This is a genomic window from Telluribacter humicola (assembly GCF_017355935.1).
In the GTDB taxonomy this organism is placed as follows: domain Bacteria; phylum Bacteroidota; class Bacteroidia; order Cytophagales; family Spirosomataceae; genus Telluribacter; species Telluribacter humicola.
The window spans coordinates 1-57,671 of sequence record NZ_JAFIQT010000011.1; the positions used below are offsets into that span (position 1 = coordinate 1).

Annotated in this window: 47 protein-coding genes (1 of these 47 running past the window's edge); 18 read left to right on the forward strand and 29 right to left on the reverse strand. The window is 51.3% G+C overall.

The genetic code is table 11. The annotated features are described in order from the left end of the window. Window positions 1-350 precede the first annotated feature (350 nt). From JUB14_RS25980 to JUB14_RS25990, 3 genes are all read left to right on the forward strand, one after another. On the forward strand, window positions 351-3,722 hold the full coding sequence (locus tag JUB14_RS25980; protein WP_207509795.1) for a S41 family peptidase: 3,372 nt from the start codon (window positions 351-353) through the stop codon (window positions 3,720-3,722). A 146-nt stretch (window positions 3,723-3,868) separates the two neighbouring features. After that, complete coding sequence (locus tag JUB14_RS25985) at window positions 3,869-4,696, forward strand: helix-turn-helix domain-containing protein (protein ID WP_207509796.1); 828 nt, start codon at window positions 3,869-3,871, stop codon at window positions 4,694-4,696. A gap of 72 nt (window positions 4,697-4,768) precedes the next feature. Beyond that, a complete protein-coding gene (locus JUB14_RS25990) occupies window positions 4,769-5,275 on the forward strand; it encodes an SgcJ/EcaC family oxidoreductase (RefSeq protein WP_207509797.1) in 507 nt (168 codons plus the stop codon). A 97-nt stretch (window positions 5,276-5,372) separates the two neighbouring features. Here the strand turns inward: JUB14_RS25990 and JUB14_RS25995 are convergent, their stop codons facing one another. Beyond that, window positions 5,373-6,227, reverse strand: a complete 855-nt coding sequence (locus JUB14_RS25995) for an NmrA/HSCARG family protein (protein WP_207509798.1) — start codon at window positions 6,225-6,227, stop codon at window positions 5,373-5,375. Window positions 6,228-6,371: 144 nt separating this feature from the next. On the opposite strand from JUB14_RS25995, the gene JUB14_RS26000 reads away from it, so the two are divergent. Continuing rightward, window positions 6,372-7,355 carry an AraC family transcriptional regulator gene (locus JUB14_RS26000; RefSeq protein ID WP_207509799.1) on the forward strand — a complete coding sequence of 328 codons (984 nt, stop codon included), beginning with the start codon at window positions 6,372-6,374 and terminating at the stop codon, window positions 7,353-7,355. 461 nt (window positions 7,356-7,816) lie between these two features. Next, window positions 7,817-8,530 carry an EF-hand domain-containing protein gene (locus JUB14_RS26005; protein ID WP_207509800.1) on the forward strand — a complete coding sequence of 238 codons (714 nt, stop codon included), beginning with the start codon at window positions 7,817-7,819 and terminating at the stop codon, window positions 8,528-8,530. Between the two features lie 159 nt (window positions 8,531-8,689). Here JUB14_RS26005 and JUB14_RS26010 read toward each other — a convergent pair whose 3' ends face one another. Together JUB14_RS26010 and JUB14_RS26015 are read right to left on the reverse strand one after the other, a co-directional pair. Continuing rightward, on the reverse strand, window positions 8,690-9,121 hold the full coding sequence (locus tag JUB14_RS26010) for a response regulator (RefSeq protein WP_207509801.1): 432 nt from the start codon (window positions 9,119-9,121) through the stop codon (window positions 8,690-8,692). Between the two features lie 281 nt (window positions 9,122-9,402). Beyond that, window positions 9,403-10,956: a glycoside hydrolase family 32 protein gene (locus JUB14_RS26015; RefSeq protein ID WP_207509802.1), complete on the reverse strand. Its 1,554-nt coding sequence runs from the start codon at window positions 10,954-10,956 to the stop codon at window positions 9,403-9,405. A 192-nt stretch (window positions 10,957-11,148) separates the two neighbouring features. On the opposite strand from JUB14_RS26015, the gene JUB14_RS26020 reads away from it, so the two are divergent. Together JUB14_RS26020 and JUB14_RS26025 are read left to right on the forward strand one after the other, a co-directional pair. Next, on the forward strand, window positions 11,149-11,724 hold the full coding sequence (locus JUB14_RS26020; RefSeq protein WP_207509803.1) for a DUF4468 domain-containing protein: 576 nt from the start codon (window positions 11,149-11,151) through the stop codon (window positions 11,722-11,724). An 87-nt stretch (window positions 11,725-11,811) separates the two neighbouring features. Then, window positions 11,812-13,371, forward strand: a complete 1,560-nt coding sequence (locus JUB14_RS26025) for a calcineurin-like phosphoesterase C-terminal domain-containing protein (RefSeq protein ID WP_207509804.1) — start codon at window positions 11,812-11,814, stop codon at window positions 13,369-13,371. 61 nt (window positions 13,372-13,432) lie between these two features. On the opposite strand, the gene JUB14_RS26030 is transcribed toward JUB14_RS26025, so the two are convergent. From JUB14_RS26030 to JUB14_RS26065, 8 genes are all read right to left on the reverse strand, one after another. Beyond that, entirely contained in the window at window positions 13,433-13,891 is a 459-nt protein-coding gene (locus JUB14_RS26030) for a hypothetical protein (protein WP_207509805.1), read from the reverse strand. Window positions 13,892-14,096: 205 nt separating this feature from the next. Beyond that, entirely contained in the window at window positions 14,097-15,902 is a 1,806-nt protein-coding gene (locus JUB14_RS26035; protein ID WP_207509806.1) for a RagB/SusD family nutrient uptake outer membrane protein, read from the reverse strand. A 24-nt stretch (window positions 15,903-15,926) separates the two neighbouring features. Further along, window positions 15,927-19,559 carry a TonB-dependent receptor gene (locus JUB14_RS26040; protein ID WP_207509807.1) on the reverse strand — a complete coding sequence of 1,211 codons (3,633 nt, stop codon included), beginning with the start codon at window positions 19,557-19,559 and terminating at the stop codon, window positions 15,927-15,929. Window positions 19,560-19,745: 186 nt separating this feature from the next. Then, complete coding sequence (locus JUB14_RS26045) at window positions 19,746-20,855, reverse strand: FecR family protein (RefSeq protein ID WP_207509808.1); 1,110 nt, start codon at window positions 20,853-20,855, stop codon at window positions 19,746-19,748. A gap of 98 nt (window positions 20,856-20,953) precedes the next feature. Next, on the reverse strand, window positions 20,954-21,568 hold the full coding sequence (locus JUB14_RS26050) for an RNA polymerase sigma factor (protein ID WP_207509809.1): 615 nt from the start codon (window positions 21,566-21,568) through the stop codon (window positions 20,954-20,956). Window positions 21,569-21,851: 283 nt separating this feature from the next. Further along, window positions 21,852-22,823, reverse strand: coding sequence for a lytic transglycosylase domain-containing protein (locus JUB14_RS26055; RefSeq protein ID WP_229368321.1), 972 nt, complete (start codon window positions 22,821-22,823; stop codon window positions 21,852-21,854). A gap of 444 nt (window positions 22,824-23,267) precedes the next feature. Continuing rightward, a complete protein-coding gene (locus JUB14_RS26060; protein WP_207509810.1) occupies window positions 23,268-23,651 on the reverse strand; it encodes a DUF3037 domain-containing protein in 384 nt (127 codons plus the stop codon). Continuing rightward, window positions 23,629-24,414 carry a HipA family kinase gene (locus JUB14_RS26065; RefSeq protein ID WP_310586202.1) on the reverse strand — a complete coding sequence of 262 codons (786 nt, stop codon included), beginning with the start codon at window positions 24,412-24,414 and terminating at the stop codon, window positions 23,629-23,631. Before JUB14_RS26065 ends, JUB14_RS26060 begins: the two co-directional genes overlap by 23 nt. A gap of 332 nt (window positions 24,415-24,746) precedes the next feature. On the opposite strand from JUB14_RS26065, the gene JUB14_RS26070 reads away from it, so the two are divergent. After that, entirely contained in the window at window positions 24,747-25,727 is a 981-nt protein-coding gene (locus tag JUB14_RS26070) for a L,D-transpeptidase (RefSeq protein WP_207509812.1), read from the forward strand. A gap of 69 nt (window positions 25,728-25,796) precedes the next feature. On the opposite strand, the gene JUB14_RS26075 is transcribed toward JUB14_RS26070, so the two are convergent. From JUB14_RS26075 to JUB14_RS26085, 3 genes are all read right to left on the reverse strand, one after another. Continuing rightward, entirely contained in the window at window positions 25,797-28,010 is a 2,214-nt protein-coding gene (locus JUB14_RS26075; RefSeq protein ID WP_207509813.1) for a xanthine dehydrogenase family protein molybdopterin-binding subunit, read from the reverse strand. A gap of 24 nt (window positions 28,011-28,034) precedes the next feature. After that, window positions 28,035-28,502 (reverse strand): (2Fe-2S)-binding protein, encoded by a 468-nt coding sequence (locus tag JUB14_RS26080; protein WP_207509814.1) that lies wholly within the window; start codon window positions 28,500-28,502, stop codon window positions 28,035-28,037. Window positions 28,503-28,972: 470 nt separating this feature from the next. Continuing rightward, window positions 28,973-29,491 carry a fasciclin domain-containing protein gene (locus tag JUB14_RS26085; RefSeq protein WP_207509815.1) on the reverse strand — a complete coding sequence of 173 codons (519 nt, stop codon included), beginning with the start codon at window positions 29,489-29,491 and terminating at the stop codon, window positions 28,973-28,975. Window positions 29,492-30,083: 592 nt separating this feature from the next. On the opposite strand from JUB14_RS26085, the gene JUB14_RS26090 reads away from it, so the two are divergent. Beyond that, window positions 30,084-30,848, forward strand: coding sequence for a M48 family metallopeptidase (locus JUB14_RS26090; protein WP_207509816.1), 765 nt, complete (start codon window positions 30,084-30,086; stop codon window positions 30,846-30,848). Between the two features lie 133 nt (window positions 30,849-30,981). Here JUB14_RS26090 and JUB14_RS26095 read toward each other — a convergent pair whose 3' ends face one another. The 9 genes from JUB14_RS26095 to atpA form a co-directional block, all read right to left on the reverse strand. Beyond that, window positions 30,982-31,665, reverse strand: coding sequence for an outer membrane beta-barrel protein (locus JUB14_RS26095; protein WP_207509817.1), 684 nt, complete (start codon window positions 31,663-31,665; stop codon window positions 30,982-30,984). A gap of 92 nt (window positions 31,666-31,757) precedes the next feature. Further along, window positions 31,758-32,630 carry a UTP--glucose-1-phosphate uridylyltransferase GalU gene (gene galU / locus JUB14_RS26100; RefSeq protein ID WP_207509818.1) on the reverse strand — a complete coding sequence of 291 codons (873 nt, stop codon included), beginning with the start codon at window positions 32,628-32,630 and terminating at the stop codon, window positions 31,758-31,760. Window positions 32,631-32,823: 193 nt separating this feature from the next. Beyond that, window positions 32,824-33,819 (reverse strand): mevalonate kinase family protein, encoded by a 996-nt coding sequence (locus tag JUB14_RS26105; RefSeq protein WP_207509819.1) that lies wholly within the window; start codon window positions 33,817-33,819, stop codon window positions 32,824-32,826. A 304-nt stretch (window positions 33,820-34,123) separates the two neighbouring features. Continuing rightward, window positions 34,124-35,122 (reverse strand): c-type cytochrome, encoded by a 999-nt coding sequence (locus JUB14_RS26110; protein WP_207509820.1) that lies wholly within the window; start codon window positions 35,120-35,122, stop codon window positions 34,124-34,126. 152 nt (window positions 35,123-35,274) lie between these two features. After that, entirely contained in the window at window positions 35,275-35,814 is a 540-nt protein-coding gene (locus JUB14_RS26115) for a YceI family protein (RefSeq protein WP_207509821.1), read from the reverse strand. 142 nt (window positions 35,815-35,956) lie between these two features. Beyond that, window positions 35,957-36,133, reverse strand: a complete 177-nt coding sequence (locus JUB14_RS26120) for a hypothetical protein (protein ID WP_207509822.1) — start codon at window positions 36,131-36,133, stop codon at window positions 35,957-35,959. Window positions 36,134-36,334: 201 nt separating this feature from the next. Then, window positions 36,335-37,069 (reverse strand): outer membrane lipoprotein-sorting protein, encoded by a 735-nt coding sequence (locus JUB14_RS26125; RefSeq protein ID WP_207509823.1) that lies wholly within the window; start codon window positions 37,067-37,069, stop codon window positions 36,335-36,337. A gap of 235 nt (window positions 37,070-37,304) precedes the next feature. After that, window positions 37,305-38,192: an ATP synthase F1 subunit gamma gene (gene atpG / locus JUB14_RS26130; RefSeq protein ID WP_207509824.1), complete on the reverse strand. Its 888-nt coding sequence runs from the start codon at window positions 38,190-38,192 to the stop codon at window positions 37,305-37,307. A gap of 103 nt (window positions 38,193-38,295) precedes the next feature. After that, window positions 38,296-39,876, reverse strand: coding sequence for a F0F1 ATP synthase subunit alpha (gene atpA, locus JUB14_RS26135; protein WP_207509825.1), 1,581 nt, complete (start codon window positions 39,874-39,876; stop codon window positions 38,296-38,298). A gap of 290 nt (window positions 39,877-40,166) precedes the next feature. Here atpA and bamJ point away from each other — a divergent pair, with 290 nt between their 5' ends. The 3 genes from bamJ to JUB14_RS26150 all read left to right on the forward strand — a co-directional run bounded on the left by bamJ (window position 40,167) and on the right by JUB14_RS26150 (window position 43,860). Further along, the gene (gene bamJ / locus JUB14_RS26140) at window positions 40,167-40,925 is read left to right on the forward strand and encodes a BamJ family beta-barrel-assembly machinery protein (protein ID WP_207509826.1); all 759 of its coding nucleotides are present in this window, start codon (window positions 40,167-40,169) and stop codon (window positions 40,923-40,925) included. Between the two features lie 8 nt (window positions 40,926-40,933). Then, window positions 40,934-43,042, forward strand: coding sequence for a carboxy terminal-processing peptidase (locus JUB14_RS26145; protein WP_207509827.1), 2,109 nt, complete (start codon window positions 40,934-40,936; stop codon window positions 43,040-43,042). 83 nt (window positions 43,043-43,125) lie between these two features. Further along, window positions 43,126-43,860, forward strand: a complete 735-nt coding sequence (locus JUB14_RS26150; RefSeq protein WP_207509828.1) for a CPBP family glutamic-type intramembrane protease — start codon at window positions 43,126-43,128, stop codon at window positions 43,858-43,860. Between the two features lie 13 nt (window positions 43,861-43,873). Here the strand turns inward: JUB14_RS26150 and JUB14_RS26155 are convergent, their stop codons facing one another. Beyond that, a complete protein-coding gene (locus JUB14_RS26155) occupies window positions 43,874-45,241 on the reverse strand; it encodes an MATE family efflux transporter (RefSeq protein ID WP_207509829.1) in 1,368 nt (455 codons plus the stop codon). A gap of 138 nt (window positions 45,242-45,379) precedes the next feature. Here JUB14_RS26155 and JUB14_RS26160 point away from each other — a divergent pair, with 138 nt between their 5' ends. After that, the gene (locus JUB14_RS26160; protein WP_207509830.1) at window positions 45,380-46,096 is read left to right on the forward strand and encodes a DUF4290 domain-containing protein; all 717 of its coding nucleotides are present in this window, start codon (window positions 45,380-45,382) and stop codon (window positions 46,094-46,096) included. A 206-nt stretch (window positions 46,097-46,302) separates the two neighbouring features. Continuing rightward, window positions 46,303-47,610, forward strand: a complete 1,308-nt coding sequence (gene murA / locus JUB14_RS26165; RefSeq protein ID WP_207509831.1) for a UDP-N-acetylglucosamine 1-carboxyvinyltransferase — start codon at window positions 46,303-46,305, stop codon at window positions 47,608-47,610. A 51-nt stretch (window positions 47,611-47,661) separates the two neighbouring features. Here murA and JUB14_RS26170 read toward each other — a convergent pair whose 3' ends face one another. Further along, complete coding sequence (locus JUB14_RS26170; RefSeq protein WP_207509832.1) at window positions 47,662-49,290, reverse strand: capsule assembly Wzi family protein; 1,629 nt, start codon at window positions 49,288-49,290, stop codon at window positions 47,662-47,664. Window positions 49,291-49,378: 88 nt separating this feature from the next. Continuing rightward, entirely contained in the window at window positions 49,379-50,122 is a 744-nt protein-coding gene (locus JUB14_RS26175; RefSeq protein ID WP_207509833.1) for a class I SAM-dependent methyltransferase, read from the reverse strand. A gap of 96 nt (window positions 50,123-50,218) precedes the next feature. On the opposite strand from JUB14_RS26175, the gene JUB14_RS26180 reads away from it, so the two are divergent. Next, entirely contained in the window at window positions 50,219-50,953 is a 735-nt protein-coding gene (locus JUB14_RS26180; protein WP_207509834.1) for a DUF3267 domain-containing protein, read from the forward strand. A 4-nt stretch (window positions 50,954-50,957) separates the two neighbouring features. Here the strand turns inward: JUB14_RS26180 and JUB14_RS26185 are convergent, their stop codons facing one another. Both JUB14_RS26185 and JUB14_RS26190 read right to left on the reverse strand, forming a co-directional pair. Beyond that, on the reverse strand, window positions 50,958-51,818 hold the full coding sequence (locus JUB14_RS26185; protein WP_207509835.1) for a 3-keto-disaccharide hydrolase: 861 nt from the start codon (window positions 51,816-51,818) through the stop codon (window positions 50,958-50,960). Window positions 51,819-51,965: 147 nt separating this feature from the next. After that, entirely contained in the window at window positions 51,966-53,237 is a 1,272-nt protein-coding gene (locus JUB14_RS26190) for an McrC family protein (RefSeq protein ID WP_207509836.1), read from the reverse strand. A 176-nt stretch (window positions 53,238-53,413) separates the two neighbouring features. On the opposite strand from JUB14_RS26190, the gene JUB14_RS26195 reads away from it, so the two are divergent. The 3 genes from JUB14_RS26195 (at window position 53,414) to JUB14_RS26205 (ending at window position 57,461) form a co-directional block, all read left to right on the forward strand. Further along, window positions 53,414-54,397: a Kelch repeat-containing protein gene (locus JUB14_RS26195; RefSeq protein ID WP_207509837.1), complete on the forward strand. Its 984-nt coding sequence runs from the start codon at window positions 53,414-53,416 to the stop codon at window positions 54,395-54,397. Window positions 54,398-54,482: 85 nt separating this feature from the next. Then, window positions 54,483-56,114, forward strand: coding sequence for a M1 family metallopeptidase (locus JUB14_RS26200; protein WP_207509838.1), 1,632 nt, complete (start codon window positions 54,483-54,485; stop codon window positions 56,112-56,114). A 204-nt stretch (window positions 56,115-56,318) separates the two neighbouring features. Next, window positions 56,319-57,461: a S8 family serine peptidase gene (locus JUB14_RS26205; RefSeq protein ID WP_207509839.1), complete on the forward strand. Its 1,143-nt coding sequence runs from the start codon at window positions 56,319-56,321 to the stop codon at window positions 57,459-57,461. A gap of 12 nt (window positions 57,462-57,473) precedes the next feature. Here JUB14_RS26205 and JUB14_RS26210 read toward each other — a convergent pair whose 3' ends face one another. Beyond that, a protein-coding gene (locus tag JUB14_RS26210; RefSeq protein WP_207509840.1) for a vWA domain-containing protein crosses the window boundary here: on the reverse strand, window positions 57,474-57,671 show its end. It continues 924 nt past the right edge of the window; only the last 198 of its 1,122 coding nucleotides appear in the window; its start codon lies beyond the right edge, outside the window; its stop codon occupies window positions 57,474-57,476.

Consider the following 57,671-nt stretch of genomic DNA (forward strand, 5'->3'; position numbering starts at 1 on the left):
GAGGGAAAAAGATAATAATGCAATTTCTGAATAGAAGGACTACTTCTTAATTTGATGCCAAATCTGTCCAACAGTTGGGGAGCACCATAGTGATATCTTAAGCACTATCCTTGATAAAGATGAGGATTTAGCATTTGACGCTGTTGATCAGCTCCAAGAGTCTTTTTCACCTTAATTTGTTTCCTTACTTTTCTTCAAGTACTGTTTGTGTTTTTTTATTAAGCTTATACTTAACTCCAAACATAGTATCTCCCAAAGTAACTTCTACAATCCCTATTGCTTCCCCTCCACCTTTGTCGTACTATTGCGCTGAGAGTAAGGATGTAGCGCATTTTTAGCCATCAATAACCATGAACCACATGTACTTTACCGCCCGCTGGTGCCGTAGGTCCGGCCGCGCCCGTCTGGCATCCCTGAGGCTGCTACGGGCGTTTTCTGTTTTTGCCCTGTGCAGCCTGCTTAGTCAGGCCCAGGCCTTGGCGCAAGGAACGCGGCTGCTCCAGCAGCCTACCCTAAGTGGTACCCACATTGCCTTCGTGTACGGCGGCGACCTGTGGGTAACCGACCTCAACGGCCAGGGCCTGCGCCGGCTCACGAGTACCCCCGCCGTGGAGCGCGATCCGCATTTCTCGCCCGATGGTAAGCTGGTGGCCTTTACCTCCAACCGCTCGGGCAGCAACGCCGTCTATACCGTACCCGTGGAGGGAGGCGACGCCACCCGCCTGACCTGGCACCCCAGCGGCTCCTCCGTTCGCGGCTGGACGCCCGACGGCAAACAGGTACTTTATGCCTCATCGCGCGATGCCGCCCCTACCGCCTACGAGCGCCTGTGGACGGTACCGACTATGGGTGGGCCCTCGACGATACTGACGCAGCAGTGGGGCTTTGATGCGTCCTACGCCTCCGACGGACAGCGGCTGGTCCTCGACCGCATGGACCGCTGGGACTCGGAGTGGCGCGGGTACCGGGGCGGCCAGAATACCCCCCTGATCATCCTGAACCTCAAAGACCGCTCGGAGGAGTTGCTCCCCAACGCCTCGACGGTAGACATACAGCCGCTGTGGCTGGGCGAGACCATCTACTTCCTGTCGGACCGCGACGGTACGACCAACATCTGGTCATATGCCCCGGCCACCAAAGCCATCAAGCAGGTGACCTCCCTGAAAGGCAGCGATATCAAGTCGTTGGCCGGAACGGGTAACCAGTTGGCCTACGAGCGGGACGGCTACCTGTACCTGCTCAACCCGGCGACGGGTACCAGTCGCCAGCTCCCTATCACTATTCAGGGAGATTTTCCCTGGGCGGCTACGAAGTGGGAGGATGTGACGAAGTCGGCCCGTTCGGCCTCGCTGTCACCCGCGGGTAAGCGGGCCATTATGGAGGCAAGGGGAGAGATATTTACGGTACCCGTCGAGAACGGCGATGCCCGCAATATTACCCAAAGCTCCGGCACCGCCGACCGCGCCCCCATCTGGTCGCCCAGCGGCAACGAGATCGCCTGGTTTTCGGATCAGGGCCGCAAGGGCTATAGCCTGATGATCACTGCGCAGGATGGTATGTCCAAGCCCCTCTCCATCGCTATCGGTGAGTCCAAGATGGCCTGGGAGCCGCGCTGGTCGCCCGATGGCAAGTACATTGCCTTTGTGGATGATGATGTACGGGTACGGGTGGTAGATCTGAAAGCCGGTACGGTACGCACGGTGGATGTGGGCGGTACCAACCTCGAGCGCGGAGACATGGGACTGACCTGGTCGCCCGACTCGCAGTGGCTGGCGTACAGCAAGAGCGGCAGGAACAATTTCAGAGGTATCCACCTGTGGTCGCAGAAAAGCGGCAAATCCCAGCCCATCACCAACCCCATGGCCGATGCTTTTGCCCCGACCTGGGATCTGGACAAGAAGCACCTCTACTTCCTGGCGAGTACCGAAGTGGCGCTGGGCTCGGGCTGGGCCAACACCAGCTCCATGACCGCCCGCCCCGAGTACGCCGCTTACGTGGTAAACCTGAGTAAGGAAGACCCGTCACCCTTTAAGCCCAAGAGTGACGAGGAAGACATAAAAGAGGAGAAAAAGCCCGAAGTAGCCATGCAGAAGCCGGAGGATAAACCCAAAGGCAAGGGGGGCAAAAGCAAAGGCCCCAAAGAGACCGCCGCCAAGGATAGTACCACCCAGAAGCTGGACGTGGTACAGGTTGACTTTGACGGCATCGAGCGCCGGACCATGGCGTTGCCCCTGCCTAAGCGTAACTACCCGCTGCTGATCAATGGCCCCGCCGGAACGGTGTTCATCGGGGAGCAGAAGCCCAATACTCCCGGCCTGACCCTGCAGAAGTTCAAGTTGGACGACCGCGAGGCCAAGGAGTACGCAAGCGGAGCCAGCCAGGTGTCGGTAACGGCCGATGGTACCAAAATGCTCGCCAAAGTAGGCAACAGCTGGAAGATGATGGATACCAACAAGCCCAGCGGCTCGGATGGGAAGGAAGTAAAGGTAAACCTGCAGATGAAGCTGGACCGCAGCGAAGAGTGGCAGCAGATGTTTGAGGAGGCCTGGCGCTACGAGCGGGACTACTTCTACGACCCCAACATGCACGGCCGTAACTGGCAGGAAGTATACGAGCGCTACGCGCCGCTGGTACCTTACATCAAGCACCGCGCCGACCTGACGACTATACTAGACCAGGTCAATGGTGAGCTGTCGGTAGGGCATAGCTTTGTGTTTGGCGGCGACTACCCCGAGGTGGATAAGCCTTCGGTAGGACTGCTGGGCGCGGATCTGGTAGCGGACAACAAGCGCTGGAAGATCAAACGTATTTACACCACCGAAAGCTGGAACCCCGAACTATCCAGTCCGCTGGACCGTCCCGGTATCAACGTGCAGGAGGGCTACTACCTGGTAGGCATCAACGGCCGGGAAATGACCGACGCCGACGATCCGTACCGCATGCTGGATGGTACCGTAGACCGCCAGACGGTGCTGCATATCAACAAGACGCCCCAGTTTGAAGGAGCGTGGAAAGAAATCGTGAAGCCCATTGGGAACGACAACGCGCTGCGTCAGCGGGCCTGGGTGGAGGATAACCGCCGGATGGTGGACAAGCTCTCCAATGGCAAGCTGGCCTATATATGGGTACCTAATACGGGCGGCAATGGCTTTGTGTCCTTTAACCGCTACTACTTTGCGCAGCAGGACAAGGAAGGAGCCGTGATCGACGAGCGCTACAACGGAGGTGGTCTCCTTGACGACTATATGGTAGATCTGATGACGCGCAGCCTGCGGGCATCACTCACCAATGAAGTACCCAACGGTGCTCCCATTCGTCTGCCGGCCGGTATCATCGGGCCCAAGGTACTGCTCATCAACGAGCTGGCCGGTTCGGGCGGGGACTTCTTCCCGTGGGTATTCCGGCAGCAGAAGGTAGGCCCACTGATCGGTGCCCGTACCTGGGGAGGCCTGGTGAAGTCGTCGGTACACTACCCGCTGGTGGATGGGGGAGCCCTCACCGCCCCGGACAATGCCGTATTTGACCCGATCAATAAAAAATGGGTGGCCGAAAACGAAGGCGTAGCCCCCGACATAGAGGTACGTCAGGATACCAAATCACTGGACAGTGGCCGCGATCCGCAGCTGGAACGGGCGGTGCAGGAAGCCCTGCGCCTGCTGGAACAGAAGGGTACCCTCAATGTCACGGTACCCGCCTACTCAACCCCGGCGTTACCTAAGTAACTTTAAAAAGTCCAGGTCTTTTGCCCTTATCGGTGGTCCTATCGACAAGGGCAAAAGGCCTGGATCTGTCGCCATAGCAGTGGTCGGACAGGTACGTAAGGGCTTGCCGGATTAGTAACAGTGGAAGAGGAAAATGGATTGTTGCTATGTTTGTTCAATTCTATCGGCCCTGCCAGGCGCTTCAGCCTATCGTCAGCAACTACATGCTGATGCACGTCCATCTGGACAGGCATCAGCCTCCCGTCGTAAAACCCTACCCGACCAATCCGGAGCAGTGTCTGTTTTTCTACGCGCGTGACGCTGTGGAGGTATTTAACTACGCCCTCGAAAAAGAGGAGTTCAGTCCCCCTAGTATTATTGTAGGCCCGCAGGTAGCGCGGGTCGATATCAAGATGAGCCACGAGCACCTGACCATCAAGGTGGGATTTCAGCCCGGCGGGTTGTTCCGGCTGTTGGGTATGCCCATGTGGCAGTTACTAGATCAGTCAGTGGATAGCCACCAACTGCTGGGTCAGGAGATCAGTGAAATCAATGAGCAGCTCCGGGCCCTGAATACCTACCCGGATATGATCCGGCTGATCGAAAAGTTCTTGCTGAAAAAGATAGCCCTCCGCCAATCCGAAGTCCATGCGATTGATAAAGTGGCTCAGCTCATGCTCCATTCGCGGCAGTACTCACTGGACTGGCTGGCCGACCAGTCGTGCCTCAGCCCGAGGCAGTTTGAGCGGAAGTTTCTGGAAAGGGTAGGGATGAGTCCGAAGCTGTTTATGCGGGTGGTCCGGTTTGCGCAGGCGTACCGGATGAAGGACCGGCAGCCCCAGCTGGACTGGCAGGATATTGTATACCAGTGTGGGTACTACGATCAGATGCACCTGATCCGGGACTTCAAGCTATTCGCTCACGTTACGCCCACCGGCCTTATGAAAGAAGAAGAACGCTCCCCCGTCAAGATCTTCCCGGGCAACCCTTTCTGATGTCGGAATTTTACTATTATTCCGGAGCGGCAGGCTCTAATTTCGCTCTATCACCAAAATAGATAGAGTACTATGAAAAAGGTAATCTGTTTTCTCCTGATAGCATTGGCAGCAGGCTCAGCCCATGCTCAGACCAGTAAACCATCCGCCGCCGACGAAAAGGCTATAGTACAGGTACTGGATGGTACCGTACAAGCCTGGAATGAGCACAACACGGAAAAGTACTTCAGCTACTTTACGCCGGAGGCGCAGTGGGTGAATGTAGTAGGCATGTGGTGGCATAATGTGAAAGAACACCGCCACTCGCTGAATATATTCATGGACATGATGTTCAACAAGACTACCCACAAGATCCTGAATTCGGAAGTAAAGATGCTGCGGCCTGATCTGGCCCTGGTCCGGCATAACTGGCAACTGGACGGCTGGAAAATGCCGGATGGTACCGACATGAGTGACTACTCCACGGGAGTTATGACCATGATTATGGAAAAGAAAGGTGGTAAATGGATGGTTATCGACGGACAGAATACGACCATTGATAAAAAGGCCATTGACCCCGCCAAAACAATGAACAAGTAGGTCTTTCCGGCAAAGCAAGGAATCAATCTAATAAATACCAAAGAACCCCTGAGGCTTTCGTGCCGGCAGGGGTTCTTTGGTATTTTATTCATAGGTACTAGACCAGCTCTTTGTGAGTTTCTACGTAGTTACGGAAGCTGGTAAGCTGCGGGTAGATCTGCCGGGTTTCGTCCAGCCCGAACTGCCAGGGACGGGTCCTGTTCCACTGCATCTGCCGGTAAAACTCCCGGCCTAAGAGCCAGAGCATCCAGGGTTGTACCTTGAAGCGGGACTTATTTTTGCCGGTCACCTCCTTCACAATGGTCTTCATTTCTTCGCCGGACAGGATATCACTGGATACATGGATGGCTTTATTAAGGTAGGGGTCGGGCCGGGCGATGACCTCCGCGGCCACGGCGCCTAGGTCGTCCATAGCTATGAGGTGATGCCCCGGTACGTGGTCGTCCAGGACGCCACGCAGCATGGAGATGAAGCCATCGTACTTGGGATTAAACACACTGTCCATAAAGAACACCGTACGCAGGAAGGTATAGGTCAGGCCGCTGGCCCGTACCTTTTCTTCGATGAGCCACTTGGACTCGATATGCGGTATACCCTGGGCACTATCCGCTCCGGCAATGGAGCTTTGGACGAAGTGGCGGATACCGGCCTGGCGGGCGGCATTGATCATATGCAGGGCCTGGCGTTGTTCACCTTCCAGGCCTACGCCTTTTTCCCAGTAGTTTTGCATCGAAAACACCGCGTCGCAACCCCGCAGGGCCTGCACCAGGCTGTCGGGCTGTTCCAGATCCCCCTGAACGATAATGGCTCCCATTTGCGCCAGGGCCTGAGCCTTGGGATTAGCAGGGTTACGGGTGAGGGCGCGGACGGTGAAGCCCCGCTTCAGCAGGTGGCGCGCTACGGCATTTCCTTGTGAGCCGGTGGCTCCGGTTACTAGTACTGTCTTTGTCATGGCTTTCGTGTTTTTTGAGTTAATTAAAATTTTGAGGTGTCGATCTATTTCGTCTTGTTTTTACTGATTATCTTGATACAAATTTCAGCATAACTCCCAGCCCGGTAGTAGACAGTACACGCCAATCTTATCCCATTTGATGCCATGAAGGTGCAGAACTCTATCCTGCGGTTGATCATATACGGAGCCGTCAAGCACGGTGCCAATTTTCAGCAGTTGTGTCAGCGCGTGGGCATAGCCCCCACGGATCTGAATGATGCCGAAAAGCTCACCTACTGGGAGATTTCGGCGGGAGCCTGGGATCATGCGCTGGACATGACGGGTGATCCGCTGCTGGCCCTGCACATGGGTGAAGATCCTAATTTTGCGGGTCTGGGTATGCTAGGCTACCTGATGCAAAGCTGCTCTACGCTGGAAGAGGCCCTGATCGTGCTGGTAAAGTACAACAACACGGTATCCACCATCTTTACGTTTTCCACCGAAAGCCGCGGGGGGGAATACCACTTTTACTACGAGCCGGTGGCTACCTACCGCAACAAGTACCCTGAGAGCTGTCGGCAGGCGGTAGAGCTGATGATGGCCTCGATCACCACGGGTTTTCGGATTTATGCGGATAAGAAAGTTACTCCCCTGCGCGCGGAGCTGGCCTTCCCCAGGCGGTCGCCGCAGGAGTACGAGCGGGTACTACAGACCCGGGTGGTATTCGGGGCCGACCGCAATAGCCTGGTGTACCGGCAGGAGGATATAGCTGCTCCCACCATTACCTACGACAAATCATTGTACTCCTTCTTTAACCTGCTGCTTACTGAAAAGCAAAATGCTCTGGCGGTACAAAAGTCCCTGGCGGATGAGATCAAGGAGGTACTTCTGAGTCAGTTTGGCGGGCGGGTACCTCCCATTGAGGTAGTAGCGGCCCACATGAACATGAGTCTGCGAACCTTTCAGCGCCGATTATCAGAAGAAAAAATTACCTACCGCCAGGTAAGCAACGAACTCCGGAAAGAGCTGGCGCTGTCGCTGATGAGCAACCGCCAGTCCAGAAAGGCCGAAGTAGCCCAGCTACTCGGCTACGCTGACCTGAGCAGCTTTCACCGGGCCTACCGCAACTGGACGCAACCTTCCGTTTAGTCTGTTTCAGCTTCCGGTTATACTTCCATACATATAGTACAGGAGCTTCCGTAACTTCTTGTTCATTAGGTAGATATAGGTTGTGGGGCGTTCCGCAGCGCTGGGTAACCGTTGTACCATAAGGTGACATTTTGAGGTTTTTCGACCACAGTGTACCGGTAGCTCAGTATCAGTGCCGAATAACTGGTTGGGTGGGTACTGAGGGGCTGAGATGGGTATTTAAGGCTCAATAACTACTATTTCAGGCACTACCTGCTGTAGATTCGGAGTTACGGCACTACCGGCTGTGGCCGAAGGCCTGGCACGCGGGTACTATTTTTTAGCCTTTTCTCCTGTGTTGCTGTCAGTACGAATACAGTAACCGGGTGAAAGCCAGGTAGTAACTTTTGGCTCACCTGATTAGAAGTAGTGGCTGCGATTAGCTATGATCCACTGCTACTAGTAATGTAAAACCATAAAAGATGAAAGTTATGAACAAGCAGGAAAAGAGTGTTCGGAATATAGTCATTAACGGTATCTGTCTTTTCTTCCTTATGGGAGCAGTTGCCTGTAATACTTCGGAAAGAAATGCCAATACCGCCTCAGAGCGAATAGATGAGGAAGAAAGTGAAATGGCCGCCGAAAATACCTGGGATAATAATCGCTTTAATACCGACTTCGCCTCTAACAACCGTTATGGGGAGTGGGATGCAAATCGCGACAATTACCTGGATGAGAATGAGTATAGCGGGGGCTTCTACCGCACCTGGGATACCAACCGGGATAACAAAGTAGATCAGAATGAGTGGAATACGGCTTCTAAAGATTTTGGAATGGAGAACCAGACCTGGGATAAATGGGATGCCAACCGGGATGGATCTCTGGATGAGAATGAGTACAGAACGGGCTTTAACCAGAGTGGCTGGTACAGTGAGTGGGATGGTGATGGTGATAAGCGACTAAGCCAGCAGGAGTACAGCACTGGTCTGTTTGGCCGTTGGGACCGAAACCGTGATAGTATGCTGGATGAAAACGAGTACAGTCCCTATAACACTTACTATGGCAATGGAACTGGCAACGGTATGAATAATGGTGCCGGAACCGGTACTGGCAACGAAACAGGTACTGGCACCGGTTCAGGAACTGATGAAGGAACCGGAGCTGGCAACGCCAATCGACCTGGTAGTGGTAACTAAGCCGGATATTCGACCTAATATAGTATAAAAGATTATAGCTGGTATAACCCACTATATATGCAGAAGAGGGAAAACTTGAACTTTAACCGGTTGGGGTCTCCCTCTTCTTTTTGTTACTGATTACTGCTTTATCAAAGCCACACTTTGCGCTGCTCTCTGTCAGACTTTGCCTGGTGCACTTCCAAAATACTGCTTCAGAGCCTTATTAGTTTTTAATCTGTTGATCTTGGTGCTTGACAGAGGCTTTGTGATGTAGGAAAAGCAGGCCGAATAGCTCCTGGCCTTTATGGCGTCCTCCATAAATACCGAGTTAGAAAGCACACAGATACGGGTAGCAGGAAATTGGGGCTGGAAACGCCGGGAATACTCATCCAGAAAATCCCAGCCGGTCATAACGGGCATAATGATATCCATGATGATAAGCTCCGGCGCTACTCCGTCACCGGCAGTAAGCCTTTCAAAGTACTCAATCGCTTCCTGGCCATTTTTTACACTGATGATATTTTCGACAAACTGATGTTTAAGCATGAACCGGTTAATGATGAAGAGGGTAAGCTCATCATCATCGATAAGGAGTAAATTCTTTATCACAGGGTAAGGAGATTAGGTACCATTTAGATCCACAGGTATAGAAAACACTATACAGGCAGGTACGCAAAAGTACTGGTGGAGAAAGAGACAAATAGTGACAAAGATCACTGTTTACAGGAGAAATATACTATAAACCAATAAAGTTTACCTTAGGGGTTGAAGGAGAGGAGATTAAAATAGGGCGCGTCTGAGAAGTGTGGTCTCTTTAGTATAACAATAGTAAAGCCCGGCGAGCAAGGTGCCCGCCAGGCTTTTAGGTTCTCTGCCTGATCTAAAAAAGTCTACTTCCGGGTCGACTGCAGCGGGTAGGCCTTACTCTCCTGTAGGCCCGTAATTCCTTTTGATATCAACTCTACCTTGTTGTAATACTCGTTCGGGAAGAAGATGCTGGTCATCACGCTCTGGCCGCCATTGGCAAATACCTCTACCGACGCCACATCCAGCAGGAGGTGTAATCTTAGTTTGCCATCCTGTACGGTGAGCGGTGCTTTGTATACGCCCGGGAAGTTATCCTTGAAGCTAACCATGCCGGATTGGGTGCGGTCGATGTATAGCTGCTTATCGGCTACGGAGTAGCCTACGTCGAGGTGCTCGCCTTTGGAGTTGGAAAAGCGGAGCACCGCCTCCTGCGCCCGGGCTACATCCAGGTCCAGATCCAGTTCCAGCAGGGGCATGGACAGGTTGTACTGGCCGCTGAGGTCGAGGGGGCCATTTACCTCCTGCGCTTTCAGAGGGGTGGTACCGGTGCGTAGCTTTTGCATCTCTTTGACGGGTACATTGGCCAGTCGTATACCGGCTTCGGTCTGAATCAGACTTAGCTCGCGGGGAGCGGTCATGGCGCTGCGCCAGGTGGAGGTAGGTACCTCGTTGGCGTAAAGCCAGTTGCTCATCCAGCCCAGAAATAGCCGGCGCCCGTCGGAGGCCGGTACATTGGCCCAGGTGACACCGGCGTAGTTGTCGGTACCATAGTCGATCCAGAGGGTAGTCTGGGGTGGGTTGTCGCTGGTAAAGGTGCGGCCGTCGAAGTTGCCGATGAAGTACTGCGTAGCCGAGCCACCATTAGGCCCGCCGGGGTTGATACTCACCAGCAGGACCCACTTCTGCTGTCCGTTGATGGTCAGCGGAAACAGGTCGGGGCACTCCCACACGCCGCCATGGCCCCCGGCATTCTTCCCGAACTCGCTCAGCTTAGTCCAGTCTTTCAGGTTGTCGGAGCCATAAAACTCAATATGATCCAGTACCGCCAGCGTCATGATCCATTGATTAGCCTTTTCATTCCAGGATACCTTCGGATCACGGAAGTCTTTAATACCCGGATTTTTCAGGATTGGGTTCCGCTCGTATTTTTTCCAGGTACGTCCCTTGTCCAGGCTGTAGGCGAGGCCCTGGGTCTGAAAGTCGTTACGTCCGGCCCGCTCCCCATCGGCATTGTGGTAAGTATATATGGCTACCATGGGCGGGGTATCACGGGTGCCCAGGCCGGAGGTATTGTTTGCATCCACCACCGCACTCCCTGAGAATATGGTACCCAGTGAGTCGGGGTAGAGGGCTATGGGCAGGTGCTCCCAGTGTACCATGTCGGTACTCACGGCGTGGCCCCAGTGCATAGGGCCCCAAACGGTACTATCCGGGTTGTGCTGGTAAAACAGGTGGTACTCGCCGTCGTAGTAGACCATCCCGTTGGGGTCGTTCATCCATTGGGCGGGTGGTGTAAAGTGGAACTGCGGGCGGTGTTGTTCCTGTGGGGTAGTGGAGCTGGAGGAGTTCTGGGTAGTAGCGCAGCCGGCTATCGCCAGAGCCGCCGCTGCATATGCTAGTAAAGTAGTTCTTTTCATAGAGATTGAGTGGTGATAAATCCTGGTGCTGAGTGTAGAATGTATACAAGAAAGTAAAGCTAGCAACAGGAAGCAAGGCTGATGTAAGATGGGGAGAACGTTTACGAATTGGTTAAACCGAAATAGCTTGTCACTGGTTGACCTATTAGGCCTATCTTAGGGTCATTATTTGAATGAATTAAATGACTACCCATGTTTAAATTACTTCAATGGGCTATCTGCCTGCTACTGATCAGTACCAGCGCGTATAGCCAGACGGCTGATGAGCGGCTCGCGGAAATCAAGGGATTGTGGCAGACAAATGCGGACGGCTTTCTTCAGTACAAAAAGACCATAGAGCTTCCGGGATTCCCCAAAGAGCTCATCTATGAGCGCGCCAAGGAGTACTACCAGGCCAGGCTGTACGAAAAGCTGGATGAAAAAGTAGCCGGTGCGGTGATCGTACTGGGAGGTGCGGGTATCCTGAAAGACGTGCAGGTCTCTAACACCGGCGGCATTACATCTACGGTGGATGCTACCCACTTGCTGCACGTGTGGGCGGTGGATGGCAAAGCCGAGCTGGTAATTACCTGTATTCAATATATATTTCAGATTGGCTCGGGCAGTGACGCGGGCTACGACGAGGTACTGATCTCTAACCTGTATCCCGTTAATCCGCAGGCGCCACAGAGCGATAAGATCATCGGAGCCTTCTACGGTACCACCCGAAGTGCTACCGCCCGACTGGAGCAGATTGAGAAACTACTCAAGGCTCCGTTGACCAAGTAGAGCAGGAATCAGAGAGGTTGTATAGCCTGAATGCCCACCAGACAAGTAAATCTATAAGGAGCCTAACTCCTCATAGACTTACTTGTAATGAAAAACCTGCTTCCTGTTTACCTGCTTCTGGGACTATTGACTCTTACGGCTCAGGCACAAGACCGGGCCTCCGGTACCGTATTCCATGATCTGAACAAAAACCGGGTACTGGACAGAGACGAACCTGCCTTAGCGGGTATATGTGTCTCAAACGGCCGCGAAGTAGTCAGGACCGGTAAAGACGGCCGGTGGAGCCTGCCTGCGGGAGACGATACCGGTTTTTTCGTGATCAAGCCGACCGGCTATATGACTCCCGTCAACGCTGATATGATTCCGCAGCACTACTACCTGCACAAGCCCGCGGGCTCGCCCCGATTACAGGTAGCTGGCATAGCCCCAACCGGTAATCTGCCCCCCTCCATTGATTTCCCCCTCTGGCCGCAGAAAGAAGATAAGAAGTTTCAGGCGCTGGTATTCGGGGATACGCAGGCCCGGGGCATGAAGGAAGTCAACTACGTTACCCATGATGTGGTGGAAGAGTGCATCGGTACCGGGGCCACGCTAGGGATTAGCCTGGGAGATATTGTGGCCGATGACCCGAATCTATTTCAGGAAATCAACCAGAGCATAAGCCAGATCGGGATTCCCTGGTACAATGTATTCGGCAACCATGACTTCAACCGCGGAGCCCCGGACGACCGCTACACCGACGAAACCTTTGAACGCTACTACGGACCCAGTACCTACGCCTTTGAGTACGGACAGGTCGTGTTTATTTCGCTGAAGAATGTCTACTTCAATCCCGAAGGAAAATACAAGGCCCACTTTACGGAGCAGCAACTGGACTTTGTCCGAAACTACCTGGCCCTGGTCCCGGACGATAAGCTGGTAGTCCTGGTCATGCACGCGCCCATCGTATCCTGCGACAACCGGAAGGAACTGTTTGACATTCTGAAGGCCCGCCCGCATACCTTATCCATTGCCGGTCATACGCACAAGATGGCTCATGTATTCGCCGATGAAAAGCTGGACTGGCACGGGCCGAAGCCACACCATCACTTTATCAACGCGACGGTCTGCGGGAGTTGGTGGTGCGGGATCAGGGATGAAACCGGTATCCCGCACGCGACTATGAACGATGGCGCACCCAATGGCTACTCGCTACTCACCTTTGACGGGAATAGCTACTCTATCCGGTTCAAGGCGGCCCGCCGCCCCGCCGACTACCAAATGAACATATACCTGCCGGATGACATACCTCAGGCCGGACTGAATACTACCTCACTGGTTGTAAATGTGTTTGCGGGCTCCTCCCGCTCTAAGGTAGAGATGAAGATAAAAGGGCATACAGACTGGAATGAAATAGCCTATACGCCCATGCACGATCCGGGAGTTGCGGCTATGCAGGTGTACAATCCGTTTCTGGAAGCCAAAGTCAATGATACTCAACTGGACACCGTTTTTGGCTGGCAGATGGATAGCCCGGAGATGTCATACCACATGTGGGAAGGAAAGCTACCAGCTGGTCTTCCGGTGGGTACCCATCTGCTCATGATCAGGACTCAGGATATGTTCGGGCAGGTCTATACCGGACATCGGATATTCCGCGTCAGGTAGAGACACTGCCCCTGGCAAGCAGACCTGCCTATTCATGGTACTTATCGGAGCGGTCTGTAACCTACGCCACCACCGCCTCTTCTGTTTTTTTAACGGAAGTGGTAAAGCTCAATCGCAGGAACAGCAGGATGTACAACAGGTCAATGAATACCGGAGCTACCGAGCTGGGCCCCTGGTAGAGGGCGCTACCGAAGTAGTTGTCGGAGGTGCGGATATCCAGCGTGAAATACACGCAGTGCATCAGTACCAGTACGCGGGCTACCCAGAGTTGCTTCACCGGGTTTTCGGCCAGGATGCCGATCATCGTGATCAGTACACCGATCATAAACATGTGCAGAAATACCCAGAACATGGCGTCGTGGTAGTGGGGGGAGGCCAGGAGTGGGGCGGGTACTTTGAACTCCGCCATCTTTTCCATTACGCCTCCGATCAGCATGGTACTGGCCAGGAACATGTCCAGAATACCTACGGTCAAACAGGTGGCTTTGAAGCCGGGGAGATATTTACTAAGTGCGGCCATAGTAGTGGTATAGAGTGAGGTTAGAAACAGGGGACCTTCTCCGAACGGGAGTAGGGGCTAAAATACAAGAGCAGCCGCATTAAAAAGCCGGCTGCTCTTATTTTTTTACTGATTATAAACGGCGTACAGATGATGGAGACCCCATACCTAAAAAAAAGAGGCAGTAGGATGACTGCCTCTCTGATCATGTATGGATATACAAGAATTAGTTGTATCCGGGGTTCTGGGTCAGTACCGAATTACCTCCCGAACGGCTCAGGTCAAGCTGACGCTGAGGAATAGGGAAGTAGTCATTTATACCCTTGATAAAACGTCCACCGCGCACATCCGTCGTCACCGTACCTTCGTAGTTGAAGTAGGCGTTGAGGGTAGGCTCGGCGATATCCCAGCGAACCAGGTCAAAGAAGCGGTGACCTTCCATGGCCAGCTCAAGCTTACGCTCGAAGTAGATGGCTTTGAGAGCACCTTCTTTACCCATCTGTGCGAATGTTCCCTCAGGATATACGCTGATCTTATAATTAGCGGCCGGAGTACTGGTATATCCTGCCAGCGGAGTAGCCGGGTTGGTATAGGTGTACACGTAGTTAACAGGGTTAGCGGCGCGGGTACGTACCATGTTTACATAGGTCTGAGCCTGTGCCAGGTTACCCAGCTGGGCTTCTACTTCGGCAGCCATCAGCAGTACGTCAGCAAAACGGATGACATTCCAGTTAATAGCGGTACCGGGTGCCCATGAATGCTGATCAGCGTACAGGTCCTGAGTAGCCTGCATGTAGATGTTCTTCTTAGGCGAGTAAGGTCCGGCGTACGTCTGGCCCGGGCTACGAACCCAGTCAGCACCAGGGTGGTTACCCCAGTCCAGATAAGGTATACCACGACGGCCGATCGTCCAGTCGATACGAGGGTCTACCGGACCGGCATCAGGAGTGAAAGGCTGACTGGAAGCTACACCCTGGTCATTCTTGATCGGGTTGTTGTTGTAGCTATCAACCACAGGGAGTCCGGTCGCGTCAGTACGGTACGAGTTAGCCAGGTCGTGCGAGGGCTGGAAGAAGCCGCAGCAGCGGAAAGGGCTGTTTCCGTAGGGGAAGTTCAGCATATCCCCCTGGTTAGCATTGGCGATGGTGTTGGTTCCGTCGTTGGCTACCATCTGAATCTGGAATACCGACTCCGAGTTGTTCTCGGTAGCGGCGTTGAAGTTATCGTGGAACTTCGTTACCAGCGCGTACTTCAGACCGTTGCTGGTCACACCCTGGTTGATCACCTGATCGAACAGAGGCTTGGCTTCCGCGTACTCCTTCTGGTACAGGTGCGTCTTAGCCAGGTAGGTAGCTGCCGCCCATTTGTTCACGCGTCCGATTTCTGCCTGCGTAGCGGGCAGGTTGTCCATCGCGAATTTGAAATCTGCTTCGATCTTTGGCCAGATGTTCTCGTTGTTGGGTACGAAGCCAGCAGCCGCTGTTTCGACCGTTTCGTCGATCCAGGGTACATTGTTCCACATCTTCTTCAGCTCGAAGTAGTAGTGTCCGCGCAAGAAGCGGGCCTGAGCCGCAAAGCTGGTGCGCTCGGCCTCAGTAATTCCGGTGGTCTGCGCGAGTACACGCAGTACCGAGTTGGTACGGTTGACACCTTCGTACAGGGTACGCCACTTGCTGTTGAAGTATCCGTTGCTGGCATCGGCCGTGAATTTGGCGATGGCATCAATGGCAGGCTGGTCACTACCGTCACTACCCTTATGGGCGTCACCACCGGCTATACTACCGTATACCCAGTTGCTGGGAGAAGCTTCCCAGGCGTTACCACCCGCCAGGTTCAGAGCTCCACCGTTGTTGTACTGACCATCCAGAGCGGCATAGGCTCCGTTGAGGAGGGCGTCGACACCGCTGCGGGTAGCGAGTACTTCATCGCTCAGGGCACCCTGAGCAGGTATATCAAGACTTTCGTTGCAGGAGTCGAGGGTCAGACTCAGAGTCGAAACCGCCAGAACTGCTATATATTTTTGAAATCTCATAGTTGAATTAAGTAGGATAAAAAATTAGAACGTTACATTCAGACCGAACAGGAACTGACGCTGGTTAGGATATACCCCTTCGTCGATACCAAATGAAGTAGTATTCGAGAATGACTGGTTGAGGCTACCCCCGGCGCTGTTGTTGGTGTTGGCAGTTGTACCGATTTCAGGGTCCAGACCTGAGTACTTGGTGATAGTAAATAGGTTGGCAGCCTGCAGATATACCCGCAGACGCTCTACACCCAGTTTCTTGAGTGAACCGGCGGGCAGGGTATAACCAAGCTGAGCATTCTTGGCGCGCAGGTACGAACCATTCTCTACAAAGTACGAGTTAGGGACGTTGGCTGAGCTGAATGAACCTACGGTTTCCTGGATAGGAGCCTTGGCGTTAGGGTTTTCAGGAGTCCATGAATCGTACAGAGCAGTGCGACTCTTGGCTCCCTGGAAGTTGGCGTTGAAGTCAGTCCACCACCGTACGTTGTTCCAGATATCGTTACCCTGCGTACCGTAGAAGAAGATGCTGAAGTCAAACTGCTTATAGGTCGCGCCCAGGTTCAGGCCGTAGCTGAAGTCAGGGTTAGGGTTACCGATAAAGGTACGGTCTTCGTCAGTAATCTGTCCGTCACCGTTGATATCCGCATAGCGGAAACGACCTACGGCTACGTCATTCTGATAGATAGCGTTGGTATTGCCGGTAGCCTGCTGAGCCTGGGTATTGGCGGTATTGATTTCTTCCTGTGAATCCCAGAAACCATCCACTTTATAGCCATAGAACTGACCAATCGAGTGGCCTACGGCATTGCGAACGATGTAGCTACCGTTGAAGCGACGACCTTCCTGATCGAAGTAGTCGATACCTTCGGCCAGTGACACAATCTTGTTATTGTATGTCGTGAACGTCAGCGTAGCATTCAGCTTCAGATCGCTGGTAATATCAAAGTTGCTGGAAGCAGCCAGATCAACCCCGGTGTTGCGCATACGGGCTACGTTCACGGCAGGAGCCGTTCCCTGTCCGGCGGTACCGGCGAGTTCAAGCGTGTATAGCAGGTCGCGTACTTCTTTGTGGTAGTAGTCAGCGGTGATGTCTAGTTTACCACCCCACAGGCTGGCGTCAAAACCAATGTTCGAGTTGATGTTCTTCTCCCACTTCGCATTGGGGTTACCGATGCGGGTACGCTGGAAGCCCAGCTGGTTCATGGAGTTAGAGCCGGTGATCGCGTAATACGATGAAGTACGGTCACCACCGTAGGTAGTATAGGCGTTAGCCGGGTCTACGTTCAGCTGGTTACCCATGATACCGTAACCCCCGCGGATTTTCAGATCCGTCAGCCAGTTTACGTCCTGCATAAAGTCCTCTTCCGATACTCTCCATCCCGCACTGATCGCGGGGAACCATCCGTACTGGTAGGTCTGGAAGCGCGATGAACCGTCACGACGGATGGTAGCGCCGAGCAGGTACTTGTCTTTCAGGGTATAGTCCAGACGACCGATGAGCGAGAACAGCGCGTCAGCGTAGCGGTTGCTGTAGTTGGTAGGCGTACCGGCACCGGTCGACAGGTTGGTAAAGTTAGGGTCAAACGAGAAGTAGTTCTGCGTCGAGCCACCTACGTTACGGCCTTTGTTCTGATACGCTTCGGTACCTACTACCACTTTCACATCATGGATGTCGTTGAATAAGTGCTGGTACTGTACGGTGTTGGTCCAGGTCCAGTTGTAGCCGCTGAAGGTATTCTCCGTATAGGAGTTGGTAGTGGTATTCTCCTGGTTTTCGTAAGCAGGATACGTAAACGAGTTGAAGTTACCCATGAATACCTCTCCCCCGAAGCTGGTACGGGCGGTGATGTCTTTCAGGATGTCGATTTCAGCGTACATGTTACCGAACAGACGGTTGTTCATACCCCGGTTGTTAGCCGTACGCTGCTGAATAGCCACCGGGTTAAGTGCGTTACCCAATCCCTGACCAAAACCACCGGCGTAGTTGCCCATGATATCATATACAGGAATGATAGGCTGCTGACGGAACGCATGGCCAATGGCGCTACCTTCCTGCAGGGCGTTGATACGAGGGTTATCTGTAACCGAGAACGCCAGGTTTTCACCTACACGGATATTCTCGCGAACGTTGTACTGGCTGTTAGAGCGGATGGTATAACGCTTCAGATACGTATTGGATAGTGTACCCTGCTGGTTGAAATAGTTGAACGAGAACAGGTAGTTGCCCTGCGGGCTACCACCGCTCACAGCGACGTTGTGGCTGGTAATCGGAGCCGGCTTGAAGATCTCGTGGAACCAGTCGGTACCTTCCTTGTTAGCCCGTGTAATACGGTAAAACTGGTTGTACTGATCTACGCTGGTATAGAACGGGTTCAGATTGTAACGTGAAGGATCAACCGAAGGATCTCCTTCTTTGGCTCCCTGTGGAGCGATATAGTCCGGCAGAACGGGTGTAGTACCGCTGCCGTACAGAGGATCGTTGATTACTACGTTGGGGTTGGAGTTACGGAGCGCGTTGAATTTTAGCTGAGCCGTTTCCTGTGGGTTGAGCAGGTCCCATACGTTGCCGCTCTTGGGGAACTGCATACCGGTGTAGGTGTCGTACTGTACCTTCACCTTACCGGAGCCACGACGGGTCGTGATGATGATTACCCCATTAGCCGCGCGTGAACCGTAGATAGAAGCCGAACCGGCATCTTTCAGGACCTGCATAGAGGCCACGTCATTAGGGTTGATGTCGTTGATGTTCTGAGTAGGTACACCATCCACTACATAGAGAGGCTGGTTGTTACCGAATGTATTCAGACCACGGATACGCACCTGAGGCGCTTCACCGGGCTGACCCGAACCTAGTACAGTAACCCCCGAAGCACGACCCTGTAGCTGGTTGGTAACCTGAGCCGTGGGTTGCGTCTGTAGCTCCTGTACATCTACTACGGATACCGCACCGGTAAGGTCTTTCTTACGCTGGGTACCGTAGCCCACTACGACCACTTCATTCAGTGACTTTACGTCCGATCCCAGTTTAATATCGGGTAGGGTAGTGCGGTTATTGATCCCGATCTCCTGAGAGCTGTAGCCGATCGAGGAGATGATCAGGGTACCGTTCCCGTCGGGAACATTCAGGGAGAAGTTACCTTCTACATCCGTAGCGGTACCGATGCTGGTGCCTTTCAGCAACACAGTAGCACCCGGCAGTCCTTCACCTCTCTCGTCGGTAACACGTCCCTTAACGGTGATGGGGTCTACGGCTTTGCCGGCGTTTGGGCCCGGTACCTGTTCGCCTGATTTAGCGTTATCAGCGGCGCGCTTCAGGATGATGGTATTACCGCCCAGTTCGTAGGTAAGGGAAGCCGGAGAGAGTACCTTTTCGAGTACATCCGAAAGTTTTTCGTTGGTAACTTTTAGGGTACCTATGCGCTGCTGGGTGAAGATACGCGGGTTATACATAAACTTCACGTCCGCCGCAGCGCCTATGCGTTTGATCGCCTCCTCAATGGTTGGGTTATTTAGCTGAAGACTCAGTCTTTGATTGAGTAGCTCCTGCCCGTACGAGTCTTTTGCCTGTGTGATCGTCGCAAACGCTGTTACTAAGAAAAACAGGTAGAAACTGACCTTCATAATTTTGAGCAGCCTTTGCTGCAGTTGTATTCGAATTTTCATAAATTTGGTTTGGTTGTCGGTTTACATCGGCAATAAAATTCCCTTACCCCCAACGGGGTGCTTTTTTAGAGAGAGCAACTGGGGATTGACCAGAGAGTCAGTAATGTTGCAGCATTGCTGACTCATTTTTTTAAGCTTTACTTTTATTGGTGTTTGGGCATAGGCAAATACATTGTGTTTAGTGTTCTATCGGCATCCTTTACTGGTAATTATTATTTTTCCATCCATTTGTTCATGATGGGCGTCCAGCGTCCTGCATATCATAGATAGCTTTTCGAACAGGGGCTCATCATCAAGGGATGCGGTCAGAAAGCAGTTTTTCATGACCTCCTCATCAAATACAATCTCTACCCCGTAGGCCCTTTCCAGTGCGGCAAACACCCGGTTAATGGGAGTTCCGCTAAACTCAAACATGGCCCGCTGAATCGGTATGTCCAGGATCGTAGGCGAATCGACCAGTGACCTCAGGAGCCGGCCATCTTCCTGATCAAATACCATCCGCTGGTTAGGAGTCAGTACCAGACCGGCCAGCTGTTTGGATTGCTGCTTCTCGACCCTCTCTTTATCCGAGCGGGTAAATACAGACACTTTACCGGTCTTCACAATGACATTGATCTGATCATCTTTGGTCGCTTTGACCGTAAAGCTGGTTCCTAGTACTTTGGTGATGATATTATTGGCGTAGACAAAAAAGGGCTTCTCGGGGTTCTTGGCAACTTCAAAGAAGGCCTCGCCCGTCAGGTATACCTCCCGCTGTGCATGGCTGTTGAACTCCCGGGGAAAGCTGATCCGGCTATTGGGAAGCAGCAGTACCGAACTACCATCGGTGAGCATCACCAGCTTGTTGTCAGAAGTAGTATTTGTCACTTCTTCTAGGGGTGTAGCAGCGCTGGTAGTCAGTTCCTGATAGATACGGGTCGTAGGATCGCTTACCCGCTGGTACTGATCCCATCCCAGCCAGGCCATGCCGATCACCAGAACGGCAGCGGCGGCCCAGCGCCATACCGGCAGGGTATACCGGCGCTCAGGATTCAGGGGTTCAACAGCTGGCTGGGTCGCCTCGGTAATACGACGGATGTTATGCCGGACTCTGGCCGGAGGCAAGGTGAATGTTTCTCCCTGAATGGCGAGTAAGGTCTCTTTGGCTCTGTGGAAGACAGGCGCCTTCTCGGGATACAGGAGTGGGACCTGCTCCCACCACTGAGCTAGCTCGGGAGTAGCCTCTCCGAATACCCACATCCGGAAGGACTCATCTTCGAGAAAATCTCTAAGCTCAGAATGGTTAAATGATTTCATTGAAAAACGCTATTTGTCTGCCTCTCTATACAGACAATTAGCTGGGTCGCTCTACATACCCTCCGTTTTAGACTTTTTTTTAATTTTTTTTGAAGCTATTAGTGAAAGGGGCCGAAAACGTACAATAGTAACATGGGGATTATGGAGTCTTCCCAGTGATCCCTCAGGAAAGTAAGGGCTTTGTGGAGGTGATTGGAAACGGACTGGCGGTTGATATTCATGATGTGGGCGATCTGGTCCACATCCAGCCCTTCGAAGTAGCGCAGGTACAGGGCTTCCTGCTGCCGGATGGGCAGCTGGTTGACGACATGCTTGATTTTATGAACGGTGAGCTGCTCCTTTTCCAGCAGGAACAGCACATCCTGGAAGTTCTGCTCAGAGGGGAGCTCTGAGGCTTCGTCTTCGGATACCCAGCCGCGGCGCTGGACGCGCTGCAGCTCCAGTAGCATTTTGTGCCTGAATGACTTGAACAGGTACTTACGTATAGAATCAGTAGCGCTTAGAGACAAGCGCTTCTCCCATAGGTATACAAACAGATCGTGCAGGCAGTCTTCAATAAAGCTGATGTCTTTGGTAAACCGCGTACCAAAGCGGAACAAACTGTCGTAGTGACGCTCGATAATCTGCTCAAATGCTTCATGATTCCCGTCTTTAAATAGCTGCCATAGTTGCTGGTCAAGAGGGTTATCGTTTAGAGGAGCAGTGTCAATCATACAAATCCTTCAATATTCGCTTTCTGTGTGCCAGATAAATCGCTAAGTTAACACTAGTTGACTTAATGACCACACACTTCCTTTCACACTCATTTAACTAGTTTTGGCAGGCAGTCTTACCAGTACTCACTGCGGTGGCTTTTAGTTGCAAAGAGAGCAACACAAAATCTACCTCAGGTAATTCCTGAATTGCTTACTCGGAGCCTCTTTTTATTGCTGGTGCGGTGTACCGACGCAGGTATAAAACCAACGCTATGTAACCATCGGTATTGTTCATGAAGTGCTATTCCTGTGCAGGCCTGGGAGTGACACTTGCCTGTGCTGCCTCCCGGTCCGGCACCCGTACTTCGTACCCCTTACCACTGGCTACCAGCCGGTAGTTGGAGGTGTTACTAAACCACGGATTCAGCTCCCGTAGTTCCTTGTAGGTAGTATTATGTTGTTTAGCAAAGTCAATAAGATTAATGGTCTTATCGACCCGTACGGTCTTAAACTTGTAAGGTCGGTAGGTATCCTCGGGACGTATAAAGAAGCCGTACGCCTGCGGATTTTCCATGATCAGCTTGAAGGCGATAAGGCGGTATACATAGCGGGCGGTCTCGGGGTTGAGGTACAGGTCCCAGAAGTTATTCGTTTTCTGCACGTCAAGTACGCTCTTTACACCACTGACTCCCCGATTGTACGAAGCAGCGACCAGTGACCAGCTGTTGAGGTTACGGTAGGCCCACTTCAGATAGCGGCTGGCCGCCTCGGTGGCCAGTTTAGGATCCTTACGCATATCTATATCACCGTTGATGGTCAGGCCGTAGTCGCGGGCAGTAGCCGGCATAAACTGCCACATACCCACGGCACCGGCATAAGACCGGGCGGTGTTCTGAAACTCACTTTCGGCTACAGCCAGGTAGATAAAGTCAGTAGGTACGCCATTCTCCTGTAGGGTCTTTTCGATCAGAGGACGCCAGCGCTCGATGCGTTTCAGAACAAAAATAGTATTGGAGTGGCGGAATGTATTGACAATCAATTCGTGTTCCAGGCCTTCGCGTACATCATCCCGTTCCAGGGGGACCCTCTCGCCGGCAAAGGTGAGATTATCCGGAATAGGGGGCATACTTACATACTGAGGCCGGTCCGGAAAGTCGGCGCTAAGGGGAGCCTGGTTAGCTACGGAGTCCTTCTTCTTAGACTCAGAAGCCTCATCCTTAGATTTACAGCCAATTAAAAAAAGAAGCCCGAAAAAGAATATGTAGCGCATCATACTTCAAGGTAAAGCGTGGTAAAAATTAACAATGGCTACAAGGATTTGTTCGTGGTGTTTATCCTGCGGTAGGGAGGGGGCCATACAAAATGGGGGATGATTCCAGAGTATACAGGTCCCAATACAGTACAACGCGGCAGATAGGTATGTATTAGAAAAAACTTAAAGTTGCTCAGTAGGGGTAACCTTTGGAAAGTGGAGGCGTTACTTTATGGACGACTGGAGCATAGAAGCAGGAATAGCCGACAGGCTGAGGTAACTAGTTAGGAAGTTAGGTACCCTGCTCTGGACCATCGGTGGTCCGGAGCAAGAGTCGTGTTCACTCATTATCAAAAGAAGAAGGTGTACTGGCTGAGGTGGCCCTGGTGCCGCTTGAGCAGGGAAGCCCGAAGCGACCTGGCTGCGGGCTCTCATTTTATAGGATCACCGGTGGTGAATAAGTAGCTACTGAACCAACTGGTGGTACAACTTAGAGAGCTTTTCCTCGGCATTCTCACACAGTCCCGGATGCACCGCTGATGTCTGTACTACAGTACTACGGGCGGCAGTCAGCCAGCGGAAGCGCCCAGATGTAGGTAGCTGACCGATAGGGCCGCCCTCGCGGCGTCCGGCGCAGATGCGCTCGAAAGCCCGCAGCCGTTCTTTCAGCTCCGCCAGGTCTATCTCGGGCGAAAAAGCCCGCAGCCGCTGTTCGTTCAACTCGTAGCGCGTTTGCAGGAATCCCTGCGAGGAACAGAAGAGGATGACGCCGACATTCATAAACTCCTCCCGCTCCACCCGCGGTACTACTCGTATGACGGCGTATTCAAATAAGTGCTTCTCTGGCATCCTTTGCTGCGTTGACAAAAATTTCTGAATGGGCGAGGCGGGTCGTCAAAAAGTTGACGTACACCTGCCGCTGTTCCTGGGGGTCACCCTCCACTAGCCACTGATCGGGCACCAAAGATACAATAGATCTGATTTTCTCCTCGGTAAGTACCTGCCTGAACTCCGCATCAACCGCATCAAGTTCCGTCGCCTGAGGCAGCAGTACGTGGTCTTTGATCTGGGCGAAGGGGCGTTGGGCCTGCTCCTCCCAGGGCTGACCTGTGTGGTGAAAGTACAGCGCAGCACCGTGATCAATCAGCCATAGCTCCTTATTCCACATCAGCATATTGGTATTGCGGGCGGTACGATCAACGTTGGTTGTGAGGCAGTCCAGCCATACGATCTCGGAGGCCAGCCGGGCATCCACCGTAGTGACCAGAGGGTCAAAGGTAATAGAGCCGGACAGGTAGTGGAGCGCCAGGTTGAGCCCTTCACTGGCCCGCAGCAGGTCCTGGATCTCCTCGTCGGGCTCCGTGCGTCCAAAGGCTTCATTAAGTTCGGCGAATACAATCTCGGGGATGCGGAAGCCCAGCAAGCGGGCGATTTCTCCGACGATCAGTTCAGCGACCAGTACTTTGGGGCCTTGTCCGGCCCCTCTGAACTTCAGTACGTACAGAAAGTCATCGTTGGCCTCGGCAATGGCCGGCAGGGAGCCTCCTTCGCGCAACGGCGTGACGTAGCGGGTCACCTGGACGGTTCGGAGTTCGGATTGGAAACTATTCACAGGGGTATCATTAGTCATGTACAGCTCCGGATGCTACCGGCATTAGCTTACTAACCAGATCCGGCGGGAGTTGTCCTGAAAGGTAGGGCAATTTTCTGATAAAATCGTGATGGATCCTCTCCCTCCGCCTGCTGTCTACCAGCCTTACTGGCTGCCCTGCCTTCCCTAAATGTGCAATTTTTTACCAACCTTCTTCTTCAAAATGCCTCTATATGAGCTGAGGGCGTATGGCTCACTTTTTTCTCTGTACAAAATAGAAAGGGCCTTATCAGGCTCGAAACAGTGCTTCTGGAGAGAGAGCATGTGGAGTGAGTACTTAAATGCAATAAGCCATGAAGATCAATCATAAAGTTAAAAATACAATTAAGGTACTATTCGTCGCGATGCTGGCGGTAGTAGCTGTGAGCTATAGGACCAACCACAATCAGCAGGTTGTTTCCCCGATGTATGCAACCAGTGGTAGCGATACTTCTGGTAGTACTGATACTTTAGGTATGGAAGGAGTGGATACGCTTGCTGAAAGTCCTGCGGATGAGCCGGCCTGGATGATGGCTGAGCCTGTCGATGTTCAGTATGTATGGATGAAAACAACTGACTCGTTGCGGAAGAATCTGAGTGGAACCAAGAAAGATCTGGTGTTGGCTCTGAACCGCGTCAGCGAAAACCGGATCAGACGTCTGGACTCACTTATTGTGCCGGATACCGTTACGGCTGATTTTATGGCCTATTCACCTTTCCCGTTTCAACTGGACTCCGCTTCTGAGATTGAAAAACTTATAGTCTTTGACTACCGTATCCAGGCCTTTAGTGCCTACGAAAAAGGCAAACTGGTACGTTGGGGACCGGTAAGTATGGGTAGTAAAGGGCGGCTAACTCCTACGGGGATGTACCATACCAACTACCACAAAAAGCGCAAGATCAGTACGGTGGACGATAGCTGGATCATGGACTGGTACTTCAATATCATGAACTTTGAAGGTATAGGCATGCATGAATACAGCCTTCCGGGTTATCCGGCCAGCCACGGTTGTCTGCGTCTGTTAGAGAACGATGCCTACTGGATCTATAACTGGGCTGATCAGTGGCGACTGACACCCGATGGAGGCAGCGTAACAGCCTACGGTACCCCTGTACTTATATACGGTGCCTATGACTTTGAAGGTCCTCGCCCCTGGCATGAACTGGTAAATGATCCCCATGCTAACGACATACCTGCCGACAGCCTGAACCTGCGGTTGAGCGAGCATCTGGATAAGATTCTGAAGCGGCAGACCAAGCGGGACTCGGTGCTGGTAGCACGGGGAGATATATAGAGATTAGACAGTAAGTAGTATAAAAAGCGGGAGCAGACCAAAGGGAACTGCTCCCGCTTTTTATGTGGTCTACCCCGCCACCTCCTCCGCCCGGACGGGCAGGTGTCGGATGCGTTTGCCACTGGCGCGGTAGATGGCGTTGACTACGGCCGCGGCGGTAGGGCCCTGGGCGGCTTCACCGGCTCCGAGGGGTTCTTCGTGGGGGCGGGGAATCACGGCCACCTCTACGATAGGTACATCGCTGTATCGGAAGATCGGGTAGGAGGTCCAGTCGCGGCTGCTGACGTGCTGCTGATCAAAAAGGACTTCTTCTTTGAGCGTCCAGCTCGCCGACTGTACCATACCGCCCTCGGTCTGGTTGATGACACCATCCAGGTTGATCACTTCGCCCGCGTCGATTACACCCCATAGCTGCTGTAGCTTCACCTGGCCCGTAGCCTTATCCACGGCTACTTTGGCGGCCACGGCACAGTAGGTAGCGGTATTCTTATAGCGGGAAAAAGCTACTCCTATCCCTTCGTTAGGCCCGGTTTTGACAGGGCGGACCATCTCTTTCAGCTTCTGCATCACGGCTATGGCCCGTTCATCGGTGGAGTGCATAATGCGGAAGTCCAGCGGATCTTTCTGCGCCTTTACCGACAGCTCATCCATAAATGATTCAATGGCGAATACATTGCCATAGGCTCCCAGGCTACGCAGCGCCGACACCCGCAGCGGCCCCTCAAAGGTGTGGACGTCTATCTGGTAGTTAGGAATGGCGTAGTAGGGCTCCGAGTTGCGGAAGGCACCTCCGGCGTAGCCCGAGCCGGGCGGGTTGAAGGGCTTCTCCAGGTACCTTGCCGCCAGCAGATTGCCCGGATTGCCACCGGGGCGGGAGCTGTGCGAGTCGGACCAGAGGGCGTAGCGCCAGTGGCTGATCCGGCCCGTGTTGTCCATTCGGGCTTCGGCTTCCATGCGCATGGCGCTGCCGTAGGGCTCCCAGGCGTGCTCGTCTTCCCGCATCCACTGCATCCGCACGGGTTTGCCGGGGTAGGCCACGGCTACCAGCGCCGCGTCGGCGGCCACATCGTCCGCTCCGTTGTGGCCGTAGCAACCCGAGCCGGGTACGCCTTTAAGGTGTACCTTGTCCGGGTCCATGTTCAGCATTTTAGCGAGGGCGTCGCGTAGGGGGTACACGCCCTGCGTGTGCGTCCACACGTGCAGGGTATTCCCCTCGTACAGCGCCACGGCGCAGGAGGGGCCGATGGAGCCATGCATCTGGTACGGCTTGTAGTAGCTCGCCCGCAACGTACGAGCGTCCGGCTGGTCCAGCGGGCTTACGGTACCCTGGCTCTTGACGTTCTGGCTCCGGGTAGGGAGTGTTATGATATAGGCTTCCAGATCCTGTCCCGAAGGGAGCAGCGGTTGAGGCTGGCTCCAGCGGGCGTGCTCGCGTGCTCGTTGCTGAGCCTGCACGGCCTGGTACTCCTGCTCCGTTACCACCGCCACGAAGCTCCCGTTGATCACGGTTTTAAGCAGACCGGGTACTTTGAAATTCTTCTCGTCAAATGCTTCCAGTCGGGCGCGGTAGGCCGGTGGCCGTACCACCCGCGCATGTACCATGCCCGGCAGCCGGATATCCTGTACATATACCGATTCACCCCGGGTCATGCGCTCAATGTCGGTGCGGGGAATGGCCTTGCCTACGTAGCGGTACTCGCTCTTAGGCTTCAGCTTTACCGAGGGCTTTACCTCTCCTTCCAGTTGCTTCCCATTGAGAAGCTGCGCGAAGCTAAGTACCTGATTCGTCCCTGTTTTCCTGACCTGTCCGGCGGACAGGTTGAGTTGTTCAGGCCTGGTGTTCCAATGTTGGGCAGCTAGTCCCAGCAGTTGCTGCCGGGCGGCGGCGGCGGCGTGGCGTACAGCCATGGCACTGTGTTCCATAGAGCCGCTGCCGGCGGTATACCCTTCGTTAGGCGTACGGCCCGTTTCGGCCAGGTGTACCTCTACCTGCGTCAGATCTAGTTCCAGTTCCTCGGCAGCTACCTGCGCGATGGCCGTCCGGATACCCTGCCCCAGTTCCATTTTTCCCGTAAATACCCGTACTCGGCCATCGGCAAGTACTTCCAGCCAGGCATCGATGCGGTCCTCAATGGTGAGGCTGCCGGGTAGTGCCAATGCCGAAGGGGAAGGAGTAGCCTCCGCCCAGCGGGTACCCGTCAGTGAAAAGCCAATGGTAAGGCAGCCGAGGCTGCTGATAAACTTCCGGCGTGACTGCTGCGGACTATAAGCTGATTCTTTCATAGCTAGGATAGTGTGGGGATAAGATTAGGATTCCTTAGCAGCTCTTTGAATGGCTTTCATGATGCGCGTTTGGGTACCACAGCGGCAGAGGTTGCGCTCCATACCCGCCCGGATGGCCGCATCGTCAGGATTTTTGTTTGAGTCCAGCAGCGCTACGGCGGCGATCACCATGCCGTTGAGGCAGTACCCGCACTGGGCAGCTTGCTCCTGTACAAAAGCCCGCTGCACCGGGTGTAGCGTACCATCGGGCCGGATGAGGCCCTCGAGGGTAGTGATCTTCCGGCCCTCCATAGATTCGACAGGTACTCGACAACTGGGCACGGCTACGCCATCCAGTAGTACCATGCAGGCTCCGCAGACTTCGTGACCGCAGCCGTACTTGGGACCGTTCAGCTCCAGCTCGTTGCGGAGGACGTACAGCAGTGGCGTGGAAGGGTCTACCCGCAGACTGTGCTGCTTGCCGTTGACTTGTAACGTGATATCTTTTTCCATGGGCAGGGGGTAGTATATGGGCTACTACTAAAGGTAACAGGCTGTACCTCTGTTTATTGTTGAAAAGGCAGGTGCTGGTCTAATTTACCTCCTTTTTGGTACTAATCGCTATGTCCTGAGTCTTCCCCTGCTAACCCTGATTTGTAATCAGGGTTGCATAGTATAGCGCCTATGACGCGATTTAATAGTCGGTCTGGTATCGCGTCACAGACGCTAGTAGAAACAACACTCAATTATAAATTGGGTTTAGCGGGAAATTAGGGGTGATGGAGTTTGGTAAAAAAGCACCATCAAGGGCATATAGTACCAACTAGTCCAACTGCCTCAGGGCTTTGGCAGCCTGAAATAAAAACGCTCCGGCCGAATCCGGCCGGAGCGTAAACACACAAACACTAGCAAACTAGGGAACTTGACTTATTTATATAGTAAAACAGAGGAGGGAGATAGAGGGGGTATAAGCAGGTTGGAGCTTATTTAGAGGGCATTAGTACCGTATCAATCGAGTGAACTACTCCATTAGTCGCTTTGATGTCGGCTGTGGTCACAGTGGCCATGTTGCCTTTGGCGTCTTCCAGCATGACTTTTCCGTCTTTCATACGTACTGTAAGCTTATCTCCCTGAATGGTCGTAACGGCTTGCCCATCTTTCAGATCCGACGACATCACTGAGCCCTGCACTACATGGTATAGTAGGATTCCCGACAGCATCTTCTTGTTCTCAGGCTTCAGGAGATTATCTACAGTACCGCTGGGTAAGGCCGAGAAAGCACTGTTTGTAGGAGCAAATACCGTGTAGGGACCCTGCGAAGACGCCTGGTCTGCCAGTCCGGCGGCCTTCAGCGCTGCCAGTAAAGTGGTGTGGTTTTCGGATAGGGCGGCACTTCCAGCCAGATCCTTACCTGTGGTAGTCTGTGCATTGGCTCCCAGTACCACCGCACATCCCAATACAACTACCATCATGCATCTTACTACCAATGATTGATTTTTCATCTCTATCTTGTTTAAGTTTTAGTTACTATGATTATACTACGTTTTGCGATATGAACCTAATGTTTGCATTGTTGTTTAAATATTTTGAAAAAAAATTAAACATGGATGTTCTGGTTTAGCTATAACTTAAAGAATGAGATAGCAATGGCGCATGCATGTGCCGTTGGTAGAGTACTGTTTTAACATGGAGCATTGTTGAGGAGTTGACGGACGTTTCATTTGCCGGGGGAATAGAATTCCTAAAAAGCTCTCGTCAGGCAGGATAAAAGGGGCAGTGTCTGCCGACGGGTAGCTGCCAGTTGGCTCGGGCAGAGGCCTGCTAGTAACAGGTTGAATGGTAGGCAACTTCCTGAAAATATATAAAATTGTGTCGGAATGGGGGTTCACATATTGGTGACTTGTAGAGATAAAGTACCAAACAGAGTAGTAGATGTCAGGTGTAACTATTTGCTGTACAGTGGCGTATAAATGAATGGTAGGGGCGGTATAGTCTTAAATTTATGTTCTGGCATTAAACTTTTATAAAGCGGTTATGTCCAACTGATGAATAACCTGAAAAGGACATTCTGGTATCTAACCAAATTTTGAGAACATGAAACGAATCGCAAGCATATTCATACTAGTAGGTGGGTTGTTGACCATGCCCATGGCCTACGCTCAGAGCAGCGCCGCTCATGCCGCACAGGCTGGAATTGATGCTATTACTTCCCTGACCCTGACCAATGCCCAGGTAGCGCAGTACTCACGACAGGCGGTACAGCAGATGGACGCCCAGAATCCGGTAGCTGGTCCCAATGACCCCTATACCAAGCGACTGAACCGTATCGTGAGCCGTCACCGTACCGTAAGTGGTATACCTATCAACTACAAAGTGTATCTGGTACCTGATGTGAACGCCTTTGCCACCGCCGATGGTAGTGTACGGGTATTCAAAGGTCTGATGGACATCATGACTGACCAGGAGATACTGGCAATTATTGGCCACGAGATTGGTCACGTAGTCAACAAAGACTCCCACGATGCCATGAAGAGCGCCCTCCGTCGTTCGGCGGTACGTAATGCCGTAGCCTCGCAGGGAGGTACTCTGGGGGAGTTGTCAAAATCGCAGATTGGTGGGGTTGCTGATTACATGCTTGGTGCGTCATTCAGTCGTAAGCAGGAAACTGAGGCTGATGATTATAGCTACCAGTTCCTGATGAAAAACGGGTACAGTGTACTACCACTGGCTTCATCATTTGAGAAATTGTCTAAAGCCGGAGGAGGAAAAGGAGTACCTGAGTTTCTCTCTACCCACCCCGACAGCAAGACCCGCGCCGCACGTATACGTGACCGCGCCCGTAAAGAGGGAAGAAAGTAAATAGCTGTGAGATTTTTAGGAGTTAGGGTTTAGCTCCTGCTTCGCATACATAGTGCAAAAGCCGGTACTACCTAATTTAATAGTACCGGCTTTCTTTGTTTGGGATGCTCTGATTAAGCATTGGTAATGCCTTTCAGAAAGATACTCCGGTAACTACCTGTAGGGTACTGGTCTGTAATTCGTTGAAAGTGGATTGGTTTGAGCCGGAATTAGTCAGGCTGTAACTGCTTATGCTCTGATTCACGCGAAAAGAAATAGGTATCCGAACCGAGCCTAAGGGAAGTTCGGCACCGACGCCAGCCAGTAGTGCTATACTACCCCGGGTGGAGGTAGGCTCAAGATCCGTTTCATAGGGAAGTCTATGGCAGGGAGCTATAATAGGACATAGAGTTGTAAAGCCCTTATAGTGATGTTTCAGTCCTGCTCTGTACCCGGCACCAATTTCCAGAAAGGGACGAAAGCGGGAGCGACTGGAGAGTTTATAACGAAGCAGGATGGGGAGGTTAATAGATTGGTGTATCAGGTCATTATTTTCTTCTCTGCTACCATCGCGGTAGTAGGCCTTCTCCCAGTTGGGCTGAAAGTGCAGGCTGAGCCGGGGGACGTTCTTTAAGAGCTGGTAACTGAGGTCTACACCTATCATTCCTCCGCCTACACTCCGCCAGGGCGCTTTTGACCCGTAGGTGCCGAACCCATTTATTCCTACCACCAGCCCTACTTTTACATCGCGTTCTTCGGGAGTTTGAGAAAATACCGGATAACCAGACAACGCAGCCATCCAGACAATAAGCAGAATTCTTTTCGTAGGTCGGGTCATGTAAGTTGGATAGAATATGGTAGGTACTTTGCTAAAAAGCCTGTTCTACTTTGAGAAGTAGAACAGGCCTCTATATTATAAAAAGGCTCCTTTTACACTTCCTGCGTAGCCAGCAGCTCTTCCAGGAACTTCCGGAACGGAGCGGCAAACTCCTTACGCTTCAGCGCGAACTCAACAGTTGTTTTCAGGAAGTCGAGCTTATTGCCGATATCGTGACGCTTACCCTCGATCAGGTGCGAGTAGATGTTCTCCCGCTTGAGCAACAGAAGCAGGGAGTCCGTAAGCTGGATCTCGTTGTTTTTGCCCTTGGGCGTCTGCTCAATGGCCTGGAATATCTCGGGCGTCAGTATGTAGCGGCCGGCTATGGCCAGGTTAGAAGGCGCTGACTCCACAGCGGGCTTTTCTACCAGTGTTGTTAGCTCCTTGATGGTATCGCTCATTGAAGTACCCCCTACGATCCCGTAGCGGTTTACTTTGTCGGCCGGTACCTGCTCCACAGCTATCACCGATCCGCCGTACTGCTCGTAGGTATCCACCAACTGCTGGGTAACCGGGATCACTGAGTCCATGATGGTGTCGCCCAGGAGTACCGCGAAGGGCTCATTACCTACGTGGTGGCGGGCGTAGTAGATGGCATCACCCAGGCCATTGGCTTCCTTCTGACGTACAAAATGTACATTAGCCATGTCGGCCAGGCGGCGCATCTCATTGTACCAGGCTTGATCTTCCTTCTCTTCCAGACGGGCTTCCAGCTCAAAGTTACGGTCGAAGTGGTCTTCGATGGCGCGCTTGCCTTTGCCCGAAATAATCAGAATATCTTCAATACCCGAGTCTACCGCTTCCTGCACTACGTACTGAATGGTAGGAATATCTATAATAGGAAGCATCTCTTTGGGCATAGACTTGGTCGCTGGCAAAAAGCGGGTACCTAGTCCGGCGGCGGGTATAACGGCTTTGCGAATCATGAGTAGGTGTTAGATAGTAAAGTTTAAGGTTGAACAGGAGGAGAGCAGGAAAGGAGAAAAGTACTGGTTCTGTAATTCTCCTGATCTCTTTATCTCCTTCTTATAATTTTATTAGCCATAAATAACTAGTTGGTAGTAGTATCTTCTTTTGGCACTTTCCTCCATTAGACACTTTCTTACCTTTTCTCCTTCATTAAACTATGTAGGGTCGGATGACGCGGGCGTTGTATTTTTTTAGCTCCACAAAGAGGCGGTTGAGCATCTCGTCGTCGCGGTAGGTACCTATGATCGTCCCCCCTGAGCCAGCAAACTTGGCCGATGCGCCGCAGGCGCGGGCGGCGTTGATAAGTTGCTTATTGGTGTCAGATACTTTATAGATCGTGCAACGCAGGTCGAAGTTCTGGTTCATCAAATCGTGCAGATCATCGGGTCGTCCTTCCCGCAATGCGGTGCGAGCCTGCTCAGCCAGACCAGCTATCTGCCCCATAGTTTGTACCACATCAGTATCACCCCGATCAAATCGCGCCCGGACATCGCTATGTACCTTGCCCGATACTTTGCTGAGATGGGTGTTGTAGGCCACGTACAGCTTAGGAAGCTGTTCTGGATCGATCCGCTCGTACTCACCGTAGCCCCGCTGCTTAAGGAGTTCCTTGTCAAAGTTCATGTACACGCAGCCTTCGTAACACTGGATTACCCGATCCTGCAGACCGGCTGCGATACCCAGTTCCTCCGACTCACACGACAGTACAAGGCAGGGAAGTATCTCGAGGGGAATCTCCACCTTATAGAACTGCATCAGTCCCCGGAACAGCGCCACCAGGATAGCACTGGACCCAGACATACCTACCTGACGGGGAATAGACGAGCGGTAGCGAACGGTGAAATTGCGGTTGGGCAGACGGATTCCCTGCTCTTCGCAGTAGTCGCCAAATTTCTTGATACCAGCCTTAATGAGGGGAATACCTCCGTTATACCCCAGCATACTGACCGAGTCACGCAGGTGGTAGATACTCTTGAAGGTACTGCCATCCTGAGGTTCAGGTTCTATATGTAGTTCAGGAGATTCATATAAGGATATGGATGCACCGAAGTTACGTACTGAAATGGCTAGGGTTTTACCAAAGAAACCATCCGAAGGATTGCCCAAAAGACCGGCCCGGGCGTAGGCGCGCTTCTCTATAATCAACGGTAAATCTGTTTTATTTCAAATAAATACGACTAAATGACGACAGCTGCTTTTCCCTCCCCTTAGACCGTTGGATAAAAGAGGAGCTACTTTTGCCGTAAGTTTAAGCAATTTATGGGTATTGCTACATGCGAATACAAGCTCAAGCGTTATAATTAGCTTCTTTTCTGCATTTTGTGTTGCCCAGACCATTTATTTACTCTGCCTTGTTCTTAAAAACAAGTACTTGTATACTATATGTGTAATAGTAATAAAGCCCCTCTTACTAGCAGTAGGAGGGGCTTTGCTATTTGGAAAGAAACGGCTACTTCATCGCTACGGGATCAAGGATAGAAAACTTCTCTACTTTGTTGTTTATTGGTTTTATACTACGCAGGTACGCATAGATTGCTTTCAGATCCTCCTCTTTCATGTTAGCGTACATGATCCAGGGCATGTTAGTCTGGAAATCTTTCTCACCTACTGCCGCCGGTTTGAAAGAGCTGTCGGCGTAGGCCTTAAAACGGGCTACAAACGCTTCTTCGGACCAGTTACCCAGGCCGGTTTCTTTGTCAGGGGTTAGGTTGGCGGTGCGCACAACACGTCCGTTGCCCATGCCCATTTCCCAGCCACCGGCGAAGTCCATCCCGGGCAGTTTATTACCCTGAGCATCGGGCTTGGTATGGCACTCACGACAGCCGCCTATGTTGACCAGATAACGGCCGTAGGCTACCTTATCACTTGGATCAGGGCGTTTGCCACCGGGAGCATTCTGCGGAATGGTATTCAGGATAAAATTAAAAGGGAAAGAGGGATCCGACTCAGGTATTTCGCTATCGATAGGCTGGAGACTTCTCAGATAAGCTATTACATCTTTTATATCTTCGGGATCGGCCTCGGCGTAATACTTATAGGGCATAACCGGAAATATAGTCTTGCCGTGTTTGTTGACGCCGGTCGTAATAGTGCGGTATATTTCGCCGTCTGTCCAGTCTTTCAGACGGGCCGGAGTAATGTTTCGGGAATAAAACGTACCAGGGAAGCCCAGAGTTTCGTCGAACACTTCACCACCGGCGCCGTAAGTATTCATTTTGAGCGGACCGGCAAACTTTGAAAAGTCTCTCTGGCTATGGCAATCCATACATACCATCACGTTATTGGCCAGGTACCGTCCATGCTCTATACGTTCGGGAGTTGCTTCGACGGTTAGTTGGGGGGCATCGTCTACGTCGGGCAGGACGTATGTAGTGTAGATGGCCGCTCCAGCGACAGCTAATACCACAAGGGCCAGGAACCAGCCGGCGACTTTTAGAAGTGTTTTCATTCAGGAAATGGTTAAGGTGGCAAAGAGGTAGGAAATAGTACTACTGGACGGTATTCTATTGATTAATAAAGGTATATATAGTCTCAGACAAAAAAAAGCACGGCTCATGGAGCCGTGCTTTTTTTTATTAAGCGGTAGGATAAGTTTGTCTTCTACTGCTTTGCAACCTGTACGTTGATGACCAGTTTTACTTCGTCAGCTACAACCACGCCACCTGCTTCGGTTACTGCATGCCAGGTTAGGCCGAAGTCTTTGCGGTTTATTTTTCCACTCAATTCGAAGCCCGCTTTATGGTTACCGTAGAAGTCTACCATGCTGCCGCCGTACTCCGCATTCAGTACTATCGACTTCGTAGTTCCTTTGATAGTGATATCACCAGTGATTTTATAGGTATCGTCGCCGGTTTTCTCAACGCTGGTTGATACGAATGTGAGCTTAGGATGGGTTTCGGCATCAAAGAAATCCGCCGAGCGCAGGTGCTGATCACGCTGCTCCTGGTTAGTATCTATGCTGGCTATATCTGCTGAAAACTGGATCTGAGCCGTAGTGAAATCTTCACCTTCGGTTTCGACAGTACCTTCAAATTGCTTGAATGATCCGGTAACGGTAGAAATAACCAGGTGCTTTACCTTAAACTGAATTTCGGAATGGGTAGGGTCGATGGCCCAGGTAGTTTTTACTGCGGTTTCCATACTGTTAGTAGTGTTTTATGTTATAAGTGTGATTACATTTAGTGTATATACATATAAAATTACAAATTAGTTCGAATACATATAAAAAAATCCCGCACTGTGTAGGTGCGGGATTCTATAGTAATGAAAATGAGAAAAAAAGCTATTCTCTTTCTTCAGTAGTATTTTCCTCGTTGTCTTCACTACTGTGGTTAATACTGGGATCCTCCGCTGGAGGAGTAGTAGGGACAGTATTAGTCGGGTAGGAAGTGTAAACAGGTGACTCTGTTCTTTCCTTCTCGACACCTGGTATGGCGGGTTCTCCTCTTCTACGTGTCATAATTATATCTTTTAAGTTTAACTAGCATTTAAGTACTATAGCTAAACAATCATTCCACATAGCCTAAGCTTACTTAGGCCTGTTACATGGGGAATATGTTCTATTCCTGTGGATTAGGGGCGCAACAGGTCTATACAAACAACAGGCACCGGCTCATAAAGCCGGTGCCTGTACAAATTGAGATGAAGTCAGATACTTCGATTAGTTTTTGGGCATCGCAAAGATACTTTCATCTATCTGAGGATTCACCTGCACAGATTTTACAACCATTGTAATGGCGCCGGGCATAGCGGGAGACTCGATCTGGGCTGAAAATGGGTACGTAATGCCATCAACCTTCTTGAAATTGGACTGAGTCATCTTAGTCTCTACATCCTGACCGTTTACATTAGCTTTTACCAGTGTGCGTAGGATGTAGTAGGTATCTTTCGAAATGTAGTTGGTTACGGCTACGCCGTTGGTATTGGTGACCTTTACCAGGTATACCGGCGTACCTTCCAGTGTCTCCTGACCTAGCAGTTCAGCTTTATAACCCTTTGCTTTGTAGTCGTACAGGCCTGTCAGATCTACCTGGCCCGACATAGCTTTTACCATCTCGTCTGGTAGGGGGGTAGGGGCGCTCTGTCCCATCATGGGGTTAACGCTCCAGCCGGTAGTGCCATCCAGCGCCTGGATAACCTTCGTTCCCTGAATATCGGTTTCGCTCCGGAAGCCACGCTGCTGTACTATGGTAGTAGTGGTAGGTATTTCCATGCCCATGACCTGCATAGCAGCCTCTATCTTCATACTTTTCAGGTTAGATAGTTTGTCGGCTCCTCCCATGGCCTCTACGTGTTTATTAATGATCTCATCTACGTTCTGAGCCGAAGCACTGCTGATAACCACCAGCATAAGAAGGGCCGCTGCAAAAGCCCGGAAAATTTTCAGATTAGCCATAAAGTATAAAGGTATATTGGAAAATAAGGTTTACAGGCTTCTAAGTACCTGTCGATTAGGTAAAACGCTGGTTTAAAGATAGCATTATATTAGTGCCACAATAACTTTCCGTGCGGTAAATTACTCAATCGGTCTGAATTGGCGGTAGCGGGTCTGAGGTGGGGATATACGGAAAATAAAAACGGGGCGGAATCTGTACGATCCGCCCCGTTTTGAACTATACTCTTTTTGGCTGTTAAGCTGATAGTGCTTCGGCACCACCCACGATCTCGAGGATCTCCTTCGTAATCGCTGCCTGACGGGTACGGTTGTACACGAGGCGCAGCTCTTTCAGAAGCTCCTGCGCATTATCGGTAGCCTTATCCATGGCTGTCATACGAGCACCATGCTCCGAAGCATTGGACTCAAGGACAGCGCGGTACAGCTGAATTTTAAGTGTCTTGGGGATCAGCTCGTTCACTATTTCGGCCTCCGAAGGCTCGAATGTATAGTTTACATTGGATACCTGAGTAGCTGAGTTATCCTCCTGTGCAGAAGTGATCGGCAGGAAGGGCTCCGTACGGATGATCTGAGTAGCTACGTTTTTGAACTCGTTATAAACCAGCTCAACTACATCATAACGCCCCTGCGAGAAGGAATTCATGATGTCCTCAGCAGCTTCCTTCACGTTCACAAAGCTAAGGCGGGTATAGAGGTCAGAGTAGCGATCGTTAACTTTGAAGCCACGACGAGCCATACCTTCACCTCCTTTTTTACCAATAGCCATGATCTCGACATTGCCCCGGCGTGCCTGCTCAGCATACTGGGTTCTGATACGATCCATAGTCGCCTTAATAATATTACTATTAAAGGCACCGGCTAGTCCGCGGTCTGAGGTAACTATTACGAATAGTACATTCTCAACCGGACGTACTCTGGAAAAGGGGCTTTCGTTGGCGGTTTCGGCACCAGCCGATACGGTGGCCAGCATCTCACCTAATTTTTGCGCGTAAGGGCGCATCTGAAATATACTATCCTGAGCTCGGCGCAGTTTGGACGCGGACACCATTTTCATCGCTTTGGTGATCTGCTGCGTCGAGTTAACTGAGACAATCCGGTTACGTACTTCTTTTAAGCTTGCCATGCGTAGACTAAAAGTGGAAGGCTAAAGCAGAAGAGAGGAAAATACAGGGGCTGCATATACCGCTCTCTTCCTGCTGTCGACTTGTATATTAGGTTATTTCAAATCAGGCTTTGTACTTAGCCGATACGTCTTTCGCTACTTTCTCAAGAACGCCCGTGATGCTGTCATCCAGCTTTCCGGCGCGCAGCGCCGACAATGTATCGCTATGCTGAGCTGCCAGAACAGCCAGGAAATCCTTTTCAAACTCTCTTACCTGAGCCACTGGTACTTTATCCAGCAAACCTTTTGTAGATGCGTAGATGATTGCCACTTGCTGCTCAACAGGTACCGGGCTGTACTGAGGCTGTTTCAATACTTCCAGGTTGCTGCGTCCCCGGTCAATCGCCAGCTTGGTAGCGGCATCAAGGTCTGAACCAAACTTAGCGAAAGCTTCCAGTTCGCGGAACTGTGCCTGATCCAGCTTCAGAGTACCAGCTACTTTCTTCATTGACTTGATCTGAGCGTTACCACCCACACGAGATACCGATATACCTACGTTAATGGCCGGACGGATACCCGCGTTGAACAGGTTAGACTCAAGGAAGATCTGACCGTCAGTGATCGAGATTACGTTTGTAGGGATATAAGCAGATACGTCACCAGCCTGTGTCTCGATGATCGGCAGAGCTGTCAGTGAACCACCTCCTTTAACCCGGCCAGCCAGTGATGGTGGCAGGTCGTTCATTTCTTTGGCGATGGAGTCATCCGCAACGATCTTAGCGGCACGCTCCAGCAGGCGGCTATGCAGATAGAATACGTCACCAGGGTACGCCTCACGTCCGGGAGGACGACGCAGCAGCAGAGACACCTCGCGATAAGCTACGGCCTGCTTGGAAAGGTCATCATAAACAACCAGGGCAGGACGTCCGGTATCGCGGAAGTACTCACCAATAGCAGCACCCGTAAACGGAGCAAAGAACTGCATAGGTGAAGGATCAGAAGCCGCAGCAGCTACGATTACAGTGTAATCCATAGCTCCGTAGCGACGTAGGGTAGCTTCGATCTGCTTGATGGTAGAAGCTTTCTGACCACAGGCGACATAGATACAGTATACAGGCTCACCTTTGTCGTAGAACTCTCTCTGGTTGATGATTGCGTCAATCGCAACGGCAGTCTTACCGGTCTGGCGGTCACCAATGATCAATTCACGCTGACCACGACCGATGGGGATCATGGCGTCGATCGCCTTGATACCAGTCTGCAGAGGCTCATTTACAGGCTGACGATAGATTACACCCGGTGCTTTACGCTCCAGGGGCATCTCGTACAGGTCTCCCATAATAGGGCCCAAACCGTCGATAGGCTCAGCCAGTGTATTTACTACACGACCTACGATCTGGTCACCAACTCTTACCGAAGCAATTTCGCTGGTACGCTTTACGGTGGCTCCTTCTTTAATTTCGCTATAGTCTCCCAATAATACGGCTCCTACGTTATCCTCTTCGAGGTTTAGGGCCAGGGCTTTTAGTCCATTTTCGAATACAAGCAACTCACCCGCTTGTACTTTTGAAAGGCCATAGATACGTGCTACCCCGTCACCAATCTGGAGTACCGTACCTACTTCTTCGAGTTCAGCCTCTGATTTAGCGCCAGCAAGCTGCTCGCGTAAGATGGCCGAAACTTCGTCTGGTCTTACAGATATCATAGTATAATTGACTTATTTTAAGTGTAGAAGAAACTTACCCAAAAAGTGCCGCAAATTTACGTCATTATTTTTTTATAATAGACATTAACTACAAAAAACATTAGCGTCAAAATTAGATTTTTCTTAGGTTTCCCGGCGTACCCCCGTTTATCCGGCCCAAAAGCCGCCAATCCACACTAATTATCACTTAACCAAACTTTTTTAGGTAGATACTGTGTTTTTTAAGTAATTGATTTCGTTTTTTAGCCAATCAATTATAAAACTATTTTTTATCGATTTAAAAAAACCGAATGTACATCAATTTGAAAGCAATGATTGCCACCGTAGCCTGCGCTACTTTACTGGCTACAAACGGGATAGCACAGACTACCAAAAAAACTTCCAAACCTGCACCCACTAAACCCGCGGCGACTACTCCTAAGGCTACAACAGCCAGTGCTACCCCAACTCTCAAGACCAATGTTGATTCTGTGGCCTACGCGATAGGCATTAGTGTAGCCGGATCACTTAAGTCACAGGGACTTTCGGATATCAATACAGAGCACCTGATCAGGGCTATCAATGAAACGCTGAAGGGCGGTACTACTGCCATGACCCCTGAGCAGGCCAATCAGGTCATAGGTGAATATTTCCAGAAGCAGACCAGCGTCAAAGGACAAGCCAACAAGCAGGCTGGTGAGAAGTTCCTGGCTGAGAACAAGAAGAGACCCGAAGTAAAAACTACGGAAAGTGGACTACAGTACGAAGTCATCAAAATGGGGGAAGGTCCCAAGCCCACTGCTACTGATCGTGTAAAGGTAAACTATCATGGAACACTAGCGGATGGAACAGTATTTGATAGCTCAGTAGAACGGGGCGAACCAGTAGAGTTCCCGGTCAATGGTGTAATACAAGGCTGGCAGGAAGCTCTACAGCTGATGCCGGTTGGCTCTAAGTGGAAAGTGTACCTTCCATCCGAGCTGGCGTACGGTGAACGTGCCGCCGGACCAACGATCGGACCAAATTCTGCTCTTGTCTTCGAAGTAGAATTATTAGAAATCCTTAAATAGTATTTAATATGAGAAAGTACCTGATCACCCTGATACCTGTGGTGTTGCTGGGATGGCAGCAGCGGCCGGTGCCTGAGCAAGGCATGGAGCTGGCGTCGTCATCGAATACTGCTATGGAGGAGGAGTTGCAACCCACTGCGTCTCAGTTTCGCGCGGAGGCATTAGTAACCCGTATTTTAAGTAATTATCATTACCGCAAAACGAAGCTGACAGACTCCCTTTCATCGGCAGTCTATGACAAGTATCTGGGTGATATTGACCACAACCGACTGTACTTTCTGGCATCGGATGTGGCTCAATTTGATAAATATAGGTACTCATTCGACGATTTTCTGACCAAAGGTGAGCTTCAGGTACCTTACGATATGTACAACCTGTTTCGTAAGCGGTACAAGGAGCGTAGCGAGTATATTCAGAAGCTGCTGAATCAGCCGAAGCCTTTTGACTATACACTGGATGAAAACCTTAATACGGATCGTGAAAAAGCCGCCTGGGCTAAAAGTCCGGAGGAGCTGAATGATATCTGGCGCAAGTACATCAAGAGCGAAGCTCTAGATCTGAAGCTGGCCGGTAAGGCTGACTCCTCTGTGGTAAGTACCCTGCGTGATCGCTACAAGAACCGTGATCGCGGACTGGAGCGTATCCGTAGCGAGCAGGTATTCCAGATGTACATGAATGCCTTTGCCGAGTCGCTTGATCCGCATACCAACTACATGTCACCTACCTCGGCTGATCGCTTCAAGCAGGATATGAGCCTGTCGCTGGAAGGGATTGGTGCGTTGTTGAGAGAAGAGGACAACTACATAAAAATTGTGGATGTTATTCCCGGTGGTCCTGCCTTCAAAGGCAAGCAGCTGAAGAAGGAAGACCGTATTATAGGTGTGGCTCAGGGAGATGACGGAAAAATTGTGGATATCGTCGGTTGGTTTGTCGATGATGCTGTCAAACTGATCAAAGGTCCCAAAGGTACTGTAGTACGTCTGCAAGTACTTCCTGTTAATGCACTGCCCAACACGCCTCCTAAGGAGATTCGTCTGGTGCGTGAAAAAGTAAAACTGGAAGAGCAGGGAGCCAAGAAAGAGATAGTGACTATCAACCAAGGCAACAGGAATTATAAGATCGGTGTCATTGATATTCCAACCTTCTACCGTGACTTCGAAGGAGCACAGCAGCGTGAAAAGGAGTTCTCCAGCACGACCCGTGATGTACAGAAGCTGATCGATGAACTAAAAACCGAGAAAGTGGACGGTATCGTGATAGACCTGCGTAACAACGGTGGTGGATCACTGACCGAGGCGATCTCACTGACCGGCTTGTTTATCAACAAAGGACCAGTCGTACAGGTAAAAGAGTCGATGGGTGATATTGAAGTGCAGGCCGATACTGATGCGTCGGTTGCTTATACAGGCCCGCTGGCGGTGATTGTAAACCGTTTTAGTGCCTCAGCTTCTGAAATTTTCGCGGCAGCCATTCAGGACTATAAGCGTGGCTTGATCGTTGGCGAGCAAACCTATGGTAAAGGTACCGTTCAGACCCTGATCGACCTGAACCAGTGGATGCCGAAGGAGAGCGAGCAGTTGGGTCAGGTAAAAATGACTGTAGCTAAGTTCTACCGGATCAATGGTAGCAGTACTCAGCTCCGCGGTGTAATGCCGGATGTAGAACTACCTACTGCTTTTAAAACGAATGAGTACGGTGAAGGTTCGCAGAAAAGCGCCCTGCCCTGGGATCAGATCGCTTCTACCCGTTTTGAGGTAACTGATAATATCAGTGATAAACTGGTATCTCAGGTAAGCGATAAGTATAACCAGCGTCTGCGCAGTGACGAGGAGCTGAAAAAGCTGACCGAAGATCTGGCGTTGTTCCGCAAGGCTCGTGAAGATAAGACCATTTCTCTACAGGAGTCGAAGCGTAAGAAAGAGCGCGAAGAAGCCGAAAAGAAGCGGGCTGCTCTGAGCAAGCTGGGTGAAACGGAGATAGACGGCGAAGAGGATGAATCAACCGCTAAGGCTGAGACTAAGAAGAAGGATGTGTATATCACCGAAACCGGTCGCATTCTGGCTGATCTGATCAATTTCTCAAAGGAGCCTAGCCTGGCAGGTACCAAGAAGAAATAATTTAATAAACGAATATAAAAGCGACTGCTCCGGCTTATCCCCGGGGTAGTCGCTTTTGTACTATATTGGCTTTTAGCTCCTGTATGCGCCTGGGATTTATACTCAAAGACTTCCTCCATTTTCTACGACATCCCACCTATTTGCTGTCCGAAGTACCCGTACGGGTGCGGGTAGTCTTTGGGCTCTTTCTGATCCTCAGTATTTTCAGAATTGCAGCCATTGTGGCCGATGTGTGGCTGATTAGGCCCCTGGCCAAAGTACTCAGTGATCAGGAACTGGCCCGACAGACGGTCTATTCAACGAGTTTTGTGGAACTGGTGGTGGGCTCACTGGTGATGGCCCCGCTGGTCGAAGAACTAGCCTACCGCTGGGGACTCCGCTTCTCACCGGCTCGTACAGCCGTGTCGGTAGGGTTGATCGTGTTTTACTGGCTACCGTTTGGAGGTACGTACTCAACCAATATCCTGAATGTATTGGATCAGCCGGGTTTCTATCTGATGGTCACCATGGCTGCGGTGGCCGGACTTACCATGTTTGCGTTGCTGAGTGTACCGCTGCTGGAGGCTTCCGTCAGCAGACGATGGCATCGGTACTTCGGCAGTATCTTCTATATAACATCGCTGCTCTTCGGCCTGATGCATATTTTCAATGTAGCCGATCTAACCCTGAGCGTCTGGCTGCTGGCTCCCTTTATTACAGTGCAGCAGATTGTATTTGGACTCTTTAACGGCTACGTCCGGATGCGGTTTGGCTTTGTGCACGCGGTACTGCAGCACGCCCTTTTTAACCTGATCCCCCTGATGCTATTGTATGTGTAGCAGCCACGGATGATTAATGACCACTCACCGCTTCGGGCTTGACCTCATCCAGTTTGATCTGACGAAGCTTCCGGTAAAACCGTATGGTGAGCAGCAGCGCTGAGGCCGTCAGACCTACCGACAGACCTATCCAAACACCCGTTACATCCATACCCAGCGGGAAGGCCAGTACATAGCTCATAGGCAGGGCCAGGCCCCAGTAGGCAAATAAGGTAATAACCGTAGGTACATTGACATCGGCAATACCACGCAAAGTACCCAGCCCCACGACCTGTATACCATCCGAAAGCTGGAAAAAGCCGGCAATAATAACCAGCCCCGCGGCGATGGTAGCCACCTCGGCATTATCACGGATGTAGAGGCTAACGAGCCAGTCATTAGCAGTCAGGAATAGGATGCAGCACAGACCCATGAATACCGTCACCAGCAGGAAGGCCGCCGTGCCCGCTCTCCTGACGGCTTGTATACTTTGCTGTCCGACGGCCATACCTACCCGGATACTACCCGCGGCGGCAATACCGGTGGCCATCATGTACGTAGTAGACGCCATATTGATAGCTATCTGGTGTGCGGCCAGTTGTGGTTCGCCCAGCCAACCAATCATGATCACAGCCAGGGAGAAGGCAGCGATCTCAAAGAAAAACTGGAAACCACCCGGTAAGCCAAGTTTCAGGATTTTTACACGAAGGTTCTGTAAAGAAGTGGCCAGGCCGGAAGCTATCAGGTAAGGCCGGAAAAAGGCGTCACGCTTTACGTAGTACCATATAGCTCCGGCCATGTAGATCCGGGATAGCAGGGTGCCTACGGCGGCTCCCAAGAAGCCCATATATAGGATGAGTGCGTAGTTTAGAAGGGCGTTCAGTACCAGGGCAGACATGGTAATATACATAGCCACCCTGGGGCGGGAGAGCCCGTCGCAGAGCTGACGCACAGCTATGAACAGCAGCAGGGGTAGGTTAGATATAGTAATAATGATCATAAAAGGGCGGGCCAGTTCCGTAATATCGGGCGTCTGACGGAAGATCTGGAACTGCCAGGCAGCCAGCAGACCAATAACCCCCAGTACGGCTCCTAGTAGGAGAGCTACCTGAATACCCGCTCTGTACAGCCGGTTGATCTCGGCCTTTTCGCCCTTGCCGTAGGCCTGTGATACCAGCGCCGATACAATGGAAAGTCCACCAACCCCGATACTGCCAATGAGGAAGGTGACCGAAGTGGCTATACCGGAGGCTCCCAGCGGAACTGCGCCCAGCAGCCGCCCGATCATCAGGTTGTCAGTTACGCCCATCAGTACCACTCCCAACTGGGCTACCACGATCGGGATACTCAGCTGAAAGGTTTGTTTGATGTCGCGTTGGTACAGGCGAACTAGTGGATGCATAAAGTCTGAAATTCTACTGGTTTCAATTTGGGCCTGCAAAAGTACGAAATCTAACGCGGACCTGCTGCTAATGAGTTACACCAACTTTTTTCTCAGAAAAAACTTCTTAATTTTGTCATTCTAAAAATCTTCACGCTCTTGAAAGAATACGGTAGCAACGTACAAAAACTCGCGGATCACATCACTGCCATGCAGGATCGCGAAAAGCGCACTCTCTACGCGCATATTTTGGTGGAGCTAATGCGTCAGATTCATCCTAACATGAAGGATAATCAGGACTACTACAACAAGCTCTGGGACGATCTCTATATCATATCGGGTTTTGAACTGGATGTTGACAGTCCCTATCCACCGCCGTCCAAAGAAGTACTGGGCCGCAAACCCCTAAGAGTGGATTACAATCAGCAGAATCTTAATTTTCGCCACTACGGCCGGAATGTGGAGCTACTGGTAGAGAAAGCCATACAGACCGAAGACAAGGACGATCGTCTGGCTTTTGTATCGTACCTGTTCCGGTTGATGCGCTCATTCTATAACACCTGGAACAAGGATAATCCGGAGGATGTCGTGCTACTGGAGCATATGGAGATCCTGGCGGATGGACAGCTGAAGGAAGAGATCGACTATATTCGTCAGAATGGACCAATAGAAGCTTCCCCCAAAGACAGGAACAGCAATCCGGAGCGTGGCCGGAACAGCCAGCCTACGGGCTATCAGGCGCAGACCAGTGGTTACAATAACAACAATGACCGGTCTTCCAATAACTCCAGCAATAATCGTAATCGGCACAATAACAATAAGTACTCAAACCGCAATAACAACAATAATAACAATAACCGGAACCGCAGGAAATAAAACTTGTAATCCGGCTGAGCTACCTTTTTATCCGGCTGCCGGCTTGGATCTCCTACCCAAAGCCGGTTTCGGATGTTTGAGTATTTAATATACTAATTTAGCATCAAGAGATCTTACAATCAGCAAATGTAAAACCATCTGCTGATTGAGTCGTTATTTTGATAGCCAAGACTTTTACGGCATTTTCCAAGACTTTTCAATTACTTATGGCTTCATTCAAAATTGCAGGTGACTGCCGCCTTAAAGGAGAACTGATACCCCAGGGAGCTAAAAATGAGGCTCTGCAGATCCTATGCGCAGTACTACTCACCAAGGAACCCGTTACAATTCATAATATACCTAATATCCGTGATGTAAATCAGCTGATCGACCTGCTGGCCGACCTGGGCGTTCGTCAAAATCGCCTGAGCGACTCATCGATCCGGTTCGAAGCCAGTGATGTACACGTGGAGCATCTGGAGTCTGACTCGTATCGTCAGAAAGGATCAGCGCTTCGTGGTTCGGTGATGCTGCTGGGACCGATGCTGGCCCGCTTCCGTAAGGGGCGTATTCCTCGCCCGGGCGGAGACAAAATCGGTCGCCGTCGCATGGATACCCACTTTATAGGTTTCGAAAAGCTAGGAGCCAAGTTTTCCTTTTCAAGCGATGACGATGGCTTCTACAAGGTAGATGCAACCAACCTTAAAGGAGCATATATATTGCTGGATGAAGCTTCGGTAACGGGTACTGCCAATGTACTGATGGCCGCAGTTATGGCCGAAGGTACTACTACCATTTATAACGCGGCCTGCGAGCCTTATCTGCAGCAGTTGTGCCGGATGCTGAATCGCATGGGAGCCAAAATCTCCGGCGTAGGCTCCAACCTGCTGACCATTGAGGGTGTATCCGAGCTGCACGGTACTGAGCATACCATGCTTCCCGATATGATTGAGATTGGTAGCTTCATTGGTCTGGCGGCTATGACTCAGTCGGAGATCACCATCAAGAACTGCCAGATCCCGATGCTTGGTATCATGCCTGACATATTCAAAAGGCTGGGTATTCAGATGGAGTTCCGTGAAGATGATATATTCATACCCGCTCAGGAGCGCTACCGCATTGAGACCTTCCTGGATGGCTCTTCCATGACCGTTGCCGATGCTCCCTGGCCGGGCTTTACGCCTGACCTGCTCAGCATAGTACTGGTGACGGCCGTGCAGGCAGAGGGAACGGTACTGATTCATCAGAAGATGTTCGAGAGCCGCCTGTTCTTTGTAGATAAGCTGATCGAGATGGGAGCACAGATTGTACTATGTGATCCGCACCGCGCTATTGTGGTAGGTCTGAACCGGACTACGCAACTACGGGGCATCCGTATGACTTCGCCCGATATCCGGGCTGGGGTGGCCCTGCTGATTGCTGCCATGTCAGCCAAAGGCGTAAGTATTATTGATAATATCGAGCAGATCGACCGTGGTTATCAAAACATCGATACGCGTCTCAATGCGATTGGTGCCGAGATAGTTCGCTTATAATATATGGACTTAGAAACAGAGGCGAGCTCCCTAAGAGCTCGCCTCTGTTCTTTAAAAGGGAAGTCGGTGAAGAATATCCGGTGCTGGCCGGGTACTCCATCCCGTAGTCCTGAGCCCCAGGTACATTCCCACTGCTTTTGGATACAGATCGCCACGGTCATAAGCTACCTGGCCAATTAGCCGCGTATTGCCCCAGGAAAAGGCAGGCAGCTCAAAGCCTACAAGTGATGAAAGCTGACGTACCTCCGGATTGAATGCTATGTTATGATTACCGAAGTTCTGGCTGTACGATACTTTAGCCCGGACCAGAACCCGGCTAGCCACCAGTGCTTCGACACCCATATGATAGGCAACGACGCTATTATTTGGGAAGAACTCACCGGCGCCTCCTACATCTTCCCGGATCTCGGCCCGTGGGGTTATGAAGGGAGTACCTAATCCACGTCCAAAATACGACCATCCTTCCCGGTATTGTCCGTGGTTAAAGTAGTTGTCGTTGCCCATAAAGCGCGAAGTGGGCACTACAAACGTTTCTCCCGACTGGCTTTTGGAATAAAACCACTCAAGTAGCGCCCCCCTTAGTAGCACAAGAGGTTTATAATCAGGATGCATTTTGGGTTTCCAGCTTAGACCGTATAATCCATCCGGGAAGTTCCTGAATACTAGGCCCGAAGCATCCTCAAATGGGTGCTGATGGTACAGCAGCAAAGTACCTTCCGAAAAACGGTAGTCCATAGCCAGATCGTAGTGGCCTACATGGTTACCTACCCGGTTTGTTCCATCAAATACGGTGTATCGGTCATTTTTGGATTGCTTAGGCAGCTTACCCAAAAGTATTCCCCAAATAAAATCCTGGAACGAACGGGTCAGTTTACCATTGACAGCTACGGGGCTATTGAGCAGGTACTCGGCTTCTCCTCCCCAGGTAGCATGGTGATTCAAGCCTGCGAATAAATGAAAGCGCCCCTTGGCCGGCCCGAAGCGTGCAGCAATATTTTTTTGATGTAGCAGCACCTTCTGAATGTATGGCGTATTAAACCATCCGTGCGAGAAGGTACCTTTGATACCAACGTAATCGTGGAGAAAAGGCAGGGATACGTAGTCGGCAATTCGAATCTGTACTTTGGGTATGGGTAAGGCGTTACCGGCCCATGAGTAGGAACCAGAAGTAAGCGTGGTATCCATTACGCCAAATACTTCACGGCGGCGTCCGGCTATTAACTCTAGAAACTTCCAGCCAACTTTGGCATAGGCTTCGGGAAGAAGTGCTTGTGGATCAGCCCCTGCATTCAATACCCCTTCAACGCCTGCTCCCCAGCTAAACGAGCGTGAACCAGTCCGGGTACTATCCTTTATGTCGAACCTAGAGTCGTAGTGAAGGCCCAAAAGTGCCGAGGCCGTAGGGGTAGATGTAGGCGTACGGCCCCACTGATTGGCTTTCAGCCAGAAAGGCGTTGCAGCATCCGTCGATACGTAGCCGCCTGCTTGTCCGTAGGTGTACAGACCAGCGGGTTGTACAGGCTGAGCAGTCGCATAGGCTTGTAATAATAGAATCAATGCCCCGGAAGCAGCCCAGCGAAAAGTATTTCGGGTTGCGTTTGAAAGCCAATGGCGGTAGGTAAGAAGGAATAAATGAGTGGGAGTGGGGCGGAAGTAGATGAGAGTGTACAGGTATGCCATAGGCCTAAGCGGTTCAGGGTTAAGAGGTATCGTTCAGGAAATGACAGAGGAGGCGCAATATGTAATAAGCAATAAAAGGGCGTTTTGTTTAGATATCTTTCAGGATACCTACACGCAGAAGAAGGGGAAACTCAACTTTTTGGACTCCTTCTCCCCAAAAAGCGACCAGTGTCGCCTCTAAACCGACTACTGGGTCGTACTGGTTAACTTGCTGAAAATGACGTACGGCAGACCAGGTCCGCAGATAATTAGTAAAGGTGGAGAGTGACCAGTCATACTGTATCAGATACGATCCCGATATAACAATTTCTTTATATGGAAAAGGAATAGTTTTATACTCTTCGTCCAGATAGCGGCGCTCGGGATCCCAGTAAGAGCCTACGACATGGGTGTAAAAATTATCGATGATCGGGTTTATCTTAGTCGAAATGCGACACAGACCGTACCCTATAACCGCCAGGACTCCCTCCGGGCGAAGTACACGATTAACTTCTCGATAAAATTTTTCAAAATCAAACCAGTGGATGGCCTGCGCGACAGTAATCAGATCAAAGGCCGCGTCAGGAGCTGAAGTATGCTCTGCTGGCTCTATGAGATAAGTGATATTGCTCCTCTGCGGTGCTTCTGCCAGTTGCTTTTGGCTAATATCAGTGGCTATGACCCAGTCAAAATAGTCTGACAGGAGTATGGCTAGTTGTCCATTTCCCGTGCCACAGTCCCAAGCTGCCTGTCGGGCCGGAGCCAGTGATGCAAGCTTCTCCACGAGAGCCGCCGGATAGGTAGGTCTGTACTGTGCATAACGTGTGGCCTGTTCTGAAAAATTATCCTTCATGAGGCACATTTATTAGTGTGTGATTATGAAAGATAAATAATTTTTGTACATCTTGTTGCAACTCTCCTCCTTAACTAAATAATGTCATCTAGAAAGATGAGCAAACCCTCCGTCCAGGATCTGTACGAGTCGGATCAGTACCGGCTTGTTGAGTCTTTTTCGATTGATGAAATGGCTGAGTTCTTAGCCCGTGAGGCTAAAACCAGCAAGCTTAGCCATTCTCAGGCGCGTACGCTGAAGGCCTCCGGGCTGGTGTTGATTCTTGTAGCCTCTATTGGTACAGGGGGAGTGATCGGATGGCTGGTAGGGACTATACTGAAAGCAGAAGGAAATGGATTTATTGTATCCCCTTTATTTCAGGTAGCACTTGCTTTTGTGACGTTCTTTTTTGTCGCGTTGCCGGTACACGAAGGCATCCATGCTCTGGTATTCAAGTACCTGGGAGCCGAAAAAGTAGGCTTTGGCTACTCCCTGAAAAGCCTGATGGTGTATTCCTATGCGCAACGCTTTGTCATGACGCTCCGTGAGAATGCCCTGGTGGCCGCTATGCCGTTTGTAGTAATTTCTCTGCTGCTCGTAATCTTAATAGCCGCTGTACCCGGTCTGCGGTTGCTCTGGTTCTTACTCCTTATTCTGCACTCGCTGGGCTGTCTGGGCGATTTTATGCTGATCAAGTACACTTACCGCAACCAGGGGCGCATCATGTACACCTACGACGATCTGGATGAAAAGCGGACGTACTTTTTTGAAGAAATCCCTGCCGAACCTACCCGGAAGGTAGTCAGCAGGGATAAAGACAAAGGGGCTGTATCGCTTCAGAAACAAGCGTAATGCTCTACTTCTTCTTGCCGTAGGTACAAAGTGTATTATCAGCTTTTACGTAGTACGACTTAAAGTTGGTAGCCTTAGGATCCATACAGCCTTTCAGATCCAGAATCTCTACTTTTCTAAACTCTACCGGATGGCTTTCGCTTTGCAGTGAGATAGAGCCTTCGGCCAGTAGTTTGCCATCAACCTTGAACTGTGGGTCAAATCCGCTTACTACGCCGCCACCAATCTGGGGTTTCTGGTATTCGAGTACCTGCTCTCCGTTGATATAGTGCCTGATCAGCGAATCACCCAGGACCAGTACTTCGGCCCGTACCCACTGGTCACCGTTGTAGGTTTTGGAGGTAGAGTTGATACAGTGGCGGGTGTCCAGCTTGCCTTCATACACTACGTGCGTACCGGGCGTACATAGGTTACAGGTAGTACGCTCGCCTTTGTCCAGGCCACCCAATAGCTGTACTTCAATGGATATCGGGAAATCCTGATCTTTGCCCATGGTAGCAGCGGGTTGTCCGTGTACCATGATACCGCTGTTGCGCTTCGCCCAGCCTTCGCCCCCCTTGGGCTGCTCACCCACAAATCTATACTCAACTGCTACCCGATAATACGAGAAGGGCTTTTTGTAGAAGATATGTCCGTACTGGAACTTGAAGTCATCATACTGGTCATAGCGAACTACCATCTTACCATCCTCCACCCGGAAGGTATTGCCATAATTTTCGTTGAGTTCGTGGCCACGGATCTTGATGTCCCAGCCACTCAGATCTTTGCCGTTGAATAATTGCTGCCACTCTTCTTTACTCTGTTTCTTCTGGGCTGTTGCTGCGAGAGTGATAAAGCTCAACAGGATACTGAACGCTAATTTCATAAGCAGGTATAGGTATAGTAATTTTTTGAATAGGCAAAGATGGCCGATATTTTAAAGGTAGAGAAGGATAAAGTCGAAATTAACCACGGGTCCGAGTGAAAAGGCGCGGGAGCTGCCCGCTTGCATACCTGCTTTACAGGCTACTAGTTAGCTGGCTGCTATGACCTTCCAAAGTTGATTAACCATCTCAGACGGTGCTATGGACAAGTCAACAGGTATCAGGTACAGCGGTAGTTGGGCGTCGTAATAGAAAGGAGCGGGAGCTTCCTGAAAAGCGGCGGTACGTGGATAAAGCAGCACCAGCCTGACCTGCGTAGCCTCGCTCTGATACCGCTGGCCATAGGCGTATAGCTGATACAGATCCCCCTGATCCACACCGTGGTGACGGGTTGAGGATAGCTGCTTCCACTTAGTATCCAGTACCCATACTGTATTGCCCCACCGTATGACCACATCCGGTTTTAACTTAAACTGAGGATTACCGCCCGGATCACTAAGCAGGTAGTGCAGTGCTTCCTGTGTCTGCACCATATAGTCTGTAGGCAGGTGCCGCTGCAGAGCCGCCGCTACGTACATCTCAAACAGGCGGGACGTCGGAAAAAGCATGCCGGGTAAATGGCTGTCTCCCGCCGAAGCACCCGGTGCCTGACCTCCTAATAGCCACTGTACCCAGGGCCACAGCCAGGCATAGGTAGCAAACGAGCGGTTGGTTTTCTGAGCCAGTGCCAGGTCGGCCTGCCAGTCTGTGGAGGCAGGGATATCATCCATCGCAAATAGGTACTGACGTACCCGGTTCGCCCATACACCTTGCTGGATCTGCCGCAGGCAGGCTTTGAGCAGGCGGTTGGGTGCATTGTTACGCGTGCGCTCATCGTATACGACTGGTAGTCGCTCGGGGTGAAGGGCCTGCCGGTGCGGTTGCCGATGGAGCTGTACCCTGCCCTTCACAAATTGTTGTTCACGCTCCACCGAGATATAGTCCGTGCGCAACCCTTGGTGCAAGAGTTTTTCAGCTTGCTGCACGAAGAGTGTCAACAGTATCTCGGGTAGCGACAGGGAAGTGGTCTGATGGAGATGCGCCTCCGGCAGGAGCCGAAAGGGTAGTTGGGGGACCGCCCGGAGCATACGTAGCAGCGAAGCCCGCGCCTGTACCACCTGATTGGTAGTAGCGGTATCCGGCGTGATCTTAGGCAATACTTCAATGGAAGTAGTATTAGCCTGTAGGAGCCCTACCCACTGGCCCACCCGCAGGTACTCCCTTCCCCGCTGCGCAAAGTACCGTAGCACCGGCTCCGCATCTTCCTGCAAGGCATAGGCTTTGAGGAAGTTGAAGTCGGCTTCGGGCAGATAGATATCTGCTTCGCTGCCCGGATCTTTAAGCTTGCCAATCAGGCTGTTTTCGGTGATGACGTAGGTCAAGTGGGTACTTATTACTTTATTGGTAACGTATGTGTATCAGAGGAGCGGGTACTTGCTTTCTGCTCTTTGCTGATACAAATTTGCATAGGATATATTATAAACGGCAGATTCCTGCTTTATTACTAGTACAATAGTGCTATTCACCTATATACGCTATGTAAAACACTCATAAACCTATGAAAACACTACATACCCTTTCCTTTATAGCTCTTGGCATGCTGGCTACGGCGGGCTCTGTACTAGCCCAGGAGTGGAAGGCCGCCGAACCGCAAAGCCTACCCGAAAAAAGACACGAAAATTCTATGACCGCCGCCAACGGGAAGCTGTATCTGTTAGGTGGCCGGGGGATGCGGCCGGTGGATGTCTATGATCCGAAGAAAGACACCTGGACCAGTAAGAGCCAGACACCGATGGAGATGCACCACTTCCAGGCGGTGTCGCACGGGAGAGAGGTATATGTACTGGGAGCCTTTACCGGAGGGTACCCACACGAAACTCCCATCCCTAATATTTACATTTATAACCCTGAAAAGGACGAATGGCGCAAGGGACCTGAGATACCCGAAGCACGTCGGCGGGGAGCAGCGGGTGCCTTCGTCCATAACGACAAAATCTACCTTATCAATGGTATTCAGGATGGGCACTGGGACGGCCACGTAGCCTGGTTTGATGAGTATGATCCCAAGACTCAGACCTGGCGGCAACTTCCCGATGCGCCGCGTCCCCGCGACCACGTATCAGTGGCCGTACTGGACAACAAGCTCTACGTAGCCGGCGGACGCCTGTCTACCGCCAAGATCAATCAGGTACTGAACCGGACTATTCCGGAAGTAGATGTGTATGATTTCAAAACCAACAAATGGACTACCCTCGATGCCTCACAAAACCTGCCTACGCTGCGTGCAGGAAATACGACGGTAGCTTTTGGACCTCGCATATTAGTGATGGGTGGCGAAAGCGATACGCAGGTACCGGCCCATAGCGAGGTAGAAGGCTACAACCCTAAAACCAAGCGCTGGGAGCGGCTGCCTTCCCTGCACCAGGGACGTCATGGTACAGGAGCCGCGGTACTCAACGGCAAAGTGTACATCGTAGCAGGCTCGGCCAACCGAGGTGGTGGGCCCGAGCTTAACTCCATGGAGGTGCTCGAGAAGAAGTAGTATTCTGGTATTTTCTCTATATTGGAAGCGGACTAAATTTTGGTCCGCTTTCTGCGTTTTTACTCTATAGCCTGAATAACGTACCATGCTGAAAAAATACATCCTTTCTGCCTTCCTCTTCCTGCCCCTGCTTACTTCTGCCCAGCAGCGGCCCCAGTTTACCCGTCAGGATACATTACGTGGCTCCATCACTCCCGAGAGGAGCTGGTGGGACCTTACTTACTACCACCTGGACGTACGGGCCATGCCTTCAGATAGCAGTCTGCGCGGAAGTACTACCATTCACTACAAAGTACTAAAGCCTTACCAAACCATGCAGGTAGACCTGCAGCCGCCCCTGCGCGTGGATAAGGTAGTACAGGGAGGCGAGGAGCTGGCATTTCGTCGGGAGGGGAACGCGTATTTCGTATCCCTGAAAAAAGCGCAGAAGGAAGGGCAGCAGGAGTCAGTCGAGGTATTTTATTCAGGAAAGCCCAAGGTAGCTACCCGGCCACCCTGGGAGGGAGGCGTACAGTGGGAGCGCGACAGCCAGGGACAGCCCTTCGTAGCTACGTCCTGTCAGGGTCTTGGAGCCAGCGTCTGGTGGCCCTGCAAAGACCACATGTATGACGAACCCGACAGCATGCTCATCAGCATTACCACGCCCAAGGATTTGATGGATGTATCTAATGGCCGTTTGCGAAAGACTACCGAAAACAGCGACGGTACCCGCACCTTCCACTGGTACGTAGATAACCCGATCAACAACTACGGGGTCAACATGAACATCGGGAACTACGTGACCTGGAATGAAAGCTACCAAGGCGAAAAAGGGAAGCTGGACCTGAGCTACTACGTACTACCCGAGGATCTTACCAAAGCCAAGGAGCAGTTTAAGCAGGTACCGCTGATGTTGAAAGCTTTCGAGCACTGGTTTGGACCGTACCCGTTCTACGAGGATGGCTATAAGCTGGTGCAGGTACCTTACCTGGGTATGGAGCACCAGAGTTCAGTTACGTATGGCAACGGTTTTCAGAATGGCTACCTGGGTAAAGACCTGTCAGGTACGGGATGGGGGCTGAAATGGGACTTCATCATTATCCATGAAAGCGGGCACGAGTGGTTTGCCAATAACATTACCTACAACGATGTGGCCGATATGTGGGTACACGAGAGCTTCACCAACTACTCCGAAAACCTCTTTACGGAGTACTACTACGGCAAGGAAGCTGGCTCCGATTACGTAACAGGTACCCGCCGGTTGATTCAGAATAAAGCTCCTATTGTAGGTATTCACGGGGTCAACCACGAGGGCTCGGGTGATATGTACTACAAGGGCGGCAACATGCTGCACACCATCCGACAAATCGTTAATGATGATACTAAATGGCGTCAGATCCTGCGCGGCCTGAACAAGACCTACTACCATAAAACAGTCGATGGCTCCCAAATTGAGAACTACCTCAGCAAGCAGTCAGGCAAGGACCTGAGCAAGGTATTCGACCAGTACCTGCGCGACATCCGGATTCCGACATTGGAGTACACCTTTGAAGGAAATAATCTTCGCTACCGCTGGACCAACGCCATCGAAGGCTTTGATATGCCAGTAAAAGTGGCTTTGGATGGAGGCAAATATGAATTTATTTCACCCACAACCTCCTGGAAAACGATGAAGGCCAAAGGTGCTAAATCACTAACGGTGGATCGGAACTTCTATGTAGGGGCCAAGGGAGTATAGGGAAGAATATAGCAAAGAATCTTTTTAGAAACGCAGGGGTTATAGCAGTCGGTCAGTAGGCTATAACACCTGCGTTTTTTCTTCATTTGCAGAAATTAAAATAGATCCCCTAACCTACTCGTTACTATACACATCTACAACAATAAACCTACTCTATGCCCCTTTCTCTACGCTAATTTCTCTAAAATAATATCCCCTCAAAGAATGATTGTGAGCCTGGCAAAGTGGTGGAGCGTGGTAAGCCTGCTCCTGTTTATCGTATCCTGTGAACAAAAAGAAGTTGGACCTGCCGAGGATTGTCTAGTACAGGCGGCCGCCGGTAATGGTGAAATTATTGAAGGTACGTATATCGTAACCTTGAAGCCCGGTACGGCAGGCGGAGCTTCTAATGCACGCATGGCGGCTGGTCGGATTGGGGTGGAAGAGAGTAGCATTGAGCGGTATATTGAGGGGGATCAGTTGGCTCTGGTGGCGCATCTTACCCAAGCGGAGGCAAACGAAATAAGTACTGACCCTGCCGTAGAGCAGGTGGAGCCGGACCGGCGGATTTCGCTTTGTTCCTGCATTACTGTACTGGCTCCCCGCCTTACTACCTGGAATATCGTCAAGACCGGCTACGGTGGCCTCAACAACGAAACCCGAACTGCCTGGGTGGTAGATACCGGCATTGACCTAGATCATCCCGACCTGAATGTAGATGCTACCCGTGCCCGCTCTTTTGTGGAGGGACAAACCTCCGCGGATGATCTAAACGGGCATGGTACTCATGTGGCAGGTATTATCGGCGCTAAAAACAATAATGTGGGTATGCTGGGGGTAGCACCCGGCGCTAAGGTAGTACCCATCAAGATCCTGGATAAGGAAGGAGAGGGAACCCTTTCGGGGCTAGTTGCAGCTCTATCCTATATCAGCCAGAGTGCGAAGGCGGGTGATGTGGTGAATATTAGTTTGGGCGGAGAGTTCAGCTCCTACCGCCTGGATCAGGAGATACGTGCCGCCGCCGATAAGGGTATTCTGTTTGCCATTGCGGCCGGTAATAAAGGCATTAATGTAGATGGCTATTCGCCTGCTCGCGTTAATCACCAGAATGTTGTAACGGTATCGGCCATAGACAGTACAGAGACCTTCGCCAGCTTCTCTAACTTCGGTACGGCGGTAGATGTAAGTGCCTTCGGTGTCAGAATTCCTTCTACCTATGCCAACGGGCGCTATGCCATTGCCAGTGGTACCTCTATGGCTGCTCCGCACGTGGCAGGGCTTATGCTCATTCGAGGACGGAATATCCCTTTGCGGGGCACTGCTAAAAATGACCCGGACGGAAAGCCTGACCCCATAGCCCGTCAGTAGGAGCGAGCTTACTTAAAGCCACTTACCAAGTGCTTTCAGGCTCTCTATGTTATGAGCAGAGGCAAATACATCGACGTATGGAAGAACTGCCTGCATGGCTGCTGTACGGGGTTGATAGGTAGGATTACCAGCTAATGGATTCAGCCAGATCACCTTGCAGGACTTCTGCTGGATGCGCTGCATGGCCTCGGCCAGTACATTCGGATCGCC

What these genes read in the sequence shown, in the direction of transcription:
- JUB14_RS26035 (WP_207509806.1), bottom strand. Translation starts at nt 15,902, where the DNA reads ATGAGATTTCAAAAATATATAGCAGTTCTGGCGGTTTCGACTCTGAGT.
- JUB14_RS26070 (WP_207509812.1), top strand. Translation starts at nt 24,747, where the DNA reads ATGAAGATCAATCATAAAGTTAAAAATACAATTAAGGTACTATTCGTC.
- JUB14_RS26185 (WP_207509835.1), bottom strand. Translation starts at nt 51,818, where the DNA reads ATGAAATTAGCGTTCAGTATCCTGTTGAGCTTTATCACTCTCGCAGCA.
- JUB14_RS26005 (WP_207509800.1), top strand. Translation starts at nt 7,817, where the DNA reads ATGAAAGTTATGAACAAGCAGGAAAAGAGTGTTCGGAATATAGTCATT.
- atpG (WP_207509824.1), bottom strand. Translation starts at nt 38,192, where the DNA reads ATGGCAAGCTTAAAAGAAGTACGTAACCGGATTGTCTCAGTTAACTCG.
- JUB14_RS26195 (WP_207509837.1), top strand. Translation starts at nt 53,414, where the DNA reads ATGAAAACACTACATACCCTTTCCTTTATAGCTCTTGGCATGCTGGCT.
- JUB14_RS26015 (WP_207509802.1), bottom strand. Translation starts at nt 10,956, where the DNA reads ATGAAAAGAACTACTTTACTAGCATATGCAGCGGCGGCTCTGGCGATA.
- JUB14_RS26175 (WP_207509833.1), bottom strand. Translation starts at nt 50,122, where the DNA reads ATGAAGGATAATTTTTCAGAACAGGCCACACGTTATGCACAGTACAGA.
- JUB14_RS26095 (WP_207509817.1), bottom strand. Translation starts at nt 31,665, where the DNA reads ATGACCCGACCTACGAAAAGAATTCTGCTTATTGTCTGGATGGCTGCG.
- JUB14_RS25985 (WP_207509796.1), top strand. Translation starts at nt 3,869, where the DNA reads ATGTTTGTTCAATTCTATCGGCCCTGCCAGGCGCTTCAGCCTATCGTC.
- JUB14_RS26000 (WP_207509799.1), top strand. Translation starts at nt 6,372, where the DNA reads ATGAAGGTGCAGAACTCTATCCTGCGGTTGATCATATACGGAGCCGTC.
- JUB14_RS26180 (WP_207509834.1), top strand. Translation starts at nt 50,219, where the DNA reads ATGAGCAAACCCTCCGTCCAGGATCTGTACGAGTCGGATCAGTACCGG.
- JUB14_RS26075 (WP_207509813.1), bottom strand. Translation starts at nt 28,010, where the DNA reads ATGAAAGAATCAGCTTATAGTCCGCAGCAGTCACGCCGGAAGTTTATC.
- JUB14_RS26055 (WP_229368321.1), bottom strand. Translation starts at nt 22,823, where the DNA reads ATGATGCGCTACATATTCTTTTTCGGGCTTCTTTTTTTAATTGGCTGT.
- galU (WP_207509818.1), bottom strand. Translation starts at nt 32,630, where the DNA reads ATGATTCGCAAAGCCGTTATACCCGCCGCCGGACTAGGTACCCGCTTT.
- JUB14_RS25995 (WP_207509798.1), bottom strand. Translation starts at nt 6,227, where the DNA reads ATGACAAAGACAGTACTAGTAACCGGAGCCACCGGCTCACAAGGAAAT.
- JUB14_RS26040 (WP_207509807.1), bottom strand. Translation starts at nt 19,559, where the DNA reads ATGAAAATTCGAATACAACTGCAGCAAAGGCTGCTCAAAATTATGAAG.
- bamJ (WP_207509826.1), top strand. Translation starts at nt 40,167, where the DNA reads ATGTACATCAATTTGAAAGCAATGATTGCCACCGTAGCCTGCGCTACT.
- JUB14_RS26050 (WP_207509809.1), bottom strand. Translation starts at nt 21,568, where the DNA reads ATGATTGACACTGCTCCTCTAAACGATAACCCTCTTGACCAGCAACTA.
- JUB14_RS26205 (WP_207509839.1), top strand. Translation starts at nt 56,319, where the DNA reads ATGATTGTGAGCCTGGCAAAGTGGTGGAGCGTGGTAAGCCTGCTCCTG.
- JUB14_RS26150 (WP_207509828.1), top strand. Translation starts at nt 43,126, where the DNA reads ATGCGCCTGGGATTTATACTCAAAGACTTCCTCCATTTTCTACGACAT.
- JUB14_RS26020 (WP_207509803.1), top strand. Translation starts at nt 11,149, where the DNA reads ATGTTTAAATTACTTCAATGGGCTATCTGCCTGCTACTGATCAGTACC.
- murA (WP_207509831.1), top strand. Translation starts at nt 46,303, where the DNA reads ATGGCTTCATTCAAAATTGCAGGTGACTGCCGCCTTAAAGGAGAACTG.
- JUB14_RS25990 (WP_207509797.1), top strand. Translation starts at nt 4,769, where the DNA reads ATGAAAAAGGTAATCTGTTTTCTCCTGATAGCATTGGCAGCAGGCTCA.
- JUB14_RS26085 (WP_207509815.1), bottom strand. Translation starts at nt 29,491, where the DNA reads ATGAAAAATCAATCATTGGTAGTAAGATGCATGATGGTAGTTGTATTG.
- JUB14_RS26045 (WP_207509808.1), bottom strand. Translation starts at nt 20,855, where the DNA reads ATGAAATCATTTAACCATTCTGAGCTTAGAGATTTTCTCGAAGATGAG.
- JUB14_RS26030 (WP_207509805.1), bottom strand. Translation starts at nt 13,891, where the DNA reads ATGGCCGCACTTAGTAAATATCTCCCCGGCTTCAAAGCCACCTGTTTG.
- atpA (WP_207509825.1), bottom strand. Translation starts at nt 39,876, where the DNA reads ATGATATCTGTAAGACCAGACGAAGTTTCGGCCATCTTACGCGAGCAG.
- JUB14_RS26145 (WP_207509827.1), top strand. Translation starts at nt 40,934, where the DNA reads ATGAGAAAGTACCTGATCACCCTGATACCTGTGGTGTTGCTGGGATGG.
- JUB14_RS26090 (WP_207509816.1), top strand. Translation starts at nt 30,084, where the DNA reads ATGAAACGAATCGCAAGCATATTCATACTAGTAGGTGGGTTGTTGACC.
- JUB14_RS26155 (WP_207509829.1), bottom strand. Translation starts at nt 45,241, where the DNA reads ATGCATCCACTAGTTCGCCTGTACCAACGCGACATCAAACAAACCTTT.
- JUB14_RS25980 (WP_207509795.1), top strand. Translation starts at nt 351, where the DNA reads ATGAACCACATGTACTTTACCGCCCGCTGGTGCCGTAGGTCCGGCCGC.
- JUB14_RS26080 (WP_207509814.1), bottom strand. Translation starts at nt 28,502, where the DNA reads ATGGAAAAAGATATCACGTTACAAGTCAACGGCAAGCAGCACAGTCTG.
- JUB14_RS26125 (WP_207509823.1), bottom strand. Translation starts at nt 37,069, where the DNA reads ATGGCTAATCTGAAAATTTTCCGGGCTTTTGCAGCGGCCCTTCTTATG.
- JUB14_RS26170 (WP_207509832.1), bottom strand. Translation starts at nt 49,290, where the DNA reads ATGGCATACCTGTACACTCTCATCTACTTCCGCCCCACTCCCACTCAT.
- JUB14_RS26060 (WP_207509810.1), bottom strand. Translation starts at nt 23,651, where the DNA reads ATGCCAGAGAAGCACTTATTTGAATACGCCGTCATACGAGTAGTACCG.
- JUB14_RS26110 (WP_207509820.1), bottom strand. Translation starts at nt 35,122, where the DNA reads ATGAAAACACTTCTAAAAGTCGCCGGCTGGTTCCTGGCCCTTGTGGTA.
- JUB14_RS26120 (WP_207509822.1), bottom strand. Translation starts at nt 36,133, where the DNA reads ATGACACGTAGAAGAGGAGAACCCGCCATACCAGGTGTCGAGAAGGAA.
- JUB14_RS26025 (WP_207509804.1), top strand. Translation starts at nt 11,812, where the DNA reads ATGAAAAACCTGCTTCCTGTTTACCTGCTTCTGGGACTATTGACTCTT.
- JUB14_RS26200 (WP_207509838.1), top strand. Translation starts at nt 54,483, where the DNA reads ATGCTGAAAAAATACATCCTTTCTGCCTTCCTCTTCCTGCCCCTGCTT.
- JUB14_RS26115 (WP_207509821.1), bottom strand. Translation starts at nt 35,814, where the DNA reads ATGGAAACCGCAGTAAAAACTACCTGGGCCATCGACCCTACCCATTCC.